The following is a 57671-nucleotide window of genomic DNA, read 5'->3' on the forward strand; positions in this document are numbered from 1 at the left end:
TGGTCTTGGCTCAAGAGCCGCATCCGCAAACAACTCGACCAGTTTAATTGTTTGCGAGATGCAATCGAGCATGTCTTATGCTTGTCGTCCTAATTACCTTGGCGATTGCTATACTTCGCAAAAAGAACGCTTATGACAGATGAGAAACTGACTCCCCAAAATGAGCAAGCTAATCTAGATAACTCTACTCTGAAACCGGAAGAGGACGATAAACCTAAGCTGCTAGTCGAAGGTCAAAACGAAAATATCACCACTCCTCCTCCCGATATTGCAGAAGAACACGCCGCTGTTGCTCGTGCGACTCTAGATTTGACGATGGGAATTGAAGACGATTCATAACCGCCAGAAATAAATTCAGTTGGAGTGAGAGGGAGCGATCTCTTCCACCAAAAACCCCCAGCATTAGCTAGGGGTTGTGCAATACGTTGAGAATATTTTCCTGGTGTGTTACTCTTTTTGTTTCGCTTTAAAAGCGCTTCCCCAGAAAATCTAGCTGGAAGATAAAAGTCCCCGGATTCCAATGTTTTGCTTTTCTTTAAAACATTGACTTATTGTTTCCGTAGTACCTTTTTTCAACCCATTCCAGCATATCAACTTCACAACCAAAAGTTGCAGAGCTGCCGCTAAAAGGATCGTAAACTTCCCACCAGATATTTCCAAAGCGGTCGGACTTCTTCCAAACTTTTATCTCTGGCTCTTGAGTCAAGAATGTAACTAAACGCTGCCAAACACTATTCAGAATAGAAAATACTTTAGTCTCCTGAACAGGCTTCTGCTCCTTTTGGGCGTAAATAGTTTCTAACCTTTTTTTTTCAAAACAATTCTCAGAAGTTTCCATAATAATTTTCTCCCGCTTCAAGATAGAATGAATTTCAGATTGTGCTGCAAAAAAGTAGGATAGACAAACTTATTTGCTTGCAGCAGTTATCAATATTGATTCCGCCGCAACTGATGAAGGTTAATTACAGAGTAAAGTTGAAGATTAGAAGTTTACTTCCTCCAGTAGAATCACCTGAATGGGTGATGTGGAACTAGAGAGGAGCTTGTAAAATCTCGACTAATTCAACCAAGAAATCTAGATTGCACAACCTAAATTCGCTGACAAATTCAATGTAACTTTTGGTTATTTGATAGACAAAGCAATATTTGTATAGGTAGTATGAATAAAATTCATATATAGAAGAAGACATGATTTGACTGCGTTTGCGACAATGCATACACCGCTTGCATAACCGCCATGAATGAAATCAATAAAAGCCGGATGAAGCTTTCCCAGATTCGTGCTTTAGTCGCAGTGGCAGACTACGGCAACTTCAGCGAAGCCGCCTTGCAGTTGGAGGTATCGCAGTCAGCAATCAGTCATGCGATCGCAAGTTTTGAAGCAGAATTGGGAGTAGTCTTGCTGGCTCGCGGACGTTATGGAGCGCGTCTTACCCCAGTCGGAGAGCGGGTTACGGCTCATGCTCGTAAATTGCTACAGCTTTTGGAAGCAATGGAGAAGGAAGCCAATTTAGAAAAAGGCTTACAGGGTGGAAACGTGCGAGTTGCCTGTTTTCGGAGTGTGGCGACTCATATACTCCCGACAGCGATCGCTCGATTTCGCGCTTGCTTCCCGAATATCACTGTAAGCATCGTTGATGGTGATGATTACTCGCGTGTAGGAGATGCATTGCGAGCCGGTTATGCCGATATTGGGTTTATCTACTTACCCGCTGGTAATGAATTTGAAACTTGGGAAATTTTGCGGGATGATTACGTTCTCCTACTCCCGCCTACAACTAATTTAAGTAGTGCCAAAGTCACTTGGAAGCAGTTAGCCACTTATCCTTTGATTATTAGTTCCGGCATTCCCTGCAATGAGTGGATTCGCAAATACTTGGTAATCGCAGAATACGCGCTCAACATTGCTTATGAAATCAAAGAAGATTCAACTATCGTCAGCATGGTGGAACAGGGTTTAGGGGCAGCAATTCTCCCTCGTCTGGCTGCCGAACCTGTTCCCACTGGGGTGCGCGTGTGCAGCTTGCCAGCACCTCTAGAGCGAGTAATTGGGGTAGCGCTTCTCGCAAATGCCCTTCATACTCCAGCCGTCTATGCATTTCTAGATGCTATCCGGAATACAGGACGCTTTGCGGCTAAAGCAGCGGTTTAATTAAAGTTCAGGAGAGAGCGCGATCGCAAATCAGAAGGGCGCTCTTTTTGGTTGGAGATACGGTAATCACTGCATTCTCAGTCCCCTTACTGCCAAAAAATTTGGTCAAGATGAAAGTAGACTTACATTAAGGATGAACGCTATGTTTCCGTTTTGGGGTAGTACCTGTTGGGGATCTCAACCAGTTTCCGGTAGAGATTATCAGGAACGCAGACTTCGGTTCCTGAAATGGATGCGAAACGATCTAGAGGCGAGATTGGCAGGACTTAACGCTGCGATCGAAACCATTGAACGCCAGATGGATCGGGAAAATACAACTATTTAGTCTATCTACTGGCGATCGCAAGTTATTGCGGCTTGTGACAAAGTGATAGAACTGGGTTAAAAAGTCCTCTCTTGAGAGCGTCTACTTCTGAAGTAGGCGCTATGTTTTTAGGGGTTAAGCATAGCCTCAAACTTTATTAATCGAGCAATCTCCCTTTCTAAAACTACTGGTGTAATAGTGCGATCGCTATTTTCTGTTCAGGGCACTTCCCTACCAAATCCCTACCGAAGGCTAAACAGCACCGCTACTCCACCCAAGGCAACTAAAACACCTAAGATAGCTCGAAAACTGACAACATCGCCCATCCAAATCGCTAGGGGTAAGACAAACAACGGGCTAGTAGAACTTAGCGTTTGGGCAATTCCTGCGGGGGCGAATTTCAGAGAAATTTGTTGCAGCCAGATGCCGAGATAGGTGCTGAAAAAAGCGGTTATGGCAATGACTCCCACAATGCGCCAAGACTGCAACGGTTTAAGCCAGTCATTGGCTTGACGCCGCCCCAGCAACTTCCACAGCAGTAGCACCAGTACCCCTGCCCCCAAGCGCACCAAGGTACTCCACAAGGGGCTGATACTCGATTGGATGAGGGCTGTCCGCGAGAGGACGGCACCTGTTGCCTGTGCTACTGCTGCCAGTAAACCCCAACTAATTCCCCGCATCGTCAGATGCTTGCTTTCAGCGGTGGAATTAGGCACCCGTTCCGTCACCACCCAGACGACGCCCAGAATGGTTAATAAAATTCCGCACCAAGCAGCAGCCGTCAGTTGTTCTTGTAAAAAGACTAGCGCTAACACGGCTGTTAAGGGGGGTGCTAGGGTTTCTAATATCAAGGTACGCCTTGCACCCAGGCAGTTGATGGCTGCAAAATAAGCCGTATCTCCCAATCCAATGCCAAGGACGCCACTTAGTAGCAATAGTGTCAGTGCAGTCGGGTTGATTTCAGGTAGCAGCTGTCCTTGCAAAAGTAGGGTGAGGACAAGGAACGCGATCGCAATTATCCCTTTAAACAAATTCAGTTCTAGGGGTGGGATTTGCCGTCCCAAGCGGCTGTAAACCAGCGAAGCGATCGCCCATAAAAAGGCGGTACTGAGTGCCGCCAGTTCTCCTTTAAAATTTGTAATCCAATTAAAAAAATTTGTTAAAAAAATCATTCCTGTTTTTTGAATCGGTCATTCTGATGTAAATTTTACCGAAGGGCATACTCCTCAGTTTAGGCTGCACACTTCTTTTGGCGGATATTTCTCGCTTATCAAACATTGTATAAATTTACTTAAGCCGGATGCCAAAGATGTTAGCAATGTAACCATACTATTCTTTAACAATTGGTAGGATTCAGTAAGAAAGAAAATTTTGAGGAGACTGCGATGAACTATACCTTTGAAATTTTAGGGGTATCTCCCATTCTTTATTTCTTTAACCATCAACAGGAAATTATTCAAACATATCCACACAGAGCCGAATACTTAGGAAGTCCTAAATGTACCCTGGATGCTTTTCTGGAATCCGTCGAAGCGGTTCCACCCAAGCGAGGCTGGAATTTAGAAGAGATTCTGCATACAATAGTAGACTTTTGGCTGAACAATTCTGACAATATCCAATATTGGAACAAGCGTCTTAAGGATGCTGGCAAAGAGAATTTGTTAGTCGCAAGAGTTGCCGATCTAAAGGCATTAAAAGCGGAGTTTGACTCCTTATTGGGTCAAAATCTTTAATTGATTCAGCATCATCGCACCTAGACGTAGGCGCGAGTCAGGATTATTCGCGCTAACTGCTTGCGGCAGCGCCAATAAAGGTCGCATCATTGAGGCATTCAGGGGAAACAGCGAAGAAAGCCTAGACGTTACGCGATCGCACTCTAACATGAGACACGATTGGGCAGCCGCAAAAATGCTTCCCCCTCTACTATTTCTGAAAAAATACAAGTGTACTAAACTAGGTTTTACCTAACTGAATACAAGACCTGCGAGCCGAAGTTTGGGCACAGCCGTCACAAATAGTTTTGAAACAAGAGCTTTGCAACTCGCCTGCATGAAGCTTGCACCACCTTATCAACATCAAAACTACTTTTGTGGTATCAGTGCCATGATTTGCTCCACGAACAGTTGATGATCGACAACTGGTTTAGAAATGTATTCATCGGCACCACTTTGCTGGAGGAAATTTTCGCGCTCGCCTTCCATCGCATTAGCTGTCACCAGAATAATCGGTAGAGCGGCAGTTTGCGGGTTAGCTTTTAATAGTTGGGTAATTTTTATGCCATCAACCGATTTACCCTGGTAAAAACTGTTCGTTAAGGAAACATCCATCAAAATAATGTCAACCTCCCTAGCTTGGGCAATTTGGATTACTTCTTCTACATTTTCAGTATGTTTCACTTGCAAACCAGCTCGCTTTGTCAGGATTTTAGAAAAAACCCGAACATTAATCGGATCGTCTTCTACAATCAAAACGGTTTTCATCGAATTTTTCCCTTCAACAGCGTTTTTTTCTAGGGTTGTCGTCATTGTTTTTTGTTTCAATACGATTATGAAAATTTCTTTGTCACCTTAAAATTTATCGCTTAATTTGCCATCAATCGCAAGATGCAAATTTTTTATTGCTGTTAATAAATAGGAAATAAAACTTATGATAAAAAAACTGAACCGACCTTCGACCGGACGGTTTGTCCCTACAGGATTACACGCAAAGATGCAACCATCATATTTTGAATACGCCATTAAATATGCCATGAGCGCGATCGCCGGACGTGCCTTACCCAACGTCCGCAACCGTTTAAATCCCAGTTTGTGGGATTAATGCCACGCCCCTCATGTCACTTTGCCAGAGTTGTCGGGGGATGCGAGTCACGCGAAGTAATGAAACCACCCACCAGGATTCCTTAAATAATACAAATGTACTAAACTGGTGGCAACAGAAGAGGGCAAAGGCTGAAAGGTAAAAAGCCACAAGAGCGCCTTCACACTCCAAATGGAAGACATTGAATTTTACAACTCAGGGCGGTCAATGCCCGCCCTACCCCTGGAACATAAAAGTATTATTGTGGCAACAATGCCTTAATTTGATCCACAAACAGTTGATGATCGACAACTGGTTTAGAAATATAGGCATCGGCACCACTCTGTTTGAGGAAATTTTCGCGATCGCCCTCCATCGCATGAGCCGTAACCAGGATAATAGGCAAACTAGCAGTTTGCGGGTCAGCCTTCAACATCTGCGTGATTTTTATGCCATCAACCGACTTACCCTGGTAAACACTATGGGCCAGGGAAACATCCATCAAAATAATGTCAGCCTCACCGGATTGGGCAATTTGCATCACCTCTTCCACGTTTTCGGTATGCTTAACTGCCAAACCGCCCCGCTTGCTCAGAATCTTAGAAAAAACCCGAGCATTAATCGGATCGTCTTCTACAATCAAAACGGTTTTCATCGAGTTTTTCCTTTCAATGGCGCTCTTTGGAAGAGTCGTGGTCATAGCTGCGGTTCCATACTACTGTGAAAGGTTCTTTGTCACGTTGCCATTTGTGACGCGATCGGTCATCAACCTCAAGATGCAAAAAAATTTTACGTTTTCAGGAACTAGGGAATAAAACTCATGGCGAAACAACTGAACCTTTTGGCAACCGGACAGATCATCCCCACGCCTTTACACGCGGAGATGCAACGGTCTTACCTTGAATATGCCATGAGTGTGATCGTCGGGCGTGCATTACCCGATGTCCGCGACGGTTTAAAGCCGGTGCATCGGCGGATTTTGTATGCCATGCACGAACTCGGACTGACGCCAGACCGCCCCTACCGCAAGTGTGCGAGGGTGGTTGGGGATGTTTTGGGCAAATATCACCCACATGGCGACCAGGCGGTTTACGACGCCTTAGTGCGTCTGGTGCAAGAATTTTCCAGCCGCTATCCCCTCCTCGGCGGTCATGGTAACTTTGGCTCGGTGGATAATGACCCACCTGCGGCGATGCGTTACACGGAAACGCGACTGGCTGCAATTAGTCATGAAGCGCTTCTGAGTGAAATTGGCGAAGCCACAGTTGACTTCATCGGCAACTTTGACAATTCCCAACAAGAACCAACCGTACTGCCAGCTCAGCTGCCGGTGTTATTACTCAACGGGTGCGCCGGAATTGCCGTTGGCATGGCAACGAATGTGCCGCCGCACAACTTGGGTGAGGTCGTGGATGGTTTAATTGCCCTAATCGATCAACCCGATCTCCCAGACGGGAAGCTATGGAAGCTAGTTCCGGGGCCAGATTTCCCAACGGGGGGCGAAATTGTCGGGACAGAGGGAATTCGGGAAGCTTACAGCACGGGTCGCGGTAGCATCACCGTGCGGGGAGTCGCCCAGATTGAGGAAATCGCGGCAACTCGGGGACGGCACAAGCGGGCGGCAATTGTGGTGACGGAATTGCCTTTCCAGGTGAATAAGGCGGGTTGGATTGAGAAGGTAGCGGAACTGGTCAATCAGGGTCGAATCGAAGGCATTGCGGATCTGCGGGATGAAAGCGATCGCGAAGGAATGCGCGTGGTGGTGGAATTGAAACGAGACACCAATCCTCACCATGTCCTCGATCAACTCTATAGACAAACAGCGCTGTGTACCAATTTTGGCGCGATCCTGTTGGCATTGGTAGATGGGCAGCCGCGTCAGCTCACGTTGCGCCAGCTGTTAGAGGAATTTCTCAAGTTCCGAGAACAGACGCTGACTCGGCAGTATACCTACGAATTGGGTGAGGCAGAAAGACGCCTTCACATTGTGGAAGGGTTGCTGGCGTCTTTAACCGAGTTGGATGCGGTGATTGAAATTCTCCGGAATGCTGCCGATGGCAGCACCGCCAAGTTAAGGCTACAAGAACGGTTGAATATCAGTGAGGTTCAGGCGGATGCTATTTTGTCAATGCCCTTGCGACGCCTCACTGGCTTGGAACGGCAAAACTTACAAGGTGAGTTTAACGAGTTGTCAGAGAGAATTCATCTGTTGCAACTGTTGCTAAGCGATCGCCGCGAACTCCTGAAAGCCTTGAAAAAAGATTTGCGATCGCTCAAACGCAAATTCACCGATCCGCGCCGTAGCAAGATCCTCACGGAAGCGAAAGAATTAAAGACTCAGCCAACAGAGAAAAAACCCGACTCAAAAGACAAAAGTCACAAGTCAGAAGCCAAATCTACTCAAGCCGCACTCCTAACTCCTGAACACTTAGAAGAAGAGGCAGTTTTGGAGTTTACCCAACGCGGATATGTCCGGCGCATCCCTAAGAATGGGAATAAATCCGCGTCGGGGAAAGGCGATGGCGGCAGTCGTCCGGATGATTTTATCGTCAAAACTCAGGTGACTAGCACCCAAGCCGAGTTAGTCGTACTCAGCAGCGGCGGCAAAGCTTACCCCGTCAAGGTGGGTGAGATTCCGCCAACCGGGAAGCAATCGCGGGGAACGCCGCTAATCGGCTTGCTGTCCAACTCAGCTCAAACTGCGGCAGAAACGATTGTCTCCAACTTTTTTCTGCCTGAAAATCCGCAAAGTGCCGATCTAATTTTGCTTAGCGAACAGGGGAGAATCAAGCGCCTGCCCCTGGTAGAACTGGCTAACCTTACCAGTCGTGGCATCACGCTCATGAAACTGAAAGAAGACGATCGGTTAAAGTACGTCAATCTGGCTAAAACCGGCGAACAGCTCGTTTTGGCGACTGGGGGCGGACGTTTGCTGCGGCTTCAAGTCAACGACGATCATCTACCCTTGATGGGACGCACGACGATGGGGGTGCAGGCAATGCGGCTGCGGCGTTCCGAGCAACTGGTAGGAGCCTTAACGCTGGGGGATGATGAGAATATTTTAATCGTTTCCCAGTTGGGGTATGCCAAACGCCTGCCGATGAGTACAATCCGACTGGCAAATCTTGGCGACCTTGGCACTCAGGCACTGCATTTTACCAGCAAAACAGATGCTTTGGCAGCGATGGTCGCGGCTCCAGCAAAGTCTCAGATCGTCCTTCTGACCAGCGCCCAGCGAGTCGTGCGAATGCCAGTAAATTCAGTGCAGTTGCGAGGGAAAGATGGAACAGGCGATCGCATCCTTGAATTAAACCCGGACGAAAAAATTATTACTGTCGTCCTTTGTTCGTAGTTCGGCGTTCGGGATTTATTGAGAACGATGAATCCCGAACTCAAAGCCATTAATTCTTTTCCGCCACAAGATTCCCTACTGCTTTGGTTCTCCGATTTTCCTAAGAGTTCTGTGCTGCGAGTAAGTGATTGAAAATAGATTCAGTAGTGGGTATTAATAGCCGTGGCACAAGTTGTTATAGAAAACGTTTACAAAAGCTTTTCCGGTCGTCAAGGGGAAGTCGTCGCAGCGATCGCGCCTGAACCTCTGCTGACGCCAGTCGATGAGGGATCGCTGGTTGTAGATGACAAACCTTCGTCTCCGTCTGGAGCAACAAATGTCTTGCGACGGATTAACCTGACGGTGCAAGATGGCGAGTTTATGGTGTTGGTAGGCCCTTCTGGCTGTGGCAAAAGTACGCTGTTGCGGCTGATTGCGGGACTGGAAGAATTAACGGGGGGCAATATCCGAGTGGGAGACACTCTCGTGAACGATTTGCCGCCAAAGGAACGCGACATCGCAATGGTGTTTCAAAACTATGCCCTCTATCCCCACATGACGGTGTATGACAACATTGCCTTTGGACTGCGGCGCACGGGGCACAAAGGCGCGGGGAAGCAGGAAAATGGGGGTGCAGAGGAGGGGAATGCTTCACTCAGTCCACAGTCTTCTTTGCCCATCTGGGCGGAGAATCTGCTGGTAGAAATGACGCGATCGCTTCCCAAGCATCTTCGCTACATACCCGAACGCGAGAAAGCGATTAACGAGCAGGTGCGGACAGTGGCTCAATTGTTGCAAATTGAGCCGCTCCTAAACAGGTTGCCAAAACAACTATCGGGAGGGCAAAAGCAGCGAGTCGCATTGGGACGAGCGATCGCGCGCAATCCTCAAGTATTTTTGATGGATGAACCACTTTCAAACTTAGATGCCAAACTTCGGGCAGAAACTCGCGCCCAAATTGTTAAGTTGCAGCGACAGCTTGGCACAACAACCATTTACGTTACTCACGACCAAACGGAAGCGATGACGATGGGCGATCGCATCGCGGTGATGAATCACGGAAAAATCCAGCAAATCGCTGCACCGTTGGAACTTTACAACCAGCCAGCCAACCGCTTCGTGGCAGAGTTCATTGGGTCGCCGCCAATGAATTTTTTGCCAGTGCAAGTGAAAGCACCCCTCCTCATTACTCATTCTCAATTTCGGCTCACTCTCCCCGATGTTTGGGCGTCAGCACTGCAAAAATACGACGGGCAATCCCTCACTTTAGGTATCCGTCCCGAACACTTGATCGTTGGCGTTCCCGCCCCCAAAAATCTCCAAGTGCGAGTAGATTTGGTGGAAGCACTAGGCAACGAAACTTATTTATCTGCCACTCTCCTAGAGTCAGCGATCGCATATCGCTTACAGGTACGCATTCCTCCAGACAAAGCGGTGCGAATTGGCGATCGCTTGTGGTTATCGCTGATGCCAGAGAAAATTCATTTCTTCGATCCACAGACTGGCATCGCAATTCTCTCGCGTTAGTTGGATTTTTGCGATTTAGCAAGACTTTTTTCGGCAATAAGCTGTTGGGTACTATTCGCTCATCTACCACTTACCAAAAGAGCATCTTCCCCCGCTATAGGCATAAACTCAGAAAATAATTTTTACCCCTAACAACCGAACTCATTCAATCCAAAATCCAAAATTCACATAACCCCATGACAACTCTCAACGCCCGCAATTTATTTCTAGATGATGTTCATCGTCTTTTAAACTTTCAGGAGCAGTACAATGGTTCTTTCACACCGTTGTTATCTTTAGAACCTCTAACAGAGTTTGAACAGCAAGAACTATTACAAATTTGGGATGACTTTCGCCACTATTTAACAGCAGGAAAAGTGCTGGAAGGACAGGTAAAGCTTCTTACCGTTGCTCCGTTACTGCGATTAGCTGGCTTTTACCGCTACCCTATCCACATTAGCTTGGAAGAGGGTATCGCAGATATCAATATCACAGATGAAGACACCATCATTACAGGACGGTTGGATATTTTAGCCGTCAAGAAAACTCACCAGACAACAGCTAACGTGTCTTTTTGGGTTTTGGTCATTGAAGCTAAAAACAGTCAGGTTGAAGCTTTCACGGGTCTTCCTCAACTCCTTACCTATGCCCATAAAAGTTTAGAACATCAAACATCCGTTTGGGGACTAACGACAAACGGGCTGCGATATCAATTAGTGTATATTCAGCGGGGAAATCCCCCGACTTATCTGCTAATGCCAGAGTTGAACTTGATAGATTCTGAGCGTTTAACCCAATTACTACAAGTTCTTAAAGCTATCTGTAAAGTAATAGGCTAGTCAGTAGTTATCTGACTATGGCAGCACGCTCGCGTATTCTTTCAATTAACTTTAGAAAGCGGCTTCCATCTTTACACTGGCTGTTTTTGTAAACTTCCTATCACTTCTAATAGTTCGCTAGGTTTGTCAATCAAAAAATCTGGGTGATGTTTGGCTAAAACTTCTTTTGAATTAAAACCCCAACTAACTGAAATTACTTTTATCCGGCTTTTTCTTGCCGCTTCGATATCTCTTGTTTCATCTCCAACATAAACCATCTCATTAATTTGCATATCTTGTTTTTTAGAAAAACTATTAATTACTTTGTGTTTTCCAAAAATCGTTGGGGCTGAATAAATAAAATCAAATAAGTCTATAAAATCATTCTGCCTCAAAAAAATCGAAACATTTTCCTTGGAATTAGATGTTATAATCCCTAATCGGTACCCCAGATTTTTCAACTCTGTAAAAGTTTCTTTAATCCCTGGAAAAGGTTTTAAATCTTGAACCTGATTATGTAATCTTGTTCTAACTTTCCTCAGTAGAAAGGGTAACTTAAAGATAGAAACCCCAGAAAATTTAATAATTTGGCTAGAACTTAAATTTTTAATCTTTTCGATATCTTCTAGACTGACTGGCTGATGCCCGAATTCTACGGCTAAACGATTAGTAATATTCACGACGGCATCAAGGCTATCAGCAATTGTGCCATCGAAATCAAAAATTATGACTTTTACGGTCATTGTTTTGGGTGTATCTCAACTTGGGCTGAATTTTGTCTTGTGTAGTGCCTACTTGCTGGCGCTATGTCATACGTCGAGTGGTGCTTTTGCTTCCAAATTTGCCCTAGCATTGCGCCGCAACATCTCCGGTTTTATCCGCCGCAGCGCTGAGGCGGGAAACCGACGATCCCACTCTTCATCAGAAATTTCCGCTAATTCGCTTAGAAGGGGAGCTACATTGCCAGAATACGGCTGAAAATCGGCAACATCCGTAGGCTGAGCAAAACGCTGATTCCAAGGGCAAACATCCTGGCAGATATCGCAACCAGCAACCCAGCCTTGCAGAGGAGATGCGATCGCTGCCACTCCGTCCTGCTTCGCTAACGGTTTCGCTTCGCTTAGCGCGTCTGGTAACTTTTCAGCCCGATTCTCAATTGTGTGGTAAGCGATGCACCGATTAGCGTCTATGACAAAGGGCTGGGTAATTGCACCCGTGGGACAAGCATCGATACAACGAGTGCAAGTGCCACAGTGTTCAGTATGGGGCAAGTCAGGCGTTAAGTCGAGGTTGGTCAATACTTCCCCTAAAAATACCCAAGAACCATACTCGCGCGTAATGACATTTCCATTCTTGGCAATCCAACCAATTCCAGCTTGCTGTGCCCAAACTTTATCTTGCACGGGGCCAGTATCAGCATAGTAACGCGCAGAGATGCCTTCTCCCTGCTCTTGCAGCCAAGTGGTGAGTGCTTTCAGCTTTTTATGCAGGATCTTGTGATAATCCCTTCCCCAGCCATAGCGGGAGATTTTGGCGTATTCCTTACCTTCGGGACGCTGGTGAGGCGTGTAATAGTTGAGGGCCACACAAATCAGCGATCGTACTTCTGGCATGACTAGATGGATATCTTGCCGCTTAGGATTCGCCATCCATTCCATGTCCGCCTGATAGCCTTGTGCCAGCCATGCCTGCAACCGCTGTACTTTCACTTCTGCCCCATCTACAGCCGCGATTCCTGCCTTGTGGAATCCCAACTCAAAGGCTTTTTGCTTCACTTCGCGACTACTGATGGGTACTTTCACAAGGTTTGATGGCGATCGCATCTGACTCGAATCATTATAGTTTCTCGGATTTCGGTTTTGCACCTAGCGGTTGAAACCGCAGCAACACAGATGCAAAAGCAGGAAAGTTCTGAACAATCCCTCCAGAAGCGCAGGTGCGAACCTGCTGTTTTGTTTAATACTGATCGGTGTGGTTTGTAGGAAATGCCATGACACCAGCTGACGATCTAGTTTTAACTTCCGAATCTGAATCCACCACCGAGCTGACAATTGCAGGAATAACAGAGCCTGTCGTGCTGCGCTATTTTGAAACGATGAATGCTGGCGACTTTGAAGCAACTGCTGCTTTGTTTGCAGAGGATGGGGAAATGAATCCCCCATTTGAGTCGCCGATTGTGGGACCTGATGCGATCGCATCTTACCTGCAAGCAGAAGCCAAGGGCATGACTCTCTCCCCCCGTGAAGGAATTTCCGAAACCCTAGAAGACGGCAACACGCAGATTCAGGTTGGTGGTAAGGTACAAACTCCCGTTTTTGGCGTCAATGTCTCCTGGATATTTATCCTCAATCCACAGCGTCAAATTATTTTTACCCGGATCAAACTATTAGCATCTCCCCAAGAGTTACTGAACTTACGCCGTTGATTACGCGCTTAGATAAGGATTTTTACCTCGATTCCAGGCTAAACCTGGGATCGAGTCATTTTATAAGTCAACTCTTCTTTGTGAAACTTATAAATTTCCTGTAAAACGATCGCTATTCGCTTTACTTTTTTTAACAAAAAGAGGCGATGCCACTCCATTGACCCGGCTCGCCTAGATCGATGTGCTGGTTCCTATTAAAAAACCTCAGGCTATCCAGCTCATGAGGTCAGAAAATACCCGGTTAAAAGCTCTCTTTGGTTCCTAATTTTGTCTATTTTTTGGGCACCCTGATGGCATAAAAAACCATCAATCCCACGATGCTATGCTTTTGTCGCTTCTGGCAAACTCGCTTCTAACTTCAAACAGTTACGACCGTTTACTTGTAAGCGATACTCTACTCGATCCATTAACCTATTCATAATCAGCCACCCATAGCCGCTTTCCTGTTTATCATTCGGGGTGGGCGGGAGATAAGTTGATAAGTCAAATCCCTGACCGTGATCCCAAATTTCGAGAGCAATATCCCGATTTTTCAGCTCTAGGCGAATTAGCACGGGCAAATTTGGTTGCTCCTTATGAGCATGACGCACCACATTCGAGTATGCTTCCACCAAAGCCAATCGCAAGCGATTCGATTGACGAGGCCAATCCACCGAGTCGGTCAGTTCGACTTCCAAACATCCCAGTAGCCAGCTTTCAACAATTGTTAAAAACTTCAAATCACTTGGTATGTGCAGCTCCGTTTTCATGTACTTAAAGAACCTCCAGAGAGAGTATAGTTTGGTCGTCTTCCTGAACGTTATTGGTGTGTTCTCGAATCCGCGCGAGTAAGTTATTCAAATCGAAAGGTACTGGCTCAAGGCATACAAGTTTCCAAAGCCCATCTTGTGTCAGCATACTACTCGTACCTTCAAAGCTGCCAGTGTTAACTTCTGCCGTCGGCGCGATCTCCGAAGCAGTATGTCGAAGGCTACTTTCTTGGGTGACAGTCGCCTCGGTAATCCCGTCACTCGTCAGTAGCAGAATTTCACCTGAATTTAAGGTCAGTTGCCCCTGCTTGGCTTTCCAGATGGGTAAAATCCCCAAAGGGATGCCGCGAGTCTTGAGAAAATTTGGTTCCAGCGCCGAGTCTGAAGTAGGTGCCGCTCTTTGTTGCACGACTTCCCGATTAGACCAGACTAAGGGATAGATGTGACCGGCGTTGGCATATACCAGCTCTTGAGTGGCTGGGGTATAACGAGCCAGCACCATCGTGATAAAGCAGTTGGTGCTGACGAGATCGTTGGACATAATGCTGTTAAGATTCCGCATGACGACATCTGGCTCCGGAGAAATTTCCTGAGCGAGTTCCCGGCGCAGAATAGAAATTGCACTTGCCATAAATAGAGCCGCTGGGACGCCTTTCCCAGAGACATCTCCCACTGCCAGCCAAACATCGCCTTGGGGATGGACGTAGACTTCAAAAAAATCACCCCCCACTTCTCTAGCGGCGACGCAGCAGGCTTGCACCTGCATCCCTTCTACTTCAGGCCAACTTTGGCGGAGGAGGTTATTTTGAATTTGACGAGCGACTTCTAGTTCGGCACGCATTTGCTGAGCTTGCTGCTGCGTGCGCTGGTAGAGTTTCGCCTGAGAAAGCGCCAAAGCGGCTTGTTCGGCGACGCCTTCTATCAGCTGAACTTCGTCGGGTGCCCAGAGGCGATCGCTATTTTCTTGATAGAGGCAGAGAACCGCTAACACCTGCTGCTGGAAGATCAGCGGCACTCCTAACTGAGTGGAACGCCTTCCCTCTTGTTCGCCTTGGGCAAGTTGGATCTTACGACTTTCCAGGGCTGCTTGGAGTAAGGAGTCTGAGTCGTGTTCCGGTACTGGGGGTTCTGTATCCTCGCTCGGCTCATTTGGAGTTGGATAGAAAAAAATTTCGCTGGTCAAGCGATCGCTCTCTACGGGTCGCAGAACGCAATAACTCGCTTCAAAAGCTTGCCCAATGGTATTGGCAACGGTTTGCAGCATACTCTGGTAATCTAGCGACTCCCGAATTGCCGTTGTCACCGCATTCAAGAGTTCTTCTCGGCGCAAGGCGCGGCGCAGTTCGTTCGTCCTTTGTTTCAGCACGCGGTAAGTTTCCGCGGCTTGTTGAACTACTGCTTTTAAGTTCTCCGGGTTCCAGGGTTTGGTGATGTACTTGAACACCTGACCGGAGTTAATCGCATCGACTAAATCTTCGACATCCGTGTAGCCGGTTAGGAGAATCCGGATGGTATCGGGAAAGCGCTCAACTGTTTTACTTAAAAATTCGGTTCCATTCATTTGGGGCATGCGCTGGTCAGAAATAATCACAGCCATTTCCCCTTCCGTGTCCAAAACTTGAATGGCGCTGAAGGCACTGTCGGCTTTGAAGACGCGAAAATCTCGCCGAAATGTCCGATAAAGTAAATCTAGGTTGTCATGCTCGTCATCAACCACCATCAGTTTGAGTTTGCTCCCTTCTGCCTGACTCATCGGCACACTCCGCTTCCCGCTTAATTAGATCATCGACAGCTTGAGGGGATTTTCACTCCTCATCCCTTGCCTGCATATCGCCAACCGGAGCAAAATCCGGTTCTCGCTTTTATTTCTCGTGATGCTGCTGATTGATGATTCGATAGAATAACAGCTTTGAGGGCATTCTGAGACGCCCATTGACTAAGGTTTGTTACTCGACCAACTGACTACGGGTTAAATACCGCTGCCAGGATATAGAGGCGAGCATAGCTGCCAGGTTGTGGCAGCTACAGAGGGTTCACCGATGTCAAGCCAAGCAGAAGTCAACTCATACCGAGCGCCCGATCCTCCACAAGCAAAGGTATTTATCCGACTAAGCCAGAGCGTAGAGCACGCACCGCCGCTTGGGTGCGGTCATCGGCACACAGCTTGTTCAAAATATTCCGGACGTGGGTTTTGACCGTTCCGACAGTGATGTAGAGCTTTTCCGCGATCGCGGCATTGCTGCACCCTTCAACAATCAGCTGCAAAACTTCTAATTCCCGTTCCGTCAGCGGATAAGCTTCAATTAGCTGGCTGTATTCCGGTTCGGTGGCATTGATAATCACCGTTTTGGATATGGCTGCTTGATCCAATCCTGTCTGACTAGATCGAGTCTGCTGTAAGACAATCCGGGCGATCGCTGGGTCGATCCAGCCGTTGCCTTCGTGCGTCACTTGCAGCGCTTCGAGCAACTTATCAAAACTAATGTTTTTCATGCAGTAGGAATCTGCACCTGCTGCAAATGCCGCCAATACTGCTTCTTCGTCATCTTGTAAAGTCAACACCAGTATCTTGGTATGACCCCCATCCTCCGAAGCCACCTGCCATTCCCTAAACGTCCTCGTCAATTCAATTCCGTCCATATCGGGCAGGCCAATATCGACAATCGCCACATCTGGCTTGGTCGTTTCCAGTAATTTCAGACCTTCAGTGGCATTGGCGGCTTCACCTACAAATTCAATTTCCCCGCGCTGTTGCAGCGCTGTCCGGATGCCGACCCTAGTCAGGTCGTGGTCTTCAATTAAAGCGACGCGAATTTGACTCATCTTCTCTTCCACACTTTGCAATTCTATGGACTTTCTAAAAATAAAGATTTCCTAAAGAGTTTGCAGTCGTCAATCTACTGCCATTCTTTGCGTGTTCTAGTATTAGTAATTTATACCCTCCTCATCTGTTTGAGGTGATATTTTTACTGGCGGGGACATGGCAAACCTAACCATAAACCAAAGCTTGAGCGCGGCAGTTTTTTAAAGGGGACAGTTTGGCAATTGGTCAATTTTAGTACGAGTGTACGATCGATAACTGCAACAAACCACTAACCATCTGGATTTTACCTTTCTGCTGGAGCGCACAAGGCGGTTTCTCTGGTTGAGTCAGGTGGCTGAACTGGGAAAATGCCTTGCTCAACATCACCAGACGTGGCAGACATCAGAATCTCAGATTTTTACTTGCCAATGGCAGCACGAGCAGCCCAGAGTTCAACTACCGCTGGTATGAGTATACCGGGTTGGCAGCATGAGAATCATCCGGGCTGGAGAATTCTTTAAAGGAATCTCTTTGCCAAACCATCTAGAGCCGAAGCAGCGAGCATAGATAGCTCGTTCAGTTACACCCCGATCCCAGGACTGTACCTGTTACAGAACCGGATTGTGTCGGCTTTGGACTTGGCAAGTTGGGCGATCGCTTTCTCCATCAGTAGCCACTCACTCGTTATCAGCCACCATCTACACTTTCACTGGGACAGCACCCAAGTTCGTTAAGCTAAAAGCTTAAGCTAAAAGTCAAAGCTTGCAATGGCTCCTTCTGGAACTCAATACCTACACCTTCTTTGGTCCGATCTTCCCGTGCGTCGGCGAGGTGCCCTGATCATCGCCATCCCGATCATGTGTCTTTTAACGTCGGTGGTGGTATTTGCTGGGCTGCAACGCAGTACTGCAACGGCGCAAAATTATGTTGACAAAACGCAGAAGGTGCTATTACAAGCCAATCGCTTGCTCACAGCGATAGTGGATGCCGAAACAGGGGTTCGGGGTTATGCCTTAACTTATCGCCCGGAATATCTAGAACCTTATAACGCAGCGATCGCAAGCATTCCTCAATTCCTCAAAGAACTGGATAATTCCGTCAAAGATAAGCCGCAACAGATGCAACGAGTCCAGCAGCTTCAAACGCTGGTACGGCAAAAAGTCAGCATAATGAACCAGAATGTGGCTCGGATAAAAGTCGTCAAGCAGGGAAATGCTGGCAGTTTCCGATTGGAGCCTCAAGCCAAAACCACGATGGATGCCATTCGTCGGCAAATTGCCCTGTTCTCCGCCGAGGAAGCTCGTTTGCTTGACCAGCGCAGCCGAGACTTAAAGCATCAGCAGCGAATTACCATTGGCGTACTCAGCGCCACAGCAACACTCGGTCTTCTGGGATCGTTAGCAGCGGTGTATCTGTTCGATCAGCTCGACCGGGAACTGGCAGGACAACAAACGGGTTTGCGCGAAAGTAACATTCGCATCCGCGCCATTTTAGACAATGTGGTAGATGGGATTATCACTATCAACGATCAAGGTCATATTGAGTCTTTTAATCAAGCTGCTACCTTGATGTTTGGGTACGAACCCGCCGAAGCGATTGGCAAAAACCTGAAACTCTTGGTGGCGCAGCCCTTCAGCGGTGATAGCATCCAGGCGCTCAACCACTTTGTGGGCAACAACCCAGTCAAAATGCGGCAACTGCAAGAAACGGTAGGACGCCGCAAGAATGGCACCACGTTTCCAATGGAGTTAGCGTTTAGCGAGATACATTCTTACAATCAGCGCTTGCTGATTGGGATTATGCGGGACATTACGGATCGCCAGCAAGCTGAGGAAATGCTGCGAAAACAAGCGACATTGCTGGATCTGGCAAATGACGCGATTTTAGTGCGCGATCGCGACGATCGGATTACTTATTGGAATCTGGGGGCAGAACGGCTGTACGGTTGGACAAAGAAAGAAGCCCTCGGTCAATACGCCCACGAACTCTTGAGAACCGAATTTCCCCCCAATATCGAAGAAATCGACGAAATGTTTCTTCACGACGGTTACTGGAAAGGCGAACTGCTCGACACCAAGCGCGATGGTACGCAGATTCGGGTTTCTAGCCGATGGACATTGCAGACAGACGATGAGGGCGAACCCTTAGCGACCCTGGAAATCAACAGCGACATCACCGAACGCAAACAAGCAGAAGAAGATTTGCGATCGCGTGCAGGGGAATTAGCCCGCCTAAGCGCCATCCTTGCCCAAACCAATATTGCTCTAGAGAAACGCAACCAAGAACTCGATCAGTTTGCCTATATTGTCTCCCACGACCTCAAAGCACCGCTGAGAGCGATCGCTAATCTCTCCACTTGGATTGAAGAAGACATCTCCGACCACCTGACTGAAGAAACTAGGCACAATTTAGACTTAATGCGATCGCGCGTCCATCGTATGGAAGCGCTGATCAATGGCGTCCTTCAATATTCCCGCGTTGGGCGCATAAAGGCGTCTGTGGAATGGGTGGATGTGGAAAAACTTCTCGCAGAGGTCATTGACACCCTCGCACCGCCACCGGCTTTTACCATCGCCGTAAACCCTGGAATGCCTACCCTACGCACCGAACGCTTGCCCCTACAACAGGTGTTTGCCAATCTGATTAGCAACGCGATTAAACACAACTCCCAAGCAGAGGGACAAGTGACAATATCGGTTCAAGACCAAAGCAACTTTTATGAGTTTGCCGTGGCAGATAACGGGCCAGGAATTGCCCCCGAATATCACGAGAAGGTTTTTGCCATCTTTGAGACTTTACAAGCTCGCGATATCGTCGAAAACACGGGCATCGGTCTAACCCTGGTCAAAAAAATCGTTGAAACCCAAGGAGGAACCATCTGGGTAGAATCTCAAGCAGGCAAAGGAGCAACCTTTCGCTTTACCTGGTCGAAATCGGTTCTGAGTACCTAAACTCATCTCAGGCACCCGTCTTAAGCTGGCGGTTGAAAGCGCGTCTAAACATCCCAGAGGCGTTCAATCTTCTCCCCTCTCCGTGAAGGTCGAGGGGCTGGGGGTGAGGTTCCTTCTTGCACTCAAGAGAGAACTGCGATAAACAAAACCATCCTTGCTTAGGCGTACAAAAGTACCAATTCAAAAACTTTTGGTCTGCATCTAATGCGAGTTTTAAATCTTCGATTGGTACTAAAACTTACTTTTTTACTTTCGTTAAAACTTAAACTTTTTTTTAAATTCAAGCCTTTAGTAAGGATTCCTTAATCTAGATTCGATAGAGTAACGGTGCAAATTGTAGATGCCGAATCTCTATAATCGTCCCTATGGCTGATGCTACGTCAGGGTTGATTCTACTAAAAAGCAACTACAAAAACTCTAGCGCGAATTAACAAGCCAGGGCGAGGCTAACGCCTCGCTCCGAAGACACGCGATCGCAGCTCCAACTCAATTGCGCGGACTTTCTGGAGCGAGTTCTATAATACTGGATGCAATCCGACTGAACACAGCGGAAAACCCTAGGCAATCGATCACCTTCCTAGTGGTTGATGCCTGAGAAAGTGGTTTTATGGCAATTTGTGTTTAGAAGGATGAAACTTTTGCCAGGGGTAGGCTTCCAGGTAATGCGTTACGGTATCGCTCTATTAGCGGTGACACTAGCACTGCTAATTAAACTGATTCTAAACATTCTAACTGGTGGAAAAGAAACTCCTTTTCTAATACTTTTTGCTGCCATATTGGTGGGCATCTGGTACGGTGGCACGAAACTCGGTCTGTGGAGCGCTGTTTTAGCGGCTTTCGCCAATGTAAAAAAGTACCCAGAGGCGGGAAGCCCAAGCGAAAATTCCGTTTTGGAAACGAGGCTGAGTAGTGCTGTTAGCAATTATCCTCAGATGTCTCTAAAAACGCCAGACCGAAGCCGCGATCGCTCCTGGGAGGAAATGCTCAGCGATCGCGGCTTCTTACAGCCAACTCCAACGGCATCGGGAGATGAACTGCAAAAACTCAACTTCCATCTAGAAAACTCACCCTTAGCACTCATTGAGTGGGACAGCAACTTTCGAGTGGCGAGGTGGTCGCGGGAAGCTGAAGCGCTCTTCGGATGGCGAAGCGCCGAAGTAACGGGTAAACATCCTCAGGAATGGCAATTTATCTACGCCGAAGATGTAGCAGCAGTCAATGATGAGATCGGACGGTTGCTCAAAGGCAGCGAAGGGCGCAGCGTGTCCCAAAACCGTAACTATACAAAAGATGGCTCGATTGTCTACTGCGAGTGGTACAACTCTGCTTTGCTAGATGAATCGGGTCGCTTGATGTCAGTGTTATCTTTGGTTCTGGATGTTACCAGTCGGCAGCAAACGCAAGCAGCGCTACATACGAGCGAGGAGCGACTGCGATTGTCCCTGGAGGCAGGACGGATGGGGATCTGGGACTGGAATATCCTTACTGGCGAGCTGACGTGGTCAGAGACTCTAGAACGCATGCACGGTTTACTTCCCGGAACTTTTGCCGGTACGTTTGCTGCCTTCCTAGAAGTAGTGCATCCAGAGGATCGGGATTCCTTGAAAAAGGCGATCGCTCAGTCAGTCGAGCAGAAGACTGATTTTGAGCTTGAATTTCGCATCGTTTGGCCTGACAGTAGCATCCACTGGATCTCTGGAAAAGGTCAGGTTTTGTGCGACGAAACCGGCAAGGCAGTACGCACGATTGGGGTGGGTACGGACATCAGCGAAAGCCATCGGCACGCTACGCTACGCCAGCGAATTAACGAACAACAGCACTTTTTGGGTGAAGCGACGACCCTCCTGACTAGCTCCCTTGACTATCAAACTACCTTAGAAACCCTGGCTCATCTAGCAGTTCCCCAGCTAGCTGACTGGTGTTCTATCGATATGCTCGACGAAAATCAAACAATTCGCCGACTGGCGGTTGTCCATCAAGACCCATCGAAGGTCGATTGGGCTTACCAATTGCAGGAGCGCTACCCGCCCGATCCCGATGAAGCTTATGGTCTCCCCAACGTTTTACGCACGGGTCAGGCGGAGTTATACGCGGAGGTTCCCGACTCCCTCCTGGTAGAGGCGGCTCGCGATCCCGAACACCTAGAAATCTTGAGACAGATAGGCTTTACATCGGCAATGGTGGTGCCCCTGGTAGCTCGCGGACGCACCTTGGGGGCAATTACCTTTACCTCAGCCGAGTCGGGTCGTCGCTACGGTCAAGCTGACCTGACCTTTGCCTGCGAACTTGCCCGTCGCGCCGCTTTAGCTGTTGACAACGCGGGTCTGTTTAAAACGCTGCAACAAGAACTCGCAGAGCGTCAGCGAACGGAGGCGGCATTGCGGGAGAGCGAAGAACGCTTCCGCACGATGGCAGATAGTGCCCCCGTCTTGTTATGGGTGGCAGATCGGGATGGGCGGTGTCATTTCTTCAATCAGCGTTGGCTGAGCTTCCGAGGGCGAACCTTGGAGGAAGAACTCGACAAAGGTTGGGCAGAAGGCGTGCATCCAGAGGATTTGCCGCGCTGTTTGGATACTTATCGGGCGGCTTCTCATGTCCAAAAAAATTTCCAAATGGAGTACCGTCTATTGCGGGCAGATGGGCAGTATCGCTGGGTTTTAGATACCGGAACGCCACGATTTTTGGCGGATGGAAGTTTTGCGGGTTATATTGGCTCGTGTATTGACATTACTGAGCGAAAATTTGCCGAAGAAGCTTTGCGCGATCGCGCGGCGGAATTAGCCCGTCTGAGTAACATCCTCACCAAAACTAACGCCGCTTTAGAAAAACGCAACGCCGAACTCGACCACTTCGCTTATATTGTTTCCCACGATCTCAAGGCACCTCTAAGAGCGATCGCTAACCTCTCCACTTGGATTGAAGAAGACCTACTCGACTTTCTAAATCCGGAAACCCAGCAGAATATGAATTTACTGCGGGGGCGCGTTCATCGGATGGAAGCTCTAATCAACGGTCTTTTGCAGTATTCTCGTGTGGGGCGGGTCAAGACCTTTGTAGATATTGTGGACGTTGACACCTTACTGGCAGAAGTTATCAACACGCTTGTACCTCCACCCACGTTCGCTATCACCATCCAGCCCGGAATGCCTACCTTCCACACCGAGCGCTTGCCCTTAGAACAAGTGTTTGCAAATCTGCTCAGCAATTCCTTCAAACACCACCCTCGGTTGGATGGAAGCGCGACTATATCAGTACAAGATAAAGAAACATTCTATGAATTTGCCGTGGCAGATGATGGGTGTGGGATCGCTCCGGAATATCATGAAAAAATTTTTGTCATGTTTCAAACTCTGGAGGCACGAGATAAGGTAGAAAACACCGGCGTGGGACTCGCCATCGTTAAGAAAATCATCGAAAACAAAGGAGGAACCATTCGCCTGGAATCTCAACTCAATCAAGGGTCAACTTTCTACTTTACCTGGCCCAAACAACCCAGTAGTAACAATTCGCTTTTTGTCTAGATATGGATATCACTAATAAAAAAATGAATAAAAAAATAATAATCAATCGTTTTTTCAATCATGGTAGATAAGATGACAAACCTTTTGCTAGTTGATGACGACGAAGTTGATGTGATGACCGTAAAACGGGCATTCAAAAAAAATAATATTCAAAATCCCTTCTATGTTGCCAATAACGGGCTAGAAGCACTAGCTATGTTGCGGGGGACTGACGATTCAACAAAGGTTCCGCGAGAGCGGCGGCTGGTCTTACTCGACTTGAATATGCCCAAAATGGGTGGAATTGAATTTTTACGTGAATTGCGGGCAGACCCAGAACTCAAAGCAATTCCAGTGATTGTACTAACGACTTCCAATGAAGATAAAGACAAGGTGGAAGCCTACAATCTCAATGTAGCGGGTTATATTGTCAAACCCGTAACATTTGCTAAATTCGTGGAGGTAGTGGCAACGCTCAATCAATATTGGATGCTTAGTGAAATGCCCTAATTTTGGAGAATGGGTAATGGATTGTAAGAGTGATGAGTGATGAGTGGTGAGTTACAAGAGAATTCTTTAATTCAAAACTTAAAATTTAAAACTCAAAGCTTTTTACGAATTCCGTCCTTGAATGGTTATGGAAGAAAAGTTAAAAATCCTGGTAGTCGATGATGATGAAGTAGACCGGATGGCGGTTCGCCGGTCGCTCAAAACGGCTGGCGTGCAAATGGAATTAGTAGAAACCAGCGACTGCCAAGGAGCGATCGCTACTTTACACAGCGACCATTTTGACTGTGTCTTCCTCGACTATCGCTTGCCTGACGGGGATGGACTCACCCTCGTTCAAAATATCCGCTCGTCTGGTTTTAAAATCCCCTTGGTCGTCTTGACGGGTCAGGGAGACGAGCAAACTGCCGTCGAACTGATGAAAGCCGGAGCATCCGACTATATTTCTAAAGGCAAAGTTTCTCCAGAAAGCCTCTCTCGCAGCCTGCACAATGCGCTTCGCCTCTATCGAGCGGAAAGACAGGCATCAGAAGCCAACCAATTACTCAAAGAAAGCGAAGAACGCTATCGATTTGTTCTAGAGGGATCGAACGACGGAATTTGGGACTGGGATATCACCACCAACACCGTTTATTGGAATGACCGCTGTTTTGAAATCAGCGGCTTGTCCCGTGAAGAATTTGTCGGCAATTACCAGGCATTATGCCAACTTTTGCATCCAGAAGATCGATACCGCATCGTCCAGAGCATCCGCGATCACCTGGAGCATCAAGTTGAATGTAATGTGGAATTTAAGCTGTTGCACGCTTCTGGGCATTATCGTTACTGCATTGCCAGAGGCAAAGCCCAGCGAGATGGGAACGGCAAGCCTTTCCGAATGTCTGGAATTATTAGCGATATTACAGAGCGCAAGCGGGCATTAGAAAACCAGCGATTTCTGGCAGAAGCGAGTGCTGTCCTTTCAGCTTCTCTAGATTACAAAACAACCCTCGAGAATCTGGCTCAATTGGCAGTACCCCACTTAGCCGACGTGTGCATAGTAGATATTCTGGCAGCGGACGGCTCAATTCATCGGATGGGGACGGCTTATGCAAACCCCTCTCCAGAGAAGTTGGTGCAGGAGGTGCTGCATCTGTTCCCCCCCGACCCGGATGGACAACACCCCGCAAGCATTGTATTACGCACGGGCAAACCAAAATTTGCCGTTGAAATTGACGACGAAATGCTCGTAGCTGCGACCCGCAATGCCGAACATCTGCAAATCGTTCGGGAGCTGGGTTTTCAGTCTTACATGGTGGTGCCCCTGTTGGTGCGCGATCGCACGTTGGGGGCAATTTCCTTGGTGTCTACTCAAGAGAAACGCCGCTACGATGCGATGGACTTGGCTCTGGCAGAGGAACTTGCCCGTCGTGCTGCCTTATCGGTCGAAAATGGAAAATTATACCGGGAAGCGCAAGCGGCGACCGAGAACTTACGCAAGGCGATCATTATTCTGGGCGAACAACAGCAACAACTCCGGACACTCCAGCAGCTGACGAATTTACTAAACCAGCGCCTGAGTGACTTACCCGGTTTGTTACGGGTGATGGTTCAAGCGGTTTGCGATGCGATCGCGGGTGCCCAGTTTTGCTTTATCATGCTGCAAAACCCCCAGTGCAATCGCCTGGTTTTAACGGTGACGGCGGGAATCGGTACGGAAAAATTGCGCCTGGAAGATGGTTTTAGTTCGGGGGAAGGATTGCTTTCTCAGGTGTTTTTGACTGGGATTTCTCAGCTTATCGAAGGGGAACAAGCTGCTTTCCTCCACTCGACATCCGACACCGTAAAGCCCTCAGAGTTGCCAGCTTCACTTTATGTGGTGGCGATTGAGTCCGCGCAAGCGGGACGGTTGGGCGTGCTGGCAATCGGTAATTGGGAAAATTCTCATGCGTTTGACGAAGAAGACCGATATCTGCTGGCGGCGGTGGGAGAACAAGCCGCGATCGCGATTAATAATGCCCGTCTGATCAATGCTTTAGAAGAACGAGAGGAACGCTTAGCTTTACAAAACGAAATCCTGGCTCAGCAAAACAAGGAACTCGAAAATCTTTCCACGCAAATTCAACTTCAGAATCTGCAATTGATGGAAGCAGCGCGGTTGAAATCGCAGTTTCTCGCCACCATGTCCCACGAACTGCGGACGCCAATGAATGCTGTGATCGGCTTTTCTCAACTGCTGTTGCGCCAGCGGCAAAATCAGCTTAGCCCGCAACAATTGGACATGGTAGATCGCATCCTCAGCAATGGGAAACACCTGCTAACGCTGATTAATGACATCCTTGACCTCTCAAAAATTGAAGCCGGAAGATTGGAACTCAAACTGGAAGAATTTAATCTGCCAGTGCTAGTGAGAACAACCGCAGAAGAATTGCGATCGCTTGCTTCAGAAAAGCATTTGGAGCTGCAAGTTGAGGCAAATTTACAAAACCCTCAGATATTGAATGATAGCGCTCGGCTGCGGCAGATTTTGGTAAATCTTCTCTCCAATGCGATTAAATTCACTGACACCGGAAGTGTGTGCATCAAAGTACAAGAAATTTCCCCGGATCAAGTGTTACTTAGCGTTCAAGATACCGGAATTGGAATTGCTGAGGAAAACTTAAAGCATATTTTTGAAGAATTTCGGCAAGTCGATCAGTCCCTCGCCAAAAAATATCCGGGTACGGGTTTAGGGCTTGCCATCACTCACTCATTAGTGCAATTAATGCATGGAAAAATATCAGTGGAAAGTCATTTAGGTCACGGATCTACCTTCAATGTAAAATTTCCCCGCCGAGTCAGTATTTAGCTTGTTTTCATCGAATCAGTTGTGTCGAGGCAGTTCTCAATCAAGGGTGCCCTACACCCTCACAATTCAAATAGAATTGCTCTACACTCAGTAAGCGCTTTCATGCCGAGGATTGATGACGAGTGACAGATGTTAGCCTAAAGTAACCAATACAGGATCTCGAAGCGTCTGCGGCGATGATTCAGCTACTTGTTCGATTGAAAAGAGTTTTGAGAATTCGGTCTTCGCTTGATTGGGTAATTTAATTCATCCGCTGCATTGAGAAAATAAATGTCTGGTCACGATATTATCGTCCTCGGTGCCTCTGCAGGCGGGGTAGAAGCGCTGACTCAACTGGTCAAGGCTTTGCCGCCGGATTTGCCAGCTGCAATCTTTGTCGTCATACACTTCCCTGCCCACAGCACCAGCGCCATGCCAAGTATCCTGAATCGCTGCGGCTCTTTGAAAGCATCTCATCCCAAGGACGGCGAGGCGATTCAACATGGGCGGATTTATGTGGCACCCCCCAATTACCATTTATTAGTTAAACGCGGATACATCCACCTGGCTCGTGGTCCTAAGGAGAACGGTCACAGACCCGCCATCGATCCCCTATTTCGCACGGCAGCCCAGTTCTATGGACGGCGAGTGGTGGGTGTGGTGCTTTCAGGCAATCTTGACGATGGGACGGCGGGACTCGCAGCGGTGAAGCAGCGAGGCGGTGTCGCAGTGGTTCAAGATCCCAACGACGCCTTGTTTCCCGGAATGCCCCGTAGCGCTATCGAGAACGTAGAAGTCGATTATATTTTGCCTTTGTCAGCGATCGCTCCTACCCTGGTAAGCTTGGCTCAAGAGTCAGTGACAGCCGAGGAAAAAGAGCCTGTAACTGATGAGATGGAAATGGAATCCGAGAGCGCAGAATTAAATATGGCTTCCATACACAAAGATGACAGACCCGGAACGCCCTCCGGCTTCGGCTGTCCAGATTGCGGGGGTGCCCTGTGGGAACTGCACGACGGTCAGTTGCTTCGGTTCCGCTGCCGCACGGGTCACGCCTATTCCGGCGAGACTCTGCTGGCAGAGCAATCTGAGGCACTAGAGACGGCACTGTGGAATGCGTTTAGGGCACTAGAAGAACGTGCCGCTTTGTCCCGTCGGATGCATCAAGGGGCACGCGATCGCAACCAAACTCGGTCAGCCAAACGCTTTGAAGAGCAGGCGCACGAAGCTCAGCACAACGCTACCATCATCCGGCAACTGCTTTTAAATGGCAATGGGGACAAAGAGAAAGATACCGAGGTACACCCGGAAAATGGGAAGCAGGTAGAAAAGGAGAATCGGAGAAAAGCAGGATCGAACCCAGAAACCGAAGAAAATTCTCACCCTTTGATTACCTTTCCCATCGTGGCAGTGGCAGCGTCTGCCGGTGGGATAAAAGCCATCACCGAATTGATTTCTGGCTTGCCAAAAGACTTTCCGGCAGCGATTGCCATCGTCCAGCACCTAGACCCCAAACACCCCAGCCTACTCGCAGAAATCCTGAATCGTCGCACGTCTCTACCCGTCAAGCAGGCAGAACCAAGAGAGCAAATGCGTCCGGGGACAATCTATATCGCGCCGCCGAATCATCACCTGCTGATCGACCCTGACGCTACTCTCTCCCTCACCCAGACGAAACTGGTGCATTTTGTCCGTCCCTCCGCTGATCTACTCTTTGAATCAATCGCGGCGAGTTTTAAAGAACGAGCGATCGCGGTTGTCCTCACCGGGACGGGTAAGGATGGTGCAACCGGCATCAGAGCGATTAAACAAATGGGCGGAATCGCGATCGCGCAAGATCGGGAATCTTCGCAGTATTTTGGGATGCCGGGAGCCGCAATTGAAACTGGAGCAGTCGATTGGATACTCCCCTTAAATGAAATTGCTGCTACTTTGGTGAATCTGGTAAATAGCTAATTGCAAATGGCAAATTGTTGTCACCAACTTTAATCATTTATAGATAGAGTTTGCTAATAAAAATAGGGCAAAAAGCTAGTGATTTACCACGAATCGCTAATCAAACTGTGAGCAATCAATGTAACTTTGTTGAAGACTGGGAATCGGAAATCCTCAGTAGTCATTAAGTCCTCAGCTTGCTGCGATTGACAACTAACCTTTCTACCACTCCCAAAGCGTGATATCTAATTACGCTAATATACTAAATTGATGTTGTGTAAAAAAATATTCGATTAAGCGAGTAGCTATTATAGTCATTTTCGATCGGGTAAGATATACAGAGAAAACCTAAGCGCTAACCCTCTTCCCAACGCGGTTGTGGGCGGTCAATTCAAAGCCTCTCTCAGATTCTTCTAGAGCAATGGAAGCGAGGTCAAAACCGTATTGCACTTATGGAAAACTGGTATAACTAACAACTACTTATGGATCGCTCAATCCTCAACCCTGAATTTGAAGCGCTGCTAGAGTATCTTAAAGGCAGCCGTGGCTTTGATTTTACTGGCTACAAACGTTCCTCTCTGATGCGTCGCGTCCTGAAAAGGATGCAGATAGTAGGACTGGAAAGCTACAACGATTATATGGATTACCTAGAAGTATATCCAGAAGAATTTATTCACCTGTTTAACACGTTGTTGATTAATGTAACTGCCTTCTTCCGCGATCGCTCAGCCTGGGATTACATTATTGAAGAAATCGTTCCCACCATTGCCGCCCGCAAACAAATCAACGAACCGATCCGCATCTGGAGTGCTGGCTGTGCCTCTGGAGAAGAAGCTTATACTATCGCGATGGCGTTCGCTGAAGCGCTGGGAGTAGAACAGTTCAAAGAACGGGTGAAAATTTATGCCACCGAGTTAGACGAGGAAGCCCTCAATCTAGCCCGCCAAGCGACCTATTCAGCGAAGGATGTCGCGGATCTGGCTCCGGAAATGGTAGAGAAGTACTTCGAGGAATGCGCTCGCGGCTATAACTTTCGCAAGGATCTGCGTCGCTTGGTGATTTTTGGGCGTCACAACTTGACGATTGATGCTCCCATCTCCCGCATTGACTTACTGGTGTGTCGCAACACTTTGATGTATTTCAATGCCGAAACTCAATCTAAAATCCTCTCCCGCTTTCACTTTGCCCTGAATGACAGTGGCTTTATCTTTTTAGGGAAGGCGGAGATGTTGCTCAGCCACAGCCACACTTTCACACCTGTGGATTTGAAGCGGCGTATCTTTACCAAAGCCCATAAAATAGGAATACGCGAACGGTTGTTGCTTATGGCTCAGTCTGGCAGCGAGGAGGCAGTGAACAATCTAGCCACTCATGTCCGCATTCGGGAAGTCGCCTTCGACAGCAGCCCGACATCCCAGATAGTGATAGATGTCAATGGCTTTTTAGTGCTGGTGAACGAACGTGCTAGGGCAATGTTTCCCTTGAGTCCGAAGGATCTGGGTCGCCCCTTGCAAGATTTAGAAATTTCTTATCGTCCCCTGGAATTACGCTCTTGTATCGATCAAGCCTATGCGGAGCGCCGACAGATTACTGTCAGGGATGTGCCGTGGCAAACTCCGAAAGGCGAAACGATTACTCTAGACGTGCTGGTGGTACCGCTCGTAGAGGTATCCAACAATCTTTTAGGCGTCAGTATTTCCTTCATTGATGTCAGCCGCTACAAACGGCTACAGGACGATTTGCAACAATCCAACCAAGAACTGGAAATGGCTTATGAGGAACTCCAGTCTACGAATGAAGAGTTGGAAACGACGAACGAGGAACTCCAATCCTCTAACGAAGAGTTAGAGACGACAAATGAGGAACTCCAATCCTCTAACGAAGAGCTAGAAACCATGAACGAAGAGCTACAATCCACGAATGAGGAATTGCAGGCTCTTAACGATGAAATGCACCGCCGCAGCGAAGAACTCAACGACGCAAACGCCTTTTTAGAGTCGATTTTAGGCACTCTTCGGGGTGGCATCGTCGTAGTCGGGCGAGATATGCATATCCAGCGTTGGGATCGCAAAGCTGAGGAGTTGTGGGGACTGGGAAGCGATGAAATCCAAGGACAACACTTTCTAAATTTAGATATTGGCTTGCCAGTAGAGCAACTCAAACAGCCGATTCGCAACTGTCTAGCTGGGGAGAACGATTTACAAGAAATTATCCTCAATGCCACTAACCGACGCGGCAAGGCAATTGAGTGTAAAGTCTCTTGTAAACCTTTGTTAGGGAAGGAGGGAGAGATTCGAGAAGTGCTTTTATTCATGGAGGAGCAAGAAGGAGTTCCTGAATGAATGAGGACAAGTTTTCCCAGCAGATAATCCTTCTACAACAACACTTGGCAATCCTGCACAAATATTTATTAGCCATTGATTCATCGCCCCTACAGGCATTAATCTTGCAGCAAATCGTGTTGGCGACGGCAGCGTTTGAGGACTTTTGCTTCGTCTTGGAAGACTTGCTGGTGGCGCACGAGGAGCTATCTCAATCCAACGAGCGTTTGGCAGCGATGGAGAGCGATTGCCAAGACATGAACCAATCTCGACAGTTCCAGGTGCAATACTCTAAACAGAGGCTACAAGTTCTCAATGAGCAACTGCGAGCGACTGTCGAAGCATTAGCCAAGAGCGATCGCTCCTTAGAGAATAAAAACCACGACTGGCTTGTCGTCAACGAACACCTGCAAAGCGCGATCGCCCAAATTAAGACCACTGCTGATAGCTTAGAGGCGCGTAACGAAGATTTACAAATAAAATCAGAACAATTAGATACAAGTAACGAAGAGCTACGCCTAACAACAGAAAAACTGCGGCTGTCCAGCAACCAGGTTAACCAAGCCAACGCCTTTCTCAAATCTATTTTTACCAGCCTACCGGGCGGCATTGTCGTATTAAACCAAGAACTGAACATCCAAATCTGGAATCCTCAAGCTGAAGATTTGTGGGGACTGCGAAGCGATGAAGTCCAGGGACAGCCTTTTCTAAATTTAAAGATTGGCTTGCCGGTAGAGCAGCTTAGACAGCCGATTCAAAGCTGTTTAACCGGGGACTTGGAATACCACGAAGAAACACTAGATGCTATCAACCGGCGTGGGAGGACAATTCAGTGTAAAGTCACCTGTATGCCTCTATTTATTTTAAAAAAAGATATTCAGGGAGTGATTGTATTAATGCAAGAATTGCACAGCGCTATGCCAATACTATAAAAATCTCAAAGCTACAGTCTGTATTGAAATATCTTTTCTAAGTATGTGTAAAAAATCAACCCTACTGGTATAAAAATAACCGCTTTCCAAACCCCGATCCGACAAGATAAAAAAAGTTAAATTTAGCCGCTTTCTCCCTAAAAAAATCTAAAATATTTTAGCTTTTTCTTCTTCTAACCAGGCAACGCTTACCGTGAAGTGGGCAGAAGGCTGGGGGATCGGGTTTGTTTGGTTTCGAGAAGGAACGGAAAGGTATGTGGATAAAGCTCTGGTTACGGCTTATGGATTTCACCTAACTTATCAGCCTTAAAGAGGATTTACATATAAATTTCTTACAGTTAACTCAAAGTATGTACATAGTGTCTTTACTAAGATTTTGCACACTTTGTGTATTACGGGAATTTATTCATTAAAGTTAAGTTCAACGGCACTTGCTGCCAAAAGCTAAAAACTTTGTGTGATTTGTCTAGTTGCTTAGGGCGCTTACAGCTAATCTGATTTCCAAATTGCTCAAAAAGCAAAATGGGTGATTCAAGAGCTTAACAAAAGTTTAAAAAAAGATAGTAATCAAGAATTTCATGACTTTTCACCTAAAAGGAGAGCGGTTTACCGAGAAAATAGAGACGGCACGCCAACGCGCAGCGGCGTTACAGCAGCGTGTCACCGAATCGCCTCAGCAACAGCCAGCGCTGCTAGCGGGATCGCTGGAAGAATTAAAAACCGCTTTGGAAGAATTACACGTAGCCGAAGAAGAACTGCGCCAGCAGAATGAGGAGTTGTTAGTGGCGAGGGGAGCATTGGAATCGGAACGCCAGCGCTACCTAGACCTATTCGAGTTTGCTCCAGACGGCTACCTGGTAACAGATGCGGCTGGAACGATTCGGGAAGCCAACCGCGCCGCCGCTGAGCTTCTCGGTATCTTGCCCACTTACCTAGTGGGCAAACCGCTAATCATATTTGTGCCTGAAGAAGCTCGTCGAGCCTTTCGTTCCCAACTGACTCAGGTGCCAAAATTAGGCTTAGTTCAGGAGTGGGAGGTGCGACTAAAATCGCGTCAAGGCAAACTCTTTAATGCTGCGCTGACTGTCGCCAGCGTCCCAGATAAGCAAGGTAAGGGGTCTTCCCTGCGCTGGATGCTACGTGATATCACCGCCCGCAAGCAAGCGGAGGAGAAAATTCGCTATTATCATTTACAAAATTTGCGCCTTCAAGAAGAAGTCCGGCTGAAGTCGCAGTTTTTGGCGCTGATGTCCCACGAACTGCGGACTCCGATGAATGCGATTCTAGGCTTTTCGCAATTGCTGATGCGCCAAGCTCAGCATCAGCTGGGCCAAAGCCAAATACATATGCTGGAGCGCATTTTTAATAGTGGCAAACACCTACTCAAACTGATTGAGGATATTCTGGACTTCTCTAAGCTAGAGGCGGGAAAGCTGGAATTAAATTTGGAAGAATTTGACTTAGTCGAGCTAGTCACGCAAACGGTGGAAGAACTCCAGAGCTTGGCTCAGCAGAAGCACCTGGAAGTGCATATTCACGTTAGTCTTGATAATCCTTGTGTTGTGAATGACAGTAATCGCGTGCGGCAGGTGTTGGTTAATCTTCTTTCCAACGCGATTAAGTTTACCGATTCGGGTAGCATTACTGTAGATGCTTGCGAACCGAAACCCGACCAAATTGCGATCGCGGTCAAAGATACGGGCATTGGGATCGAGGAGTCGGAAATTCAGCAAATTTTTCAAGAATTTCGACAACTCAGTCAAAGCCTGACGCGCACTCATGGGGGTACGGGTTTAGGGCTTGCCATTACTGACCGATTAGTTCGCATGATGGATGGGAAAATACAGGTGGAAAGTCAGCCGGGAGAGGGTTCAACTTTCCGCCTAGAGTTGCCCCGTGAAGTCACATCAAGCTCTAATACTGCTGTAATCGTGTGATAACTCCCCATCTAGAGAAAAAAGTGCCTCTCCAAACCTCTCCCCAAACCCCTCTCCGAAACGGAGAGGGGTTTTGAATATTTCTCTTGAATATTGCTCCCCTTCCCGATTCCAGGAAGGGGTTGGGAGTTAGGTCTGGCAGCTTTAGCGTGAATCCCTAGCGTTGATTCCACGCTAAAGCTGCATCTCCAACTGCTTTGTCTACCGTCTTTTCCCCTAACATTGCTGCTTGCAAATTCTCATAAATTGCCTTCTGCAACTTGTTGAGATCCTTCATCGCCGGGACTAAAACCTCTGCCGATGTCAATTGGCTGGCACTAATGACGCGAGCTTGTTCCACTGGCGACACCTTCGGATTACTGGCTATCTGGCTTTGGTACTCTTGCACTGCCTGAACTGTAGACGGCAACACGTTCGCCGCCTTAGCAAAAGCCAGCTGATTTTGATCGTTGGTGACAAATAAAGCAAATTTGAGGGCGTCATCCGGATTTGGAGTGTCGCGGGGAATCACCAGATTCATCACCGCTACATTTTTTTTACCCGTTTCGCCGGTAATCTGGGGTGCCGCAGCGGAGACTCGCGCGATCGCTGGGGCGTTCTTCTCAATCGTCGCCATAAACTCTGCGCCCGTTGCTAGCACCGCCGTCTCACCTGCTTGGTACAGTTCAATTGCACGTCGATGCCCTTGTGTCAATACTTCCTGGGGCAACAGCTTCTTCTGGTAAAGGTCTACCCAATACTGAAACGCCGCTTTCCCGGCGGGTGTATTAAAAGCCGCCTCTCCATTGGCATCCACCAATTGAACCCCCATCTGTACCATCGATTCCAGCACCTCAGCCGAATCTTCTGGAACTAGGGTTGCAAAAAACGCATACTTGCCGGTTTTTTCCTTAATTTGTTGAGCAACTTGTGCCAGTTCGGCATAAGTCGCCGGAGGTTTGCTTACCCCAGCGGCTTTAAACAAATCCTGGTTGTAAATCGTCACCCGCGTCGTTAAATACCAGGGAAGTCCAAAACTTTGGTCGCCGAGCGTGCTAGCCTTCCATATATTAGGTAGATATTGCTGACGCACCGCCTGGGGAACTTTAGTATCTAAATTCAACCAAGCATTGCGCGACGCCAACTGAGAGGCAAAGTCCGGATTGAGGTTCGCGACATCGGGTGCTGTTTTTGCCGAAACCGCCGTCAGGATTTTGCTTTCCATCGCACTCCAGGGTACATCTACCCAGCGGACTTTGACGCCGGTATTTTCGGCTTCAAAGTTGGCAATCAGTTTGTTGAAATACTCAGTAAACTGCGGTTGCAGCTGCATCGTCCAGAACTCAATTTCCCCTTTTCCGGATGGGGCAGATCCAGGGCTACAGCTGATAACCCAGCTGAAAATGAACCCCAATAGGGTACAGATGCCCAATCGTCTCCAGGTTTTCCTACGGATCATGTAAATTGCAATTCCACTTTCAGCGCTAGCAGTAACCCAGCTAGCAGTAACTCATCCTACCTGATGAGGTATATCTAATGGTACGGAATCTATCAGGGTGTATTTTTGTCTCTACCGATGTGTTTGTCAGCTAGATTGGGTACCATGAATCTGTCTCTATTTCCCTATACGCAATCTCTCTTACCTAACTAAACTTTCTATGGCTGCTCCCCTCAGCAAACCTAAAGATATGTTCACCCGATTTAAAGGATTATTATCGAAACGTACCAAAGGAATTGGTATAGAAATTGCCCCTGAACGAATTAATATTGCTCAACTACGCAAGCAGGGACAAGGATTCAAATTAACAATGCTGTCCTCGAAAGAAGTTCCGGAAGGGGTTTTTCAAGAAGGCAAGATTATCGATGCCCCAGCTTTAGCAGAACTGATTAAGGAAGCGATCGCTGAAAGTAAGATAAAAGTCCAGAACGTCGCCACTGCCGTATCGGGTCGCGAAGCCGTGGTGCGCGTTATCCCAGTACCTGCGGAACTTGATGACAAAGAGTTGCGGGAAATGGTGTTGGATCACGAAGCCGGTCTCTACTTGCCTTTTCCACGGGAAGAAGCAGATGTAGACTACCAGAAGCTGGGATTTTTCACCGATGAGGATGGAATTGAGAAGGTGCAGGTGCTGCTAGTTGCCACCCGCAAGGATGTGACAGATACCTATATCGAAACCTTCCGGGAAGCTGGATTAAAAATCGATGTGTTAGAGATTAGCAGTTTTTCTCTGATTCGGACGATTCGAGAGCAGTTGCGGCAATTTGGTCCTCAAGAAGCTGCCGTTTTGGTAGATATTGAGTTCGACAGCACCGAGATTGCCATCATCGTAGATGGGGTGCCACAATTCTCGCGCACCGTGCCGATTGGGACATATCAACTACAGAGTGCCCTCAATCGGGCGATGAATTTACCGACATCGAGAAACACTGAAATCCTGCAAGGGATGACAATTCCCAACACCCCCGTCGATAATGTCCGCACAGGCGCAACAGGGATCAATCCCGGTATGGCAGCTTTGGTTAGAGTATTGGGAGAGCTTGCCGACGAACTGCGTCGTTCTATCGATTTTTATCTAAATCAGAGCGAAAATTTAGAAGTGGCGCAGCTGCTACTCGCTGGGCCAGGAGGAGGAATTGGACAACTGGATGAATTCTTCACGCAACGGTTGAGCTTGCCAACGACACAAGTAGACCCAGTTGCGGCCCTTTCCTTGGAGGTGATAGAGGAAATTTCACCAGTGCAAAGACCGGGATTGGGAGTCGTATTGGGATTAGGACTACGAGAGGTTTAAAGCGATGTATAGCCTAGATATTAATTTTCTTAAGGATCGCCCGGACATCATCCGCCGCGATGTCCCCGGTGCCAAAGCTCCCTCTGGGAATAAAAACATGACGCCGCTGTTGGCGGGATTGGCAGTCGGTCTGCTGTTGCCAGCAGGAGTTGGGGCGTTGTGGTTGTTGCTGCAAAACCAAACCGAACAATTGACCGCAAAAAAAGCTCAATTGGAACAGCAGCTCAATGAAGGCAAAGCCAAAGAGCAGCAAATTCAAGCAATCAACAACGAAACGCAGGCTGTGAAAGGAGAAACGCAGGCACTCGCCAGCGTGTTCAATCAATTAGCTCCGTGGTCAGCGATTTTGCAGGATATACGCGATCGCGTGCCACCCGGTCTGCAAATCACCAGCATTGAGCAAACCGCTCCAGATCCAGCCACCGCCGCCGCAGCCCCTAGCCCCACTGCTGCCGCAGCCCCTCCGAGTTCTAACGTGTCAATCAAAGGGTACGCTCGCTCCTTTGATGAAGTGAACGACTTTTTGCTAACGCTACAGCGATCTAAGTTATTCGATAGCGAAGATACCCAAATTGTGGCGGCTGAGTTGAAAGACAATCAAACTCAGGTGCAACAGCCCCAGGATCAAGGAAATTCCAACGCTAGAGTAGAAATTAAATTGCCAAAAGTGGTGGAATACACCATTAAAACGAGCCTGAGCGATGCCCCGGCTTCCCAGTTACTTAGAGAGTGGGAGCGCAAAGGTGCAGTGGGATTAGCGACTCGGCTTAGAAACCTTCAGAACACAGGAGCGCTGCAAAAATGACGGTAAGTCAAGACTTTATACCATCCGATGAAGGCCAAGATGAAGCTGCCTATCCCAGTGCCTTTGGTATTACTTTCACGCCAACAGTTAGCGGTGCCTTGCTGGCAGTGTTGGGTTTAGCAGGAGCAGCTTATTTGGTCGCTAACCTGTTGTTGCCTGCGTGGACTTCTTATCAACAACTGCAAACTGATGTAGAAAACACCGAGCAGCAAATTCAACAACAGGCACAACTCCAGCAAAAAATTGATGCGGCGAAAGTAAACCTAGGCAAGGCAAAACAGCAAAGAGCTGCTGTCCTTTCCATGTTTGGTAGCTCCAGAACCCTGGATACCTTAATGCTGGATATCAATCGTTTTGTTAAGGCAAGACAGGGTAAATTGACCAAGTATGAGCCAAGAAGAAACGATGCCGCTGATGCTAGCAGTAGTGACATTATTACTGATGGATCTTTAGGGCCGGAAGTCAATGGTAAGCTCAAACGTAAGGTATACAATGTAAGCTTTGAAGGCGACTACGGACAAACCCAATCGATTCTGAGAAGTCTAGAGCGACTCCAGCAACTGCTAGTAGTAAAAGACTTGAAATCAGATTTAAAGGACGCGGCGACCAGTCAGAAAATTACGGTAAACCGGCAGGGTCAAATTGTCCCCTCTGGCAAACCAAAAGAGCGAACCTTGATTAATACCTCTTTTAGGTTAGAGGTGCTGCTGCCATTATCGGAGCAGGAAGCGAAAGAGGCGGCGGCAGCAGCAGCGGCAGCAGCGGCAGCTCAACCACCCCAGTAGGAGACAGCAAGTAGGTGTCGAGAATTCGACCTGAAAGCTGTTCAGGTGCAAAAATTGCTTTTGTGTGAGGAGGAAACGGTGAAACAGCTATCAATATTGGGTGGAATCTTGCTCGGTTCAGCACTGGTTCTACCCGGAACACAACGGGTCTTAGCAGCTGCCACGCAAGTAACCGCTGTGCAACTCAATCCCACGGATAACGGTGTTGAAGTGATGCTAAAGACATCTGAGGGCGATCGCTCCGGCAAGGACACTGTCCTACGCCCTCAGATGTTCACACTCAGCCGTGGCAATGAGTTAACGGCAGATGTGCTGAATGCCCGACTGAGCTTACCTGAGGGAGACAGCTTCCGTCAGGAAAATCCGGCTCCTGGCATTCAGTCAATCGTCGTGAGCCAGCGGGAGGACAATAGCGTCCGAGTAACAGTCAGCGCAGCTAACAGCAAACCGACCGGGCAGATTAGCCAGAACAAGGAAGGGGGAATCACCTTAAACGTTAACTCTGTTGCACCGCCGACTGAAGCAACACCACCGACACTCTCCTCCCAAGCACCTGTTAATTCTTCTCCTACTGCACCTGCACCAACGGCACAGACGCCACCGACTCCAAGCCGACTCGCTCAAACGCCAGTTCCGGGCGGTGTATTCCCCCAGACGGCACCCGGTCAAATCCCACAGGTTCCAGCACCCAGTGGCATAACCCCTGCGCCCGGTCTACCAGAGGTTCAGCCTCAACCAGTCATAAACCCGCCAAACCCAGACGTTCTGGTTCCAAATCCGCGCATTACCATTGACGGAGTTCCGGCTCCAGCGGCGGGGACAGTGCAACCCGTCAGTCCGGCACCGCCTTTCTTGCCGAGAGCGATCGCGCCCCCAGTCGGCGATATTACTACCTCCAACACCAATGCTGCCCCCGCTGTCATCGATCTCGGTACAGCTGAGCGCGTACCCCGCTTAGTGTTGCGGGATGCTCCCGTCCGAGAAGTTTTAGGACTGCTTGCCCGTTCTGCGGGTCTCAACCTTGCCTTTACGGGAGGCGCGGCAGCAGGCGGGACTCCTGGGCAACCAGCAGCCGCTCCTGGCCCAGGTGGTGCTACCGAGGGGGGACCTACGATTTCCCTGGATATCGAAAATGAGCCAGTTCAAGATGTCTTCAACTACGTCCTTCAGCTGAGCGGCTTAGAAGCCAACCGAGTTGGACGAACAATTTTTGTGGGTGCCAGACTGCCCGACGATGCTCGAAATATCATCACCCGCAGCCTGCGACTCAATCAAGTCCCTGTCACGGCAGCGGCAAACTTCTTGACGACCCAAGGGGCAGAGACGCAAATCCCTACAGAGCAAATTCAAATTCAGACCATTGGAGAGGGAGCCGCCGCTCGAACAGTAGAAATCAGAACGCCAAGCATTCTTGCACTGAGAGCTACCGAGGGAAATGCCCCCTTACTACTCAAAGGGTTAGCAGTGTCAGCCGACGAGCGACTCAATGCCATCACCCTGGTTGGCTCTCCTCGCAAAGTTGAAATTGCGACAAACCTCTTGACCCAGTTAGATGCCCGCCGTCGCCAGGTGGCAGTGAATGTCAAGGTCGTTGATGTCAACCTATTGAACACCAAAGACTTTAATACTAGCTTCTCCTTCGGGATCGGGGACAGTTTCTTCAACGTTGACCGAGGAGCCGCAGTCTTTAATTATGGCGGTGTCAGACCACCTACGGCGGCGCAAACGGCTGGCAGTCAGGTTTCTCCAACAGTCATCCCGAACCCCTTTGCAGGTGGAAATACCTTCCTAGATTTCAACAACGCCGTACCTGTTCCAGGAACTGGATCAGGCACCAGAAGCGTGATTATCAATCCGGGGAATAATCCTGCTGTGACTGTTAACGAGACGCCAGGAGCGCCTTTATTATTTCCTCAACCTAGCGCGGGAGTTTCAGGAAACCCGTTCCGAGCAGGTATCACAGACTTTACACGGGGAACGCCAAACGAAAGTACTGTCACGACAACTCCTGGTACAGCAGGAACTCCTGCTGTATTCATTCCTGCTCCTGCTGGTTCTCCCCCAGGAACCCCTGGGACAATTATTCCTGCTACTCCTGGTACTCCTGCTACTACTACTGCTACCTTCACAGCGGGAACGCTGGGAACAGTTACTACAGCTCTTCCTAGCTTCTTCCAATTCCCCAGCCGGTTTCTCTCGTCATTACAGGCTCAGATTCAAAGTGGCAACGCTAAGATTTTGACTGACCCGACTCTGGTTGTCCAGGAAGGACAATCGGCTACCGTCAATCTGACTCAAGAGGTTGTGGGTAATATTCGGCGGGAAACGGAAACAACTGAAAATACGACGAATACAACCGTCACCGCAGAAATTAAACAGGCAGGTTTAATCCTCAATATCAGAGTCGAGCGGATTGACGATAATGGTTTCGTCACTTTAGCGGTAAATCCCACCGTAACTGCGATTGGCGGTCAGCAAAATATAGTCGTTGGTGATGATGTCAACCAAATCGCTTTGCTGACGGTGCGTAACCTGAACTCTGGACAACTTCGCCTGCGAGATGGTCAGACACTAATTTTGTCGGGCATTATTCAAGATTCAGAGCGAACCACAGTATCCAAAGTGCCAATTTTGGGCGATATTCCTCTGCTGGGTGCCTTGTTTAGAAGTACCAACAAGGTAAATCAGCGACAAGAGGTAATCGTATTGCTGACGCCTCAGATTATCGATGACTCGTCGCGTGCCGCGTTTGGCTACAGCTACACCCCAGGACAAAATGCGCGTGAGATATTGGAGCGTAAGTAACAAGTAGCGATCGCTTGAGCCTTGAAGAGACAAAACACAACTTCCCCCTGTTCGACTTCCGACAGGGGGCTTATTTGTGCCCTAGACGGAGTTTTTGCCTAGGAAACTAGGCTGTGCAACTCTTAAAAAGTGCCCGTTGCCGAAAAATTAATCAAAAAAAACCTCAAATCTACATAACTTAAAGCTTTCGACGATCCATATCCAGCACGCAGACTTTAGAATAATGCAGTGAAACTTCGAGACAGCGAGAGTTTCAGCTTTTTTGAGGCTAAATTGCCCTCAAAGGCTCGTGTCTAAAGCCCCGATTGGGACTTTAGAGCTAGTCATAATCCCGCCCGTACAAACCATTTGGAGTGACTAAACATGAATAAAGGTGAATTGGTTGATGCAGTGGCAGACAAGGCTTCTGTCACTAAGAAGCAAGCAGATGCTGTTTTGACGGCTGCCTTGGAAGCTATCATGGAAGCTGTTTCTTCTGGCGATAAGGTGACTTTGGTGGGATTCGGCTCTTTTGAATCGCGGGAACGCAAAGCCCGCGAGGGTCGCAATCCTAAAACTGGGGACAAAATGGAAATCCCCGCAACGAAGGTTCCTGCATTTTCTGCGGGTAAGTTGTTTAAAGAAAAAGTTGCGCCCGAAGATTAACCACTTATCCAAAGCGGCAATCATCCTTGACTCGGCCTGTTCACGGGGGTAACTTAGCCTGGGCAGCTGCACTGGCAGGCTGTTCCCCCGACCTCATTGTTGATTTTTCTGCCAGTATTAACCCGTTGGGGCCTCCCCAGTCGGCACTTGCGGCGATTGGGGCACATCTAGAGCGCTTACGTGCCTATCCTGACCCAGATTATGCCGAGTTGCGGGTGTCTCTGGGTCAGCTGCACCAACTCCCGCCAGACTGGATTCTGCCTGGGAACGGCTCGGCAGAGTTACTAACCTGGGCAAGTTGGGATTTATCAGAACTGACGGGAACGTGTCTGGTGACACCAGCATTTGGCGATTACTGGCGGGCACTCTGGACGTTTAGCGCCAACGTACATGAGTGCCCGCTTCCCGATTTTCGATCTTCGATTTTGGATTTACGATTCCCAATCCAAAATCCAAAATCCAAAATCCAAAATCCCACTGGTCTACTGGTGAATAACCCGCACAATCCCACGGGTCAGATGTTTTTGCGGGAGACTCTAATACCTTATCTGAAGCAATTTGCTCTGGTGGTGATGGATGAAGCCTTTATGGATTTTCTGCCGCCTTCCCAGCAGCAAAGCCTAATTCCAGTGGTGCAAGACTACCCGAATTTGGTGATTCTGCGATCGCTCACTAAGTTCTACAGTCTGCCAGGGCTGCGCTTAGGTTATGCGATCGCTCACCCAGACCGCCTGCGGCGCTGGCAACAGTGGCGAGATCCTTGGCCTGTCAACACCTTAGCCGCAGCCGCTGGTGTCGCTGTGGTACAGGATACACAATTTCAACAGCAAACTTGGGATTGGTTGGAACCGGCAAAGTCCCACCTGTTCCAAGGTTTGGCGCAAATACCGGGATTGCAACCGCTACCGGGTGCTGCTAACTTTTTGCTGGTTGAGTCAGAACAACCCAGTTCGCAAGTACAGGAAAAACTTCTCAAGCAGAGTAAAATTCTGATCCGTGACTGCTTGAGCTTTCCAGAATTAGGCGATCGCTATTTCCGAGTCGCCGTGCGTTCCGAAGTTGATAACCAGCGCCTAATCGACGGTCTAGCAGCAATTTTGTAATGGCTAATCGTTAATGGCTAATTGTTCATTTTTTCCGATTAGCCATTAGCAATAAACCATTAGCAATCAGCAATTAACAACTGACAAAGAACAAATCATGGCAGTTGAGTACGACTTAGTCGTAATAGGCGGCACAGAGGCAGGGCGTCATGCCGCAATTGCTGCTGCCAACCTGCAAGCCCGCGTCGCCTTAGTCGAACCCCAGCCACCTTCTGAGGGGCGCGGGCAATCGTCCTTACAGTTAGGGTCTCTCTATACCAAAGCTTTGACTCAGGTTAGGCGAGTGATTCACCCGCAAAGTGACTTCAATCGATTTGGTGCCCCCTGGAATCTGGCTAATTCTACAGAACAGCAACCCGTTCCAGGGGGGCGATTGACTGAGGCAATCCAGTGGGCGGATGGCGTCGTCTCCACTTTAGAAGAACAACATTCCCCAGCGATTTTGGCTTCTTTGGGTGTTGATGTCATTGTTGGGGAAGGTGAATTTTGTCGTAAACCTTACCTCGCTTTTGTCGTCAATGGACGGAGATTGCGATCGCGTGCCTACCTGATTGCCACGGGTTCTCGTCCGGGGATTGCAGCAATTGACGGACTCGAAGCTACTGGCTATCGGACGCCGATAGATATTTGGCAGCAATCCCCCGAACAGATAGCTGTAGACGCATCTCTTCGCCCCTGCTGGGTGGTCATTGGCGGTGGCGCATCTGGCACCGAACTGGCACAGACTTTATCTCGGTTGGGTGCTGATGTCACCCTAGTGGTACGCAGTTCCCACATTCTGCCGAAAGAAGACCCAGAGGCGGCGAGAGTGGTGCAAGCACAGCTAGAAATTGAGGGCGTCCGCGTCCTGACTCAAACAGAAGTGACGCAAGTTAAACGAATTGACGACAAAAAGTGGGTTCTCGCTGGCAACAAAGCGATTGAAGCCGATGAAATTTTGCTATGTACTCGACCGCAACCAAATGTCACAGGTTTAAACTTGGAAGGTGTTGGCGTCAAGATGAATCGGCGTGGGATGGAGTTGAACGAGAAACTGCAAACAACGAACCCCCGTATCTACGCTTGTGGTGACGTTGCTGGGGGTTATCAAGCTGCCCATATCGCCCAGTACGAAGCCAGCATCGCCCTAAAAAATGCTTTGTTTGCACCCATTTTCAAAGTAGACTATCGCGGCATTCCTACAGGCGTTTTTTCTGAACCGATGCTGGCGCGGGTTGGCTTAACCGAGGCGCAAGCGAGACGCCAGTACGGTAAAGATGTCTTAGTGTTGCGGCAATATTTCAAGGCAGTAGCAGCAGCCCAGATATTAGGGGAACTCACGGGATTGTGTAAAATTCTGGTGCGTCGCAATGGAGAAATTCTGGGCGCAACGCTGGTGGGGATGGAAGCGGCTGAGTTAATGGGGGTGATCGCTCTCGCTATGCGACAGAAAATAAAAGTGGATGCTCTCAGTCAACTGCCTGCCATTTCTCCCACCTTATCAGAAATTATTCACCAAACTGCTGCTGAGTGGCACCGACAACGACTCCGGAAAAATACCCGATTGGAAGACTTCTTAGAAGGCTTTTTTAACTTCAGGCGGTCATGGTCTTCCTAATCATATAAAGTTTAATTTGGCAAGCTATGGAGCTAATTTTGCCTTTTTTGCTCGGTTTTCCAAATACCATTGAGCGATCGCCGGAGTCCATTGTTCAAAATGAACCCAGAGCAACTCGCAAAACTTTTGCGCTTCAAGTTGAGCATCTTTTTTCCATCTCAAGTCTAAAAGATGCATGAGCGATCGCACATTACAACTCAGCACAAAATGCTGTCTGGCATCAAAAGGAATAATTCCTCTAGCGTGTTCTTCTGAAAGTCCTTCATCTATGCGTTTTTTATAATGTTTGCAGGCATCTTCGCACCATTGCAAATCAGCCTGACGTTGTTCCTCGGAATACAAATAGCGTTTTCCTTGGCGGTTCGTATAGTTACCAACCGGACGTAAATAGAAAGCTTCTTCTATATCTAATTTGCCTTCTACAACATCAACAATTCTCTGTCCGGTATAACGGAAGGATTGTACATCAAAGCTCACGCCCACGCGATGAGTGCGGAGTTGCTGCATCATCGAGTGTGGGAAATAACCTACATTAACAGTAATTTGAGGATGTTCTAGAGGGCCGTAATGTCCGCGATCGCCTGATAATAAATGTTTAATAATCAGTTCGCCGCTTCGCTCCTCATCAGGCCAGCGATCGCAACTATTCCAAACCAACTCTTCGGAGTAATCTTGATGCATTGCTGCCCAGATAACTTGTTGGGGATTCGGCGTGGCAGCAACTACCTCAACACGAAAGTATTTCACCTGAGTATTTCCTTATATCCGTGCTATAACAATTTTTTCCGGCTGATCTTGATATTTACCCTGACGAGATTCATAACTCACCTCGCAAGGTTTACCCTCAAAAAATAACAGTTGCACAATTCCTTCATTGGGATAAATACGGCAATCTGCATTTGATGAATTGGAAACCTCTAGGGTTAAATGTCCTCTCCAACCAGCCTCGGCAGGCGTTAGATTGCAGATGATCCCGCATCGTGCATACGTACTTTTTCCAATGCACAATACAGTAATATTTTCAGGCACTTCTAGTCTTTCTAATGCCACACCTAATCCATAGGTATGAGCTGGCAGAATGAAATAGCTACCATTCGCATCGGTATGGAGTTTTGTCGGCTCCAAATTTTCAGGATTAAAGTTTTTGGGATCGACGACTGTGCCGGGAATATGCCTGAAAATGTGGAATTCCACAGGCGAGAGCCTGATATCGTAACCAAAGCTGCTCAGACCAAATGAGATAACAGGTAAGTCGTCTACACGACGAACTAATTTAGGCTCAAAGGGCGAAATCATACCCTTTTGAGCCATTTCAGTAATCCAGATATCGTTCTTAATCACAGGTTCACAAGTAATCCCAACCGGAATACTAGGATAGCGTGAAGTGAGTGCATTCCCTACGGTCGGTGACTGCGACGTATTTCAGTAATTTGGTCGGCGACATCCAGAAGCGCTTGGGGCATTTCTGGGCCGGTCAAAATGATATCTACATGAGCAGGGCGTTTTTCGAGCAGCGCCAGTACCTCGGATTCGGGAATTAAGCCAAAGTTAATCGCTAAGCTCAATTCATCCAGAACGACGAGGGAATATTTGCCTTCGGATATTACTTTTTGGGTATGCTGCCAAAGCTGGAGTAAAGAGTGAGTTTCCGCTTCGTCGAGGTGCGGGGTATCGATGCAACGGGGTAAGTCACAACGAACCCAATCTAGATTTTGCCCTAAGCGCATGGGATGCTCGTGTCCCTGATTGATTCCGCCTTTGAGGAACTGAATCACTAAAACTGAGGTTCCTTGACCGGCAATTCGCAGCGCTTGCGCCATCACTCCGGTAAAAAAGCTGCGGTGAGCGCCGGTAAAAACTTGCACCAGTCCTTCAATGGTGGGGAGCAGGCGACGATCTGAATGAAGCGCTGGGGTTTCTAGCTGGGCAACCATAAGGCGAAGTTTAATCGTGAGGAATCTTGAAGAGCGAATCGCTTGCCCCAGAAAAGTTTGGTTAGCAAACGATATGTAGTGTATTTTTTTATTTTGCCTCATAATCAAACACTAGATATATCTATCCGTCAAGCCCGCTAAGTGCTGACTATCCTGTATTAGTTGTTGTATTAGTTCTTGGCTTCGTCAGTCTCGCTAAGCGCCCGAACAATGGCAAAATAGCCAGCATAGGCTTGGTTGAAAGCTGGATCAAAGTTCAGCTTCCGGCGATGCTTGATTCAATCACAGCAGGAGCAAGGTGCCGTGAGACTGATAATTCTAGGAGGGCCTGGGGCAGGTAAGGGAACGCAGACTGCATTGCTATGCAGTCACCTGGGGATTCCTGGAATTTGCACGGGCGACATTTTGCGGCAAGCGATCGCATCCCAATCTCCCCTTGGTATCCAAGCACAATCCTATGTAGAAAAGGGTGAGTTAGTGCCCGATCGCCTAATGATCGAATTTATGCGCCAGCGTCTCCAACAGCCGGATATTAAGGGTGGATGGCTGTTAGATGGCTATCCGCGTACTGCTTTTCAAGCAGAAGAATTAGATTTTTTGTTGGAAGATTTGGGGCAACATCTAGATTGGGCAATTTGGCTAGAGGTACCAGAATCAGTGTTGATAAGCCGTTCCTTAGAGCGATCGCGTCCAGACGATCAACCAGAAATCGTACAACGCCGCCTCGAATTATTCCAAGAACGCACGATTCCCATCCTGGAATACTACGAACATCGCCAACGGTTGTTGACTGTCAACGGAAACCAAACCCCAGAGCAAGTACAGCACGACATTTTAGGCAAAAACTTGGCGGCGAGTGCTGACTAAATACAGGGATTCTTCCTGTGCGTTCCTTTGCGTTTACCTTAGCGTTCCTCTGCGTTGAAAATACAAGTATCAGCTGGATGCAGCAGAGCAGTTTTGCTCCAAAAAATGACCCAGTAAATACAGTGAACCGCACAAAACTAATAAACTTTCTGGGGAAATCGCCGCTTCTAATCCAGCCGTGAGATCCGGGTAGGTGCGACAATCGGCTAATTCTGGGCAGATATTTTGAGCTAGGGTAGCTAAATACTCTGGATCGGCGGAACTATGATCCGGGACGGGGACTAAATACAAGCGATCGCCCTTTCTGAGTAATGCACTAAAAATATCCGCATGATCTTTCGTAGAAAGCATCCCCATCACCCAATGGATCGGTGATTTTTCTAAGGTATCGACATATTGACGCAATGCGATTGCGGCGGCTGGATTATGGGCACCATCGATCAATAACTGATGATTTTGCCAACTTGTCCACTGAAGACGCCCAATCCATTGAGTTTTTGCCATACCAGAAGCGATCGCTGCTTCTGAAATTTCCCAACCTTGGGAGGAGAGAATTTGGAGAGATGCGATCGCTAACGCCGAATTATTCAGCTGAAAATCTCCCAACAACGGCAAAGGATACTTGATCCCCTGATACTCCACCCTTCTTTCTTCCCCTTGCGTCTGCGTCTTCGCGGTTCCTAACTCCACCGCCGGTTCAGCCCAAACAACCGGACAACCCAGTTCAATAATCCGCTGCTGTACCACCGCCCTTGCCTCCTCTGGCAACTGTCCCACGACAGCAGGACATCCCGCCTTGAGGATACCGGCTTTTTCTCTAGCAATATCCGCTAAAGTAGGGCCAAGGTTCTGCCAGTGTTCTCGACTGAGAGAAGTAATAATTGTGACGAGAGGATTAGGGCATACATTCGTCGCATCCAGACGCCCTCCTAAACCCACTTCCACCACCGCTACATCTACCTGAGCTTGAGCAAAATACAACCAAGCGGCGGCGGTGATGACTTCAAACTGCGTCGGTGACTCTTCATCTGGTTGGATAGCTGCTTGGACTTGTAGCAGCAATTTTTCTAGCGTTTCCAGAGATATCGGCTGTTCGTTTAGACAGATGCGCTCATTCCAATCCACTAAATGAGGGGAAGTATATCGCCCGACGCGATAACCTGCCTCAGTCAGCACTGCGGAAAGGTAAGCACAAACTGAGCCTTTACCATTCGTTCCAGCGACATGAATCACTGGTACTTTGTGGTGCGGATTGCCCAAATTTGCCAATAATTTTTGAATGCGCTCTAAACCGAGATGAACACCAAAGCGCTGAAACGGTTGAAGAATTGAGTTGATATCCACAAGCCACCAGATACTAACTTTTTTTTAACCAAACTTAATGTTTTAGTAAATTGGCTTTTTTTCCGTGTCTCATCGCAATTTGCTTGAGAGTGACGGGAACTATAACTTTGGTTAGATTGAATGGGAATACTAATTGTAGATCGCAATTATCTGGAATTACTGAGATGACAACCAAAGAAAAATCAAAAGATACCGCTAAAGGGTTAAAAGGTACGGAAGCTCAGGCTAAAACTCGCGTGCTTCTTGCTTTGTGGGATTTAGGAGGAACCGATGAGGAAGTTAAAAAAGGTGAATTAACTGAAAGAGTTAAACGGACGAACGAGAAGGCAGGGGACTATCAAGGCGTTTTTGAACAGTTGCAAACATCTGGAGCGATCGCTATCTCCAAAAACAAAATATCCCTGTCTGGCAAAGGCGTTGAGATGCTTGGCGAGGGATTGAAAAACGCTGATTTTCAGTTTGACAGCCAACTTGGGGCAAAAACTGGCAATGCTTTGTTGAAATGGCTTAGAGAGACGGGAACGCCTGTCAATGGGGCTACAGCTACATCGAGTAAGGCAACCGAGAAAGCGATCGCATCCTACGACGAGTTTAAGCCTGTAGCGTTGGATATTTACGATCGGCTTAATCGGAATTATAACCTGGACAATCTGGTGCCGATTTACCAGATTCGGCGAGAGATTGGGGAACGGGTAACGCGATCGCACTTCAACGAGTGGCTGCTGGAAATGCAAGCTAACGATCTTGTCCAACTCATAGGCGGCGAGATGACAAACATCACACCTGATAAAGCTGAAGACTCCATCAAAACTGAACTTGGCGCAGTACGCTATTATGTCAAGCGCCTAAGTTCTAAAAATTGACCTAAATCCTTTTGTAAATTCGTTACCTCACACAATAAGCCATGACTAACTCTTCTGTTTCCTCCACTGAAGACCTTAACGCTGCTCTTTTGAGTCAAAACCCGTTTGCTAAGCCTCCTAATCTTAATGCCACTGATGTTTGGGGTAAGAGTTTCAGTGATGTTGAAACTCTTAATGCCCATGCTTCTAATGCAGTTTTTCAGGCACTTGAGCAAATTAGTGCTGGTCAATACTCAACAACTTCAATAGTCATCTCTGCTCAGGACGGAACGGGTAAAACTCACATTGTTAGCCGTATCCGCCATCGTCTACAAGTTCAGGGTGGTGGATTGTTTGTCTACGCTGGCAAATATGGTGATCTTTCCCAAATTAGGCAAGGATTTCAACGAATCTTAGCCGAAAGCCTTGGGAAGATTGGCTCTCAAGAGGTGACACAATGGCAGGAACTAGCAACAGAAATGACTAATCATGCTTTAAAAGCTGTCAAACCAAACCCTAAATTTTTTTCTCCTAAACAATTAGTTGAACGATTTAAGACTAGCAAGCCCCCTCAAGTCAAGAAGTTTGTAAAGGATTTAACAAAAGCCTTTCCGAAAGCTAAAGATATTAACGATCCTGATATTGTCAAAGCGATTTTCTGGACACTTTCAGATGAAGAATCACTTTATGCAACCAAATGGTTAGAGGGTCAAGAACTAGCTCAACAGAAATCTATTGAATTAGAATTACCTACCCAACGTCAATCTTTTGATGCAGTTCTGCAAATTCTAGATTTGATTAGTGAATACAAGGAACTCGTTATTTGTTTTGATGAGTTAGATACGCCTGAGGCCTACGATGCTATTAGTGGTTTGCACATAAGCCAAATTGTTGCTGGCTTAATCAAAGATATGTTGCAAAACCTCAGTCGTGGCCTGATTTTGAGTGTAATGATGCCTAATCAGTGGAGGGATAAAGTAAAGCAGCTACCTGGTGGGGTTTATAATAAGGTTTCTGCTCAGGGAAATCCTATTGAATTAAACTACATGGACGGAGAATCTATTGTTGAATTAGTTACTTTGTCCTTAAAAAATTATTACGAAGTACGAAACTTAGTTCCTTCTGATCCACTTTATCCATTTACGGAAAGCCAACTCCGCAACCTTGGCAAAGAAAAACCGACCATTAGAGAGGTTTTACATTGGTGCAAAAAGAACTGTCATCCTCCGATTGTAGGTCAGGTTGTAAAAGAAGACGATCCAGTCGAAACTGCTTTTACAAAAGAGCTTGAGCAAGAGCCAGAAAATTACTTGGATGATAATTTCCAACTTGCTGATGCTCTTTTATTTGGCTTTCAGACATTCATTGGACAAACAGTAGAAAGAGTAACCATTGAAGAGGTTACAGATAAAGTCTGTAAAAATAAAACTGACAAGCACCTCAATTTCAAGATAATTGGCAAAGAAAACGGACAACCTGTAAGAATTGGCGTTGCAGTTCTTCAGTATGCTGGTGGTGTCTCATTATCAACAGGTTTGGGCAAGCTGAATGACTATAAAAAATTTGATTTGACTAGAGGTTGTTTAGTTCGTTCCAGGGCTAAGAAAATGACTAAACCTATGGAATCGAAGTATCTTGAACCTCTAATCAGAGAAAAAGGTGGAGAATTTGTGGAACTCAAAGAAGATGAGATAAAACCTCTAATAGCTATTCGTGCTGTTCATCAAAAGCGAGAGGTGGACTATAAGTTAAGTGAGGCTGAAATTATTAAGTTCATCACTGAGAAAGGGGCTGAAAAAATGCTAGGTGCTAGTAACCCTTTGCTTAAAGAGATTCTCAGCGATCCATCTTATGAGGTGCCTACGGATATGATTGAAGAAGAACCCATAGTTTCAGAGGAATCTATGACGGCTGATGTATCTGAATCAGACAACATGGAAGAGGGAATCAACACCTTGCTCAGCAAAATTAATGTTTGACTTCCGCATCACCTGATAATAAATATATTTTGAAAAAGTCAGTAGAGTATCCATCTGACCTTTTCAAGATATGTCTAATCAAAACAGAGAAATCTATGAGTACCATGCGGACAAAACTACCGACTGATACTTGGGTTGTAGCTACATGGGATGAATTTATCCAAACCATTGAAGATCCAGCTTATCAAAAAGCTAAAGGCTACTACTACAATGGACGAATGAGGGTTGAAACTATGTCAGTAGGTCCCGATCATGCAAAAGATAACGGGATTATTGCTATTGCTGTCACCTTATTCGCCGCTCTCAAAAACATCCCACTGAATTGCTTGGATAACTGTAGCTACCGGAAAACAGGTGTTCGAGAGTGCCAACCTGATGTATCTTATTACATCGGAGAAAAAGCGCAAATGGTACCAATAGGAACGGCGATCGCTAATCTTGACATTACTCCACCGCCAGATATAGCTATTGAAATTTCTGACAGTACCCTAGCTGATGATAAAGGCGAAAAACGCTTGCTTTATGAAGATATAAAAGTGGCGGAATATTGGATAGTTGATGTGCAACAAGCCGAAATAATTGCTTTTGAAATAATCTCTAGTGGGGGTAGTAGAAGAATTACCCAATCTCAAATATTACCAGGTTTAGAGATGGCAATATTAGAAGAGACTTTACGGCGCAGCCGTCAAATGGCACACTCTCAAGTTGTGGCTTGGTTATTAACTCAATTTCAACCATAAGATGAAGTATGTCGCCAGTCACTTCCGTCAGCATTGATACTGCTTTAAGACTACCAGCGCCAGACATTGAAGCGTTAATTCAAGGGAGAGCGATCGCAGCTACGCCTCGGACATTCATTGATCCGGGGCGACAATTTGCCCTCTATCCTGCTGATGCTTCGATTAACTTGCTACCAACCAATCAACAATATCGCCCGAATTTTTTGTCTATTGCTCAAACTGTATGTTCTCAGTTAAAGCCTGAAACAGTCACAATTAAAGCTTGGGCTAAGTGCGAATTGTGCCAAATTATAGATAATTCTGAAGCGTTAGAAGCTTTATCGAGGTTGACAATTTGGACAGAAGAAGCATTGCAGCAAATTCTATCTCAACGTCCTTTTATTTTTCTGGCATATTTGCGAGTCTATCCGCTAACTCAGCCGATTGAAGTTCCAGTAAATCCCAAGGGTAATTTCGTTTCTTTACCGAATCCCCTGACTGTTACAGAATCTTCGCCTGTATTGAGCGATCGCCTCTTCTCCCAACGCCGATACCAGCTAGAAAATCGACTACCGCCATCGCATCCAGAATTGGAAGAGTTGCAGAATGCGATCGCTCAGATGTCTATCACTGATCCAGCATCTGAGAAATTAAATCACTATATCAAAACATTTTTAGGTTGGGCAAACGAACAACCTATCCAACAGCTTGATCCAGACCTTTCTTGGATTAGTACAATCAATGCTTTGGGCACTGCTACGACTGGCGGTAATTACGAAAAAGGCACAGCTTTTGAACAAATCGTCCATAAAAGCCTAGCTTTTTTAGGCTTTGGTGTTGACCCCAATGCTAAAGGCGGTGCAGGTGGTATGGACTTGTACTGTATAAAGCCTTATCCGTTAGTAGGAGAATGCAAAGCAGGTAAGAGTATCCCTGATGGTACAGTTGAAGAATTAATCAGAATTGGGACAAGACATCTGGGTGCAGATGGTTTTCAAGTAGCTGTTAAGTTAATTATTGGTCCTGGTCAACCGACACCTAATCTTCAAAAATCAGCCGAAAAGTTTGCTTTTGGAATCAGCATCATTAATCCTATGACTTTACAAAAGCTAGTTCAATTACAAGCTAAATTTCCTGGCTCAGTCAACCCAATTGAGCTAAAACCGTATTTAGTGCCTGGACAAATTGACTATAGGATCGATGAATATATTCAAAAAGTTGAAAGTAGTATTCGTCTGCGATCGCATCTAGTCCAGCTTGTAAAAAATTACCTGCAAAACACAGGTTTAGATAATGCTGGTGTTGAAGCTTTACATGGCGCATATTTTGGCTCCCATCCTCCTCAGCCATTAAAAACTGAGGAAATGCACGATATTTTGATTGAGCTTTCCTCACCTTTAACGGGATACTTGGGGCGAATTAAGGGGAGTGATGGGAGCGATCGCTTCTATTTCCTCCGTGACTTGCCAGCCGCATAAGTCTTATCAGCCAGGACAATTGCAGGTATTAGTTGTATAGCATCTTTGGCGACTTCCTCTCTTCTTTCCGTTTCTGTCGTAACAGTCTCCATCGTCCCGACATTCTAATTTTTCCTCACAAATGGTATCGCGGGGAAAAACTCCGACATCTTTTACAGAAACTTCGGCTGTAAAATTGCCTTGTTCAATGATTCTTTCTCCTTCTTTAATTTCATACTCAAACTTATTTTCGCCTTCCAAAACTGCAAAAGTACGAGTTTGATGGCTATTTCCCAAACTCAAATCAACGCCTTGAGAATATTGCCCTTCACTGTAACCTCTGCTCGTGTAGGGATAAGGATTACTCTTCATGCCCTGAGTCACGTTTCGGATTGTCACTTTCCTTTTAGGTGCGGGTGGAGTTGATTTGGAAACAAACTGAGCTTTTCTGGTGCCCGGATTCATCACAGTTCCCGGACATTGCCCGACATATTCAACTCGCTTAAATTGAATTTCATTGACATCGAAATTATTGCCGTTACTTACCAGGAACTCCGCCCCGTTTGCATTCGCCCGATTCACAAAAACCACAACCAGCACGAAAGCCGCAATGATTAGAAAGGCAGTTCTTTTGATTACAATCTGTAACGCGGAAAAGCTTTTGAGTTTCATAATTTTTCTTGGCACTACTAAAACAGACTTCTTTATCCTTCCTAGGAGGTAGATAAGGTTTAATACTTCCGATAGAAGATTATCGAATATTTTTAGTGTCGTTGATTAACCATTGATTGTTTCCCGATTTGTACAGCGGCTTGTCGCTTCTCCCAGCAACTGAATCAGGTCAAGCAGTTAGCCTCAGCCGCCGAGGAAGTAAGTTGGACGACTTCCTGGCGATCGCTCAAAAAATTTTCTTAAAATCTCTTAAAAATTGACACTTTAAAAGGAAAAATGTAAAAATAGATACAGAAATAAATTAGCTAGTTCACCACTGACTGAGTATTCATAGCCGTCAGTGGCTCTGGGGAATAAAAGTAGAGCGCGATCGCGAAGCAGCGTGCCTTGCTTAGTAACAAATACTCAGGAAACTCAATCGGAGGCGAAACTTATGAAACTCTCTTATCGCGGCGTCAGCTACGAAAAAACTTCACCCACGCTGGAAGTAACCGAAAGCGAGATTGTGGGGAAGTATCGGGGACAGACTTACAACGTTGCATATCCCAGACATATTGCAGTTCCCGATGCAATTGTTAACTTGAACTACCGGGGAGTCCCCTACTTCATCGGCAAAACCGGCACGACTAGGGATGCTCTAGAGAGGCAAATCTCATGTGAAGGGATGGCATCTCTAGGCGATCGGAAATTGCCAACCGATACAAGTCGGCGAAAAGTGTTGGATAACGCCGCTAAAAGTCACTTAGCGAATATCCACCGCAGCTTGGAACATCGGATACAAGTCGCTAAAGCCAAAGGTGACGAAAATCTAATTCGCCTTCTAGAAGCAGAGTCGAAGCAACTGACATTGTGCCTCTAGGAGTTTCCAGAATATCTGGCTGTGCTTGCGGTTGAGTCAGCAGTAATTGCTGACTCAACCGTAAAGAGTGAAGGAGCGCACTCCTCCCCCTTTAGGTGTAAAATCTTATCTAAGCACGAAATCTTCAAAGCTGAAGACGACGGATTCCTGGTTTATAAAGCTACGTGGGCGATAGAGAGCGATCGCCCTTTTTTTATGGGAATGTATCCTGCCAGATCAACCGTTACGGGTAAGGGTAGTTGCAGCGAATCCTACAAATTTTATTCCATTTTTTCACAATAATTAATAAAGTTGATCTGCGACTTAAGCAGTAGCGCCATACCTTGTGTTGACTTCTAACTATCGAGGGCAAAAGCGTGTGAATCGCATCCTCCCGATTGAGAACACAAAAGCGATGTGATAAAAGCGCTACCGCCCCCAAATTTTGCTGAGATTAGGAGACTTGAAAATGCTTGAATCTTATCGTCAACACGTCGCTGAGAGGGCGGCACTCGGAATTCCACCACTGCCGTTGGATGCCCAGCAGACTTCTCAATTGTGCGACTTGTTGAAAAATCCTCCAGCGGGTGAAGAAGAGACGTTGTTGGAATTGCTGCGCGATCGCATTCCTCCAGGCGTCGATCCGGCTGCTTACGTGAAAGCTGGCTTTCTCACCGCTGTCGCCAAAGGCGAAACCATCAGCCCTTTAGTGACTCCTATCTATGCAGTAGAACTGCTGGGAACAATGGTAGGCGGCTACAACGTGCAATCGTTGATAGATTTACTCAAATCTGACGATGAATTGGCATCAGCCGCCGCAACAGCTTTAAGCAAAATCATGCTGGTTTATGATGCCTTCCACGATGTCTTGGAATTGTCCGAGACGAATTCCTATGCCAAGCAAGTCATTGACGCTTGGGCGGCGGCGGAGTGGTTTACCAGTCGCCCCACCTTGCCAGAAGCGATTACCGTCACCGTCTTCAAGGTACCGGGAGAGACGAACACCGACGATTTATCTCCCGCAACCCACGCCACAACCCGCCCGGATATTCCCTTGCACGCCTTGGCGATGCTGGAATCTAGGCAACCGGGAAGTTTGGAAACGATTGTCGAGTTGAAGAAAAAAGGGCATCCCGTAGCGTATGTAGGGGATGTCGTAGGAACGGGTTCCTCCCGGAAATCTGCGATTAACTCCGTTTTGTGGCACATCGGGCACGATATCCCCTTCGTACCGAACAAGCGGGCTGGGGGATATGTATTAGGGAGTGCGATCGCGCCGATTTTCTTCAACACCGCCGAAGATGCCGGTGCATTACCCATCCAGTGCGATGTCACCCAGATGGAAACCGGCATGGTAATCACCATTCATCCCTACAAAGGTGAAATTACCAACGAATCTGGCGAAGTGATATCCACCTTCAGCCTCAAACCCGATACCATCACCGACGAAGTACGCGCAGGCGGACGAATTCCCCTCCTGATTGGACGCACCCTCACCGATAAAACCAGAATTGCCCTCGGATTAGTAGAACCCAGCCCAATCTTCATCCGTCCTCGACCGCCCATCGATACCGGCAAGGGATTTACTCTAGCGCAGAAGATGGTCGGGAAAGCTTGCGGACTCAATGGTGTGCGTCCCGGCACTTCCTGCGAACCGCTGATGACAACGGTTGGTTCTCAGGATACCACTGGCCCTATGACCCGCGACGAGTTGAAAGAACTCGCCTGTCTCGGCTTCAGTGCAGATTTGGTGATGCAGAGTTTCTGCCACACCGCCGCTTATCCGAAGCCCGTTGACATCAAAACCCACCACGAACTGCCCGATTTCTTTGCCTCTCGCAGTGGCGTCGCCTTACGTCCTGGCGATGGCATTATCCATTCTTGGCTAAACCGGATGTTGCTACCCGATACCGTAGGAACGGGCGGCGACTCCCACACCCGCTTCCCCTTGGGAATTTCCTTCCCCGCAGGTTCCGGCTTAGTTGCCTTTGCAGCAGCTTTAGGGGTAATGCCTTTGGATATGCCAGAATCCGTCTTAGTGCGGTTCAAAGGCGAGTTGCAACCCGGTGTGACGCTGCGGGATATCGTGAACGCAATTCCCTACGTGGCAATTCAAAAAGGTTTGCTAACAGCAGAGAAGCAGAACAAGAAAAACATCTTTTCCGGGCGAATCATGGAAATTGAAGGCTTGCCAAATTTAAAAGTCGAGCAAGCTTTTGAACTTACCGATGCGAGTGCTGAACGTTCTTGTGCAGGCTGCACAATTAAGTTAAGTATCGAGACAGTTTCTGAATATCTGCGTTCCAACGTAGCGCTGATGAAAAATATGGTAGCGCGGGGTTATCAAGATGCCCGTACCATCATGCGCCGCGTGGCAAAAATGGAAGAATGGTTGGCAAATCCCGCATTAATGGAAGCCGATTCAGATGCAGAATATGCGGAAATTATCGAGATTGACTTGAACGAAATCAAGGAACCAATCGTCGCCGCACCCAATGACCCAGATAATGTTAAGTTGCTGTCCGAGGTTCAGAATGACCCCGTACAAGAAGTATTCGTCGGTTCTTGTATGACGAATATTGGTCATTATCGCGCCACTGCGAAAGTGTTGGAAGGCGAAGCAGCAGTTAAAACTCGCCTCTGGATTTGTCCCCCAACCCGAATGGATGAACACCAACTCAAGGAAGAAGGTGTTTATAGCGTATTTGATGCCGCAGGTGCGCGTACAGAAATGC

Annotated in this window: 47 protein-coding genes and 1 pseudogene (1 of these 48 running past the window's edge); 32 read left to right on the forward strand and 16 right to left on the reverse strand. The window is 47.5% G+C overall.

Annotated elements, in window-relative coordinates; translation table 11 throughout:
* A pseudogene (locus tag NDA06_RS03920) lies at nucleotides 1-93 on the forward strand (IS630 family transposase); the annotation flags it as partial.
* A gap of 39 nt (nucleotides 94-132) precedes the next feature.
* Nucleotides 133-339, forward strand: coding sequence for a hypothetical protein (locus tag NDA06_RS03925; RefSeq protein WP_190429256.1), 207 nt, complete (start codon nucleotides 133-135; stop codon nucleotides 337-339).
* Between the two features lie 196 nt (nucleotides 340-535).
* On the opposite strand, the gene NDA06_RS03930 is transcribed toward NDA06_RS03925, so the two are convergent.
* A complete protein-coding gene (locus NDA06_RS03930) occupies nucleotides 536-838 on the reverse strand; it encodes a hypothetical protein (RefSeq protein ID WP_190532945.1) in 303 nt (100 codons plus the stop codon).
* 399 nt (nucleotides 839-1237) lie between these two features.
* Between NDA06_RS03930 and NDA06_RS03935 the strand changes: the two genes are divergently transcribed.
* The gene (locus NDA06_RS03935) at nucleotides 1238-2152 is read left to right on the forward strand and encodes a LysR family transcriptional regulator (RefSeq protein WP_190532942.1); all 915 of its coding nucleotides are present in this window, start codon (nucleotides 1238-1240) and stop codon (nucleotides 2150-2152) included.
* A gap of 142 nt (nucleotides 2153-2294) precedes the next feature.
* Nucleotides 2295-2477: a hypothetical protein gene (locus NDA06_RS03940; protein WP_190413584.1), complete on the forward strand. Its 183-nt coding sequence runs from the start codon at nucleotides 2295-2297 to the stop codon at nucleotides 2475-2477.
* A gap of 221 nt (nucleotides 2478-2698) precedes the next feature.
* Here NDA06_RS03940 and NDA06_RS03945 read toward each other — a convergent pair whose 3' ends face one another.
* Nucleotides 2699-3628, reverse strand: coding sequence for a DMT family transporter (locus NDA06_RS03945; RefSeq protein WP_190987244.1), 930 nt, complete (start codon nucleotides 3626-3628; stop codon nucleotides 2699-2701).
* 213 nt (nucleotides 3629-3841) lie between these two features.
* On the opposite strand from NDA06_RS03945, the gene NDA06_RS03950 reads away from it, so the two are divergent.
* Nucleotides 3842-4189 (forward strand): hypothetical protein, encoded by a 348-nt coding sequence (locus NDA06_RS03950; RefSeq protein ID WP_190532939.1) that lies wholly within the window; start codon nucleotides 3842-3844, stop codon nucleotides 4187-4189.
* Here the strand turns inward: NDA06_RS03950 and NDA06_RS03955 are convergent.
* Both NDA06_RS03955 and NDA06_RS03960 read right to left on the reverse strand, forming a co-directional pair.
* Complete coding sequence (locus NDA06_RS03955; protein WP_190413590.1) at nucleotides 4169-4339, reverse strand: hypothetical protein; 171 nt, start codon at nucleotides 4337-4339, stop codon at nucleotides 4169-4171. The genes NDA06_RS03950 and NDA06_RS03955 overlap by 21 nt on opposite strands.
* Before the next feature lie 198 nt (nucleotides 4340-4537).
* A complete protein-coding gene (locus NDA06_RS03960; RefSeq protein ID WP_190986093.1) occupies nucleotides 4538-4936 on the reverse strand; it encodes a response regulator in 399 nt (132 codons plus the stop codon).
* Nucleotides 4937-5102: 166 nt separating this feature from the next.
* Here NDA06_RS03960 and NDA06_RS03965 point away from each other — a divergent pair, with 166 nt between their 5' ends.
* Entirely contained in the window at nucleotides 5103-5273 is a 171-nt protein-coding gene (locus NDA06_RS03965) for a hypothetical protein (protein WP_190525007.1), read from the forward strand.
* A 238-nt stretch (nucleotides 5274-5511) separates the two neighbouring features.
* Here the strand turns inward: NDA06_RS03965 and NDA06_RS03970 are convergent, their stop codons facing one another.
* A complete protein-coding gene (locus NDA06_RS03970; protein WP_190413592.1) occupies nucleotides 5512-5907 on the reverse strand; it encodes a response regulator in 396 nt (131 codons plus the stop codon).
* Nucleotides 5908-6072: 165 nt separating this feature from the next.
* On the opposite strand from NDA06_RS03970, the gene gyrA reads away from it, so the two are divergent.
* From gyrA to NDA06_RS03985, 3 genes are all read left to right on the forward strand, one after another.
* Nucleotides 6073-8604 (forward strand): DNA topoisomerase (ATP-hydrolyzing) subunit A, encoded by a 2532-nt coding sequence (gene gyrA / locus NDA06_RS03975; RefSeq protein ID WP_190986091.1) that lies wholly within the window; start codon nucleotides 6073-6075, stop codon nucleotides 8602-8604.
* Nucleotides 8605-8766: 162 nt separating this feature from the next.
* On the forward strand, nucleotides 8767-10110 hold the full coding sequence (locus NDA06_RS03980; RefSeq protein ID WP_190986090.1) for an ATP-binding cassette domain-containing protein: 1344 nt from the start codon (nucleotides 8767-8769) through the stop codon (nucleotides 10108-10110).
* A gap of 176 nt (nucleotides 10111-10286) precedes the next feature.
* The gene (locus tag NDA06_RS03985; protein ID WP_190986089.1) at nucleotides 10287-10928 is read left to right on the forward strand and encodes a restriction endonuclease subunit R; all 642 of its coding nucleotides are present in this window, start codon (nucleotides 10287-10289) and stop codon (nucleotides 10926-10928) included.
* A gap of 71 nt (nucleotides 10929-10999) precedes the next feature.
* Here the strand turns inward: NDA06_RS03985 and NDA06_RS03990 are convergent, their stop codons facing one another.
* Nucleotides 11000-11650 (reverse strand): HAD-IA family hydrolase, encoded by a 651-nt coding sequence (locus NDA06_RS03990; protein ID WP_190986088.1) that lies wholly within the window; start codon nucleotides 11648-11650, stop codon nucleotides 11000-11002.
* A gap of 66 nt (nucleotides 11651-11716) precedes the next feature.
* Nucleotides 11717-12730, reverse strand: a complete 1014-nt coding sequence (queG, locus tag NDA06_RS03995; protein WP_190986087.1) for a tRNA epoxyqueuosine(34) reductase QueG — start codon at nucleotides 12728-12730, stop codon at nucleotides 11717-11719.
* A gap of 167 nt (nucleotides 12731-12897) precedes the next feature.
* On the opposite strand from queG, the gene NDA06_RS04000 reads away from it, so the two are divergent.
* The gene (locus NDA06_RS04000) at nucleotides 12898-13332 is read left to right on the forward strand and encodes a ketosteroid isomerase family protein (protein ID WP_190986086.1); all 435 of its coding nucleotides are present in this window, start codon (nucleotides 12898-12900) and stop codon (nucleotides 13330-13332) included.
* Between the two features lie 320 nt (nucleotides 13333-13652).
* Here NDA06_RS04000 and NDA06_RS04005 read toward each other — a convergent pair whose 3' ends face one another.
* From NDA06_RS04005 to NDA06_RS04015, 3 genes are all read right to left on the reverse strand, one after another.
* A complete protein-coding gene (locus NDA06_RS04005) occupies nucleotides 13653-14081 on the reverse strand; it encodes an anti-sigma regulatory factor (protein ID WP_190413607.1) in 429 nt (142 codons plus the stop codon).
* A 4-nt stretch (nucleotides 14082-14085) separates the two neighbouring features.
* On the reverse strand, nucleotides 14086-15834 hold the full coding sequence (locus tag NDA06_RS04010) for a SpoIIE family protein phosphatase (RefSeq protein ID WP_190532925.1): 1749 nt from the start codon (nucleotides 15832-15834) through the stop codon (nucleotides 14086-14088).
* Nucleotides 15835-16181: 347 nt separating this feature from the next.
* Nucleotides 16182-16904, reverse strand: coding sequence for a response regulator transcription factor (locus NDA06_RS04015; protein WP_190413611.1), 723 nt, complete (start codon nucleotides 16902-16904; stop codon nucleotides 16182-16184).
* Between the two features lie 747 nt (nucleotides 16905-17651).
* On the opposite strand from NDA06_RS04015, the gene NDA06_RS04020 reads away from it, so the two are divergent.
* The 8 genes from NDA06_RS04020 (at nucleotide 17652) to NDA06_RS04055 (ending at nucleotide 33773) form a co-directional block, all read left to right on the forward strand.
* Nucleotides 17652-19835: a PAS domain S-box protein gene (locus tag NDA06_RS04020; protein ID WP_190532922.1), complete on the forward strand. Its 2184-nt coding sequence runs from the start codon at nucleotides 17652-17654 to the stop codon at nucleotides 19833-19835.
* 629 nt (nucleotides 19836-20464) lie between these two features.
* Nucleotides 20465-23356 carry a PAS domain-containing protein gene (locus NDA06_RS04025; RefSeq protein ID WP_190986085.1) on the forward strand — a complete coding sequence of 964 codons (2892 nt, stop codon included), beginning with the start codon at nucleotides 20465-20467 and terminating at the stop codon, nucleotides 23354-23356.
* Between the two features lie 60 nt (nucleotides 23357-23416).
* Nucleotides 23417-23845 (forward strand): response regulator, encoded by a 429-nt coding sequence (locus NDA06_RS04030; protein WP_190413616.1) that lies wholly within the window; start codon nucleotides 23417-23419, stop codon nucleotides 23843-23845.
* A 127-nt stretch (nucleotides 23846-23972) separates the two neighbouring features.
* Complete coding sequence (locus tag NDA06_RS04035; protein WP_190986084.1) at nucleotides 23973-26669, forward strand: ATP-binding protein; 2697 nt, start codon at nucleotides 23973-23975, stop codon at nucleotides 26667-26669.
* Nucleotides 26670-26939: 270 nt separating this feature from the next.
* Complete coding sequence (locus NDA06_RS04040) at nucleotides 26940-28604, forward strand: chemotaxis protein CheB (protein ID WP_190986083.1); 1665 nt, start codon at nucleotides 26940-26942, stop codon at nucleotides 28602-28604.
* Nucleotides 28605-29065: 461 nt separating this feature from the next.
* Nucleotides 29066-30925, forward strand: coding sequence for a CheR family methyltransferase (locus tag NDA06_RS04045; RefSeq protein ID WP_190986082.1), 1860 nt, complete (start codon nucleotides 29066-29068; stop codon nucleotides 30923-30925).
* On the forward strand, nucleotides 30922-31836 hold the full coding sequence (locus NDA06_RS04050; protein WP_190986081.1) for a PAS domain S-box protein: 915 nt from the start codon (nucleotides 30922-30924) through the stop codon (nucleotides 31834-31836). Before NDA06_RS04045 ends, NDA06_RS04050 begins: the two co-directional genes overlap by 4 nt.
* A gap of 578 nt (nucleotides 31837-32414) precedes the next feature.
* The gene (locus NDA06_RS04055; RefSeq protein WP_190986080.1) at nucleotides 32415-33773 is read left to right on the forward strand and encodes an ATP-binding protein; all 1359 of its coding nucleotides are present in this window, start codon (nucleotides 32415-32417) and stop codon (nucleotides 33771-33773) included.
* A gap of 157 nt (nucleotides 33774-33930) precedes the next feature.
* Here the strand turns inward: NDA06_RS04055 and NDA06_RS04060 are convergent, their stop codons facing one another.
* On the reverse strand, nucleotides 33931-35211 hold the full coding sequence (locus tag NDA06_RS04060; protein ID WP_190986079.1) for a sugar ABC transporter substrate-binding protein: 1281 nt from the start codon (nucleotides 35209-35211) through the stop codon (nucleotides 33931-33933).
* A 229-nt stretch (nucleotides 35212-35440) separates the two neighbouring features.
* On the opposite strand from NDA06_RS04060, the gene NDA06_RS04065 reads away from it, so the two are divergent.
* The 7 genes from NDA06_RS04065 (at nucleotide 35441) to NDA06_RS04095 (ending at nucleotide 44284) form a co-directional block, all read left to right on the forward strand.
* Nucleotides 35441-36544, forward strand: coding sequence for a type IV pilus biogenesis protein PilM (locus NDA06_RS04065; protein ID WP_190413781.1), 1104 nt, complete (start codon nucleotides 35441-35443; stop codon nucleotides 36542-36544).
* Between the two features lie 4 nt (nucleotides 36545-36548).
* Complete coding sequence (locus NDA06_RS04070) at nucleotides 36549-37349, forward strand: PilN domain-containing protein (RefSeq protein ID WP_190986078.1); 801 nt, start codon at nucleotides 36549-36551, stop codon at nucleotides 37347-37349.
* On the forward strand, nucleotides 37346-38134 hold the full coding sequence (locus NDA06_RS04075; protein ID WP_190986077.1) for a hypothetical protein: 789 nt from the start codon (nucleotides 37346-37348) through the stop codon (nucleotides 38132-38134). The genes NDA06_RS04070 and NDA06_RS04075 overlap by 4 nt, the downstream gene beginning before the upstream one ends.
* 78 nt (nucleotides 38135-38212) lie before the next feature.
* On the forward strand, nucleotides 38213-40939 hold the full coding sequence (locus tag NDA06_RS04080) for a type IV pilus secretin family protein (RefSeq protein WP_190986076.1): 2727 nt from the start codon (nucleotides 38213-38215) through the stop codon (nucleotides 40937-40939).
* A gap of 363 nt (nucleotides 40940-41302) precedes the next feature.
* On the forward strand, nucleotides 41303-41584 hold the full coding sequence (locus NDA06_RS04085) for an HU family DNA-binding protein (protein WP_190413637.1): 282 nt from the start codon (nucleotides 41303-41305) through the stop codon (nucleotides 41582-41584).
* A gap of 26 nt (nucleotides 41585-41610) precedes the next feature.
* Nucleotides 41611-42687, forward strand: a complete 1077-nt coding sequence (gene cobD / locus NDA06_RS04090; RefSeq protein ID WP_190986075.1) for a threonine-phosphate decarboxylase CobD — start codon at nucleotides 41611-41613, stop codon at nucleotides 42685-42687.
* 97 nt (nucleotides 42688-42784) lie between these two features.
* Nucleotides 42785-44284, forward strand: a complete 1500-nt coding sequence (locus tag NDA06_RS04095; protein ID WP_190986074.1) for an NAD(P)/FAD-dependent oxidoreductase — start codon at nucleotides 42785-42787, stop codon at nucleotides 44282-44284.
* A 24-nt stretch (nucleotides 44285-44308) separates the two neighbouring features.
* On the opposite strand, the gene thyX is transcribed toward NDA06_RS04095, so the two are convergent.
* From thyX to NDA06_RS04110, 3 genes are read right to left on the reverse strand one after another with little or no spacing between them, the layout of a single operon-like run.
* A complete protein-coding gene (thyX, locus tag NDA06_RS04100; RefSeq protein ID WP_190537078.1) occupies nucleotides 44309-45031 on the reverse strand; it encodes an FAD-dependent thymidylate synthase in 723 nt (240 codons plus the stop codon).
* A 12-nt stretch (nucleotides 45032-45043) separates the two neighbouring features.
* Nucleotides 45044-45625, reverse strand: a complete 582-nt coding sequence (gene dcd / locus NDA06_RS04105; RefSeq protein ID WP_190537077.1) for a dCTP deaminase — start codon at nucleotides 45623-45625, stop codon at nucleotides 45044-45046.
* 56 nt (nucleotides 45626-45681) lie between these two features.
* On the reverse strand, nucleotides 45682-46218 hold the full coding sequence (locus tag NDA06_RS04110; protein ID WP_190413785.1) for a P-loop NTPase family protein: 537 nt from the start codon (nucleotides 46216-46218) through the stop codon (nucleotides 45682-45684).
* Between the two features lie 303 nt (nucleotides 46219-46521).
* Here NDA06_RS04110 and NDA06_RS04115 point away from each other — a divergent pair, with 303 nt between their 5' ends.
* Nucleotides 46522-47085, forward strand: a complete 564-nt coding sequence (locus NDA06_RS04115; RefSeq protein ID WP_190986073.1) for an adenylate kinase — start codon at nucleotides 46522-46524, stop codon at nucleotides 47083-47085.
* 69 nt (nucleotides 47086-47154) lie between these two features.
* On the opposite strand, the gene NDA06_RS04120 is transcribed toward NDA06_RS04115, so the two are convergent.
* Nucleotides 47155-48429, reverse strand: a complete 1275-nt coding sequence (locus tag NDA06_RS04120) for a Mur ligase family protein (protein WP_190986072.1) — start codon at nucleotides 48427-48429, stop codon at nucleotides 47155-47157.
* Between the two features lie 164 nt (nucleotides 48430-48593).
* Here NDA06_RS04120 and NDA06_RS04125 point away from each other — a divergent pair, with 164 nt between their 5' ends.
* The 4 genes from NDA06_RS04125 to NDA06_RS04140 all read left to right on the forward strand — a co-directional run bounded on the left by NDA06_RS04125 (nucleotide 48594) and on the right by NDA06_RS04140 (nucleotide 53447).
* Complete coding sequence (locus NDA06_RS04125; RefSeq protein ID WP_190986071.1) at nucleotides 48594-49292, forward strand: hypothetical protein; 699 nt, start codon at nucleotides 48594-48596, stop codon at nucleotides 49290-49292.
* A 41-nt stretch (nucleotides 49293-49333) separates the two neighbouring features.
* Complete coding sequence (locus tag NDA06_RS04130; protein WP_190986070.1) at nucleotides 49334-51250, forward strand: AAA family ATPase; 1917 nt, start codon at nucleotides 49334-49336, stop codon at nucleotides 51248-51250.
* A gap of 95 nt (nucleotides 51251-51345) precedes the next feature.
* On the forward strand, nucleotides 51346-51990 hold the full coding sequence (locus NDA06_RS04135; protein WP_190985575.1) for a Uma2 family endonuclease: 645 nt from the start codon (nucleotides 51346-51348) through the stop codon (nucleotides 51988-51990).
* Nucleotides 51991-51998: 8 nt separating this feature from the next.
* The gene (locus tag NDA06_RS04140; RefSeq protein ID WP_190985576.1) at nucleotides 51999-53447 is read left to right on the forward strand and encodes a DUF1802 family protein; all 1449 of its coding nucleotides are present in this window, start codon (nucleotides 51999-52001) and stop codon (nucleotides 53445-53447) included.
* Between the two features lie 6 nt (nucleotides 53448-53453).
* Here NDA06_RS04140 and NDA06_RS04145 read toward each other — a convergent pair whose 3' ends face one another.
* Nucleotides 53454-54098 (reverse strand): hypothetical protein, encoded by a 645-nt coding sequence (locus NDA06_RS04145; RefSeq protein WP_190985577.1) that lies wholly within the window; start codon nucleotides 54096-54098, stop codon nucleotides 53454-53456.
* A gap of 433 nt (nucleotides 54099-54531) precedes the next feature.
* On the opposite strand from NDA06_RS04145, the gene NDA06_RS04150 reads away from it, so the two are divergent.
* Together NDA06_RS04150 and acnB are read left to right on the forward strand one after the other, a co-directional pair.
* Nucleotides 54532-54957: a DUF4278 domain-containing protein gene (locus NDA06_RS04150; protein WP_190427430.1), complete on the forward strand. Its 426-nt coding sequence runs from the start codon at nucleotides 54532-54534 to the stop codon at nucleotides 54955-54957.
* A 448-nt stretch (nucleotides 54958-55405) separates the two neighbouring features.
* Nucleotides 55406-57671, forward strand: the 5' portion of a protein-coding gene (gene acnB / locus NDA06_RS04155) for a bifunctional aconitate hydratase 2/2-methylisocitrate dehydratase (protein ID WP_190985578.1). 344 nt of this gene lie beyond the right edge of the window; 2266 of the gene's 2610 nt are visible here — the first part of the coding sequence; the start codon lies at nucleotides 55406-55408; the stop codon falls past the right edge of the window.

Origin of the sequence: Trichocoleus sp. ST-U1 (assembly GCF_039961835.1) — a bacterium.
In the GTDB taxonomy this organism is placed as follows: domain Bacteria; phylum Cyanobacteriota; class Cyanobacteriia; order Cyanobacteriales; family FACHB-T130; genus FACHB-T130.

Coding starts and splice junctions, on each gene's coding strand:
- NDA06_RS04000 (WP_190986086.1), top strand. CDS start 12,898: ATGACACCAGCTGACGATCTAGTTTTAACTTCCGAATCTGAATCCACC.
- NDA06_RS04095 (WP_190986074.1), top strand. CDS start 42,785: ATGGCAGTTGAGTACGACTTAGTCGTAATAGGCGGCACAGAGGCAGGG.
- NDA06_RS04060 (WP_190986079.1), bottom strand. CDS start 35,211: ATGATCCGTAGGAAAACCTGGAGACGATTGGGCATCTGTACCCTATTG.
- NDA06_RS04040 (WP_190986083.1), top strand. CDS start 26,940: ATGTCTGGTCACGATATTATCGTCCTCGGTGCCTCTGCAGGCGGGGTA.
- NDA06_RS04020 (WP_190532922.1), top strand. CDS start 17,652: ATGGCTCCTTCTGGAACTCAATACCTACACCTTCTTTGGTCCGATCTT.
- NDA06_RS04005 (WP_190413607.1), bottom strand. CDS start 14,081: ATGAAAACGGAGCTGCACATACCAAGTGATTTGAAGTTTTTAACAATT.
- NDA06_RS03945 (WP_190987244.1), bottom strand. CDS start 3,628: ATGATTTTTTTAACAAATTTTTTTAATTGGATTACAAATTTTAAAGGA.
- NDA06_RS04145 (WP_190985577.1), bottom strand. CDS start 54,098: ATGAAACTCAAAAGCTTTTCCGCGTTACAGATTGTAATCAAAAGAACT.
- NDA06_RS03940 (WP_190413584.1), top strand. CDS start 2,295: ATGTTTCCGTTTTGGGGTAGTACCTGTTGGGGATCTCAACCAGTTTCC.
- NDA06_RS03965 (WP_190525007.1), top strand. CDS start 5,103: ATGATAAAAAAACTGAACCGACCTTCGACCGGACGGTTTGTCCCTACA.
- NDA06_RS04010 (WP_190532925.1), bottom strand. CDS start 15,834: ATGAGTCAGGCAGAAGGGAGCAAACTCAAACTGATGGTGGTTGATGAC.
- NDA06_RS03935 (WP_190532942.1), top strand. CDS start 1,238: ATGAATGAAATCAATAAAAGCCGGATGAAGCTTTCCCAGATTCGTGCT.
- NDA06_RS04025 (WP_190986085.1), top strand. CDS start 20,465: ATGAAACTTTTGCCAGGGGTAGGCTTCCAGGTAATGCGTTACGGTATC.
- NDA06_RS04015 (WP_190413611.1), bottom strand. CDS start 16,904: ATGAGTCAAATTCGCGTCGCTTTAATTGAAGACCACGACCTGACTAGG.
- NDA06_RS04030 (WP_190413616.1), top strand. CDS start 23,417: ATGGTAGATAAGATGACAAACCTTTTGCTAGTTGATGACGACGAAGTT.
- NDA06_RS04065 (WP_190413781.1), top strand. CDS start 35,441: ATGTTCACCCGATTTAAAGGATTATTATCGAAACGTACCAAAGGAATT.
- NDA06_RS03985 (WP_190986089.1), top strand. CDS start 10,287: ATGACAACTCTCAACGCCCGCAATTTATTTCTAGATGATGTTCATCGT.
- queG (WP_190986087.1), bottom strand. CDS start 12,730: ATGCGATCGCCATCAAACCTTGTGAAAGTACCCATCAGTAGTCGCGAA.
- NDA06_RS04045 (WP_190986082.1), top strand. CDS start 29,066: ATGGATCGCTCAATCCTCAACCCTGAATTTGAAGCGCTGCTAGAGTAT.
- gyrA (WP_190986091.1), top strand. CDS start 6,073: ATGGCGAAACAACTGAACCTTTTGGCAACCGGACAGATCATCCCCACG.
- NDA06_RS03925 (WP_190429256.1), top strand. CDS start 133: ATGACAGATGAGAAACTGACTCCCCAAAATGAGCAAGCTAATCTAGAT.
- NDA06_RS03960 (WP_190986093.1), bottom strand. CDS start 4,936: ATGAAAACCGTTTTGATTGTAGAAGACGATCCGATTAATGTTCGGGTT.
- NDA06_RS04035 (WP_190986084.1), top strand. CDS start 23,973: ATGGAAGAAAAGTTAAAAATCCTGGTAGTCGATGATGATGAAGTAGAC.
- NDA06_RS04050 (WP_190986081.1), top strand. CDS start 30,922: ATGAATGAGGACAAGTTTTCCCAGCAGATAATCCTTCTACAACAACAC.
- NDA06_RS04135 (WP_190985575.1), top strand. CDS start 51,346: ATGAGTACCATGCGGACAAAACTACCGACTGATACTTGGGTTGTAGCT.
- NDA06_RS04085 (WP_190413637.1), top strand. CDS start 41,303: ATGAATAAAGGTGAATTGGTTGATGCAGTGGCAGACAAGGCTTCTGTC.
- NDA06_RS04140 (WP_190985576.1), top strand. CDS start 51,999: ATGTCGCCAGTCACTTCCGTCAGCATTGATACTGCTTTAAGACTACCA.
- NDA06_RS03970 (WP_190413592.1), bottom strand. CDS start 5,907: ATGAAAACCGTTTTGATTGTAGAAGACGATCCGATTAATGCTCGGGTT.
- NDA06_RS03990 (WP_190986088.1), bottom strand. CDS start 11,650: ATGACCGTAAAAGTCATAATTTTTGATTTCGATGGCACAATTGCTGAT.
- NDA06_RS04110 (WP_190413785.1), bottom strand. CDS start 46,218: ATGGTTGCCCAGCTAGAAACCCCAGCGCTTCATTCAGATCGTCGCCTG.
- NDA06_RS04130 (WP_190986070.1), top strand. CDS start 49,334: ATGACTAACTCTTCTGTTTCCTCCACTGAAGACCTTAACGCTGCTCTT.
- NDA06_RS03950 (WP_190532939.1), top strand. CDS start 3,842: ATGAACTATACCTTTGAAATTTTAGGGGTATCTCCCATTCTTTATTTC.
- NDA06_RS04075 (WP_190986077.1), top strand. CDS start 37,346: ATGACGGTAAGTCAAGACTTTATACCATCCGATGAAGGCCAAGATGAA.
- NDA06_RS03930 (WP_190532945.1), bottom strand. CDS start 838: ATGGAAACTTCTGAGAATTGTTTTGAAAAAAAAAGGTTAGAAACTATT.
- NDA06_RS04070 (WP_190986078.1), top strand. CDS start 36,549: ATGTATAGCCTAGATATTAATTTTCTTAAGGATCGCCCGGACATCATC.
- NDA06_RS03955 (WP_190413590.1), bottom strand. CDS start 4,339: ATGTTAGAGTGCGATCGCGTAACGTCTAGGCTTTCTTCGCTGTTTCCC.
- NDA06_RS04125 (WP_190986071.1), top strand. CDS start 48,594: ATGACAACCAAAGAAAAATCAAAAGATACCGCTAAAGGGTTAAAAGGT.
- NDA06_RS04055 (WP_190986080.1), top strand. CDS start 32,415: ATGACTTTTCACCTAAAAGGAGAGCGGTTTACCGAGAAAATAGAGACG.
- NDA06_RS04150 (WP_190427430.1), top strand. CDS start 54,532: ATGAAACTCTCTTATCGCGGCGTCAGCTACGAAAAAACTTCACCCACG.